53 protein-coding genes, 4 tRNA genes and 1 pseudogene are annotated in these 49,481 nt (G+C 41.7%); 16 read left to right on the top strand and 42 right to left on the bottom strand.

The window, feature by feature from the left end:
- Nucleotides 1–7: 7 nt before the first annotated feature.
- Entirely contained in the window at nt 8–175 is a 168-nt protein-coding gene (locus ACEQ1T_RS03535; protein ID WP_372530234.1) for a hypothetical protein, read from the bottom strand.
- Between the two features lie 183 nt (nt 176–358).
- On the opposite strand from ACEQ1T_RS03535, the gene ACEQ1T_RS03530 reads away from it, so the two are divergent.
- A complete protein-coding gene (locus tag ACEQ1T_RS03530; RefSeq protein ID WP_370221771.1) occupies nt 359–847 on the top strand; it encodes a hypothetical protein in 489 nt (162 codons plus the stop codon).
- A gap of 251 nt (nt 848–1,098) precedes the next feature.
- On the opposite strand, the gene ACEQ1T_RS03525 is transcribed toward ACEQ1T_RS03530, so the two are convergent.
- Nucleotides 1,099–1,248 (bottom strand): hypothetical protein, encoded by a 150-nt coding sequence (locus ACEQ1T_RS03525; RefSeq protein ID WP_206840936.1) that lies wholly within the window; start codon nt 1,246–1,248, stop codon nt 1,099–1,101.
- 170 nt (nt 1,249–1,418) lie between these two features.
- Here ACEQ1T_RS03525 and ACEQ1T_RS03520 point away from each other — a divergent pair, with 170 nt between their 5' ends.
- The gene (locus ACEQ1T_RS03520; RefSeq protein ID WP_206840938.1) at nt 1,419–2,123 is read left to right on the top strand and encodes a DUF421 domain-containing protein; all 705 of its coding nucleotides are present in this window, start codon (nt 1,419–1,421) and stop codon (nt 2,121–2,123) included.
- Between the two features lie 332 nt (nt 2,124–2,455).
- Nucleotides 2,456–2,593, top strand: a complete 138-nt coding sequence (locus tag ACEQ1T_RS03515; protein ID WP_019380521.1) for a YvrJ family protein — start codon at nt 2,456–2,458, stop codon at nt 2,591–2,593.
- Nucleotides 2,594–2,817: 224 nt separating this feature from the next.
- On the opposite strand, the gene ACEQ1T_RS03510 is transcribed toward ACEQ1T_RS03515, so the two are convergent.
- From ACEQ1T_RS03510 to ACEQ1T_RS03500, 3 genes are all read right to left on the bottom strand, one after another.
- Nucleotides 2,818–3,690, bottom strand: coding sequence for an AraC family transcriptional regulator (locus ACEQ1T_RS03510; protein ID WP_206840939.1), 873 nt, complete (start codon nt 3,688–3,690; stop codon nt 2,818–2,820).
- An 83-nt stretch (nt 3,691–3,773) separates the two neighbouring features.
- The gene (locus ACEQ1T_RS03505) at nt 3,774–4,223 is read right to left on the bottom strand and encodes a helix-turn-helix domain-containing protein (RefSeq protein ID WP_370221769.1); all 450 of its coding nucleotides are present in this window, start codon (nt 4,221–4,223) and stop codon (nt 3,774–3,776) included.
- Nucleotides 4,224–4,405: 182 nt separating this feature from the next.
- Complete coding sequence (locus ACEQ1T_RS03500) at nt 4,406–5,917, bottom strand: malate:quinone oxidoreductase (RefSeq protein WP_370221768.1); 1,512 nt, start codon at nt 5,915–5,917, stop codon at nt 4,406–4,408.
- Between the two features lie 743 nt (nt 5,918–6,660).
- On the opposite strand from ACEQ1T_RS03500, the gene ACEQ1T_RS03495 reads away from it, so the two are divergent.
- The 3 genes from ACEQ1T_RS03495 to ACEQ1T_RS03485 are packed head-to-tail and all read left to right on the top strand — an operon-like array spanning nt 6,661 to nt 8,005.
- A complete protein-coding gene (locus ACEQ1T_RS03495) occupies nt 6,661–7,044 on the top strand; it encodes a MarR family transcriptional regulator (protein WP_370221767.1) in 384 nt (127 codons plus the stop codon).
- A gap of 53 nt (nt 7,045–7,097) precedes the next feature.
- Nucleotides 7,098–7,412 carry a nuclease-related domain-containing protein gene (locus ACEQ1T_RS03490; RefSeq protein ID WP_244671220.1) on the top strand — a complete coding sequence of 105 codons (315 nt, stop codon included), beginning with the start codon at nt 7,098–7,100 and terminating at the stop codon, nt 7,410–7,412.
- Between the two features lie 26 nt (nt 7,413–7,438).
- Nucleotides 7,439–8,005, top strand: coding sequence for a hypothetical protein (locus ACEQ1T_RS03485; RefSeq protein WP_370221766.1), 567 nt, complete (start codon nt 7,439–7,441; stop codon nt 8,003–8,005).
- Nucleotides 8,006–8,228: 223 nt separating this feature from the next.
- On the opposite strand, the gene aspA is transcribed toward ACEQ1T_RS03485, so the two are convergent.
- Complete coding sequence (gene aspA / locus ACEQ1T_RS03480; protein WP_370221764.1) at nt 8,229–9,659, bottom strand: aspartate ammonia-lyase; 1,431 nt, start codon at nt 9,657–9,659, stop codon at nt 8,229–8,231.
- Nucleotides 9,660–10,077: 418 nt separating this feature from the next.
- Here aspA and ACEQ1T_RS03475 point away from each other — a divergent pair, with 418 nt between their 5' ends.
- The 3 genes from ACEQ1T_RS03475 to ACEQ1T_RS03465 all read left to right on the top strand — a co-directional run bounded on the left by ACEQ1T_RS03475 (nt 10,078) and on the right by ACEQ1T_RS03465 (nt 12,649).
- Nucleotides 10,078–11,247 carry a DUF418 domain-containing protein gene (locus tag ACEQ1T_RS03475; protein ID WP_370221762.1) on the top strand — a complete coding sequence of 390 codons (1,170 nt, stop codon included), beginning with the start codon at nt 10,078–10,080 and terminating at the stop codon, nt 11,245–11,247.
- Nucleotides 11,248–11,429: 182 nt separating this feature from the next.
- Nucleotides 11,430–12,188 (top strand): hypothetical protein, encoded by a 759-nt coding sequence (locus tag ACEQ1T_RS03470; RefSeq protein WP_370221761.1) that lies wholly within the window; start codon nt 11,430–11,432, stop codon nt 12,186–12,188.
- Between the two features lie 14 nt (nt 12,189–12,202).
- Nucleotides 12,203–12,649, top strand: coding sequence for a hypothetical protein (locus ACEQ1T_RS03465; protein WP_206840951.1), 447 nt, complete (start codon nt 12,203–12,205; stop codon nt 12,647–12,649).
- Nucleotides 12,650–12,681: 32 nt separating this feature from the next.
- Here ACEQ1T_RS03465 and ACEQ1T_RS03460 read toward each other — a convergent pair whose 3' ends face one another.
- The 3 genes from ACEQ1T_RS03460 to ACEQ1T_RS03450 form a co-directional block, all read right to left on the bottom strand.
- Nucleotides 12,682–14,892 (bottom strand): heavy metal translocating P-type ATPase, encoded by a 2,211-nt coding sequence (locus tag ACEQ1T_RS03460; protein ID WP_370221760.1) that lies wholly within the window; start codon nt 14,890–14,892, stop codon nt 12,682–12,684.
- Nucleotides 14,893–15,037: 145 nt separating this feature from the next.
- Nucleotides 15,038–15,865, bottom strand: coding sequence for a cytochrome c oxidase assembly protein (locus ACEQ1T_RS03455; protein ID WP_370221759.1), 828 nt, complete (start codon nt 15,863–15,865; stop codon nt 15,038–15,040).
- A 188-nt stretch (nt 15,866–16,053) separates the two neighbouring features.
- Nucleotides 16,054–16,449 (bottom strand): hypothetical protein, encoded by a 396-nt coding sequence (locus ACEQ1T_RS03450; RefSeq protein WP_370221758.1) that lies wholly within the window; start codon nt 16,447–16,449, stop codon nt 16,054–16,056.
- Between ACEQ1T_RS03450 and ACEQ1T_RS03445 the strand changes: the two genes are divergently transcribed.
- Nucleotides 16,415–16,786: a DUF4956 domain-containing protein gene (locus tag ACEQ1T_RS03445; RefSeq protein WP_370221757.1), complete on the top strand. Its 372-nt coding sequence runs from the start codon at nt 16,415–16,417 to the stop codon at nt 16,784–16,786. The two genes, ACEQ1T_RS03450 and ACEQ1T_RS03445, sit on opposite strands and share 35 nt — an antisense overlap.
- Nucleotides 16,692–16,910, top strand: a complete 219-nt coding sequence (locus ACEQ1T_RS03440; RefSeq protein ID WP_370221773.1) for a hypothetical protein — start codon at nt 16,692–16,694, stop codon at nt 16,908–16,910. The genes ACEQ1T_RS03445 and ACEQ1T_RS03440 overlap by 95 nt, the downstream gene beginning before the upstream one ends.
- Nucleotides 16,911–16,972: 62 nt before the next feature.
- Here the strand turns inward: ACEQ1T_RS03440 and ACEQ1T_RS03435 are convergent, their stop codons facing one another.
- The 8 genes from ACEQ1T_RS03435 to yeiL form a co-directional block, all read right to left on the bottom strand.
- Nucleotides 16,973–17,545: a bifunctional transcriptional activator/DNA repair enzyme AdaA gene (locus ACEQ1T_RS03435; RefSeq protein ID WP_370221756.1), complete on the bottom strand. Its 573-nt coding sequence runs from the start codon at nt 17,543–17,545 to the stop codon at nt 16,973–16,975.
- A gap of 28 nt (nt 17,546–17,573) precedes the next feature.
- Nucleotides 17,574–18,344: an isocitrate lyase/phosphoenolpyruvate mutase family protein gene (locus tag ACEQ1T_RS03430; RefSeq protein ID WP_370221755.1), complete on the bottom strand. Its 771-nt coding sequence runs from the start codon at nt 18,342–18,344 to the stop codon at nt 17,574–17,576.
- A gap of 364 nt (nt 18,345–18,708) precedes the next feature.
- Entirely contained in the window at nt 18,709–18,957 is a 249-nt protein-coding gene (locus ACEQ1T_RS03425; RefSeq protein WP_370221754.1) for a hypothetical protein, read from the bottom strand.
- A 39-nt stretch (nt 18,958–18,996) separates the two neighbouring features.
- Nucleotides 18,997–19,308, bottom strand: coding sequence for a T7SS effector LXG polymorphic toxin (locus ACEQ1T_RS03420; protein WP_372530233.1), 312 nt, complete (start codon nt 19,306–19,308; stop codon nt 18,997–18,999).
- A complete protein-coding gene (locus ACEQ1T_RS03415; RefSeq protein WP_372530235.1) occupies nt 19,241–19,414 on the bottom strand; it encodes a T7SS effector LXG polymorphic toxin in 174 nt (57 codons plus the stop codon). Before ACEQ1T_RS03415 ends, ACEQ1T_RS03420 begins: the two co-directional genes overlap by 68 nt.
- A gap of 257 nt (nt 19,415–19,671) precedes the next feature.
- Nucleotides 19,672–21,243: an L-lactate permease gene (locus ACEQ1T_RS03410; protein WP_370221753.1), complete on the bottom strand. Its 1,572-nt coding sequence runs from the start codon at nt 21,241–21,243 to the stop codon at nt 19,672–19,674.
- Nucleotides 21,244–21,277: 34 nt separating this feature from the next.
- Nucleotides 21,278–22,207, bottom strand: a complete 930-nt coding sequence (locus ACEQ1T_RS03405; protein WP_370221752.1) for an L-lactate dehydrogenase — start codon at nt 22,205–22,207, stop codon at nt 21,278–21,280.
- A 360-nt stretch (nt 22,208–22,567) separates the two neighbouring features.
- Nucleotides 22,568–23,239: a transcriptional regulator YeiL gene (gene yeiL, locus ACEQ1T_RS03400; RefSeq protein ID WP_370221751.1), complete on the bottom strand. Its 672-nt coding sequence runs from the start codon at nt 23,237–23,239 to the stop codon at nt 22,568–22,570.
- A gap of 79 nt (nt 23,240–23,318) precedes the next feature.
- Here yeiL and ACEQ1T_RS03395 point away from each other — a divergent pair, with 79 nt between their 5' ends.
- The gene (locus ACEQ1T_RS03395; protein ID WP_370221750.1) at nt 23,319–24,500 is read left to right on the top strand and encodes an MFS transporter; all 1,182 of its coding nucleotides are present in this window, start codon (nt 23,319–23,321) and stop codon (nt 24,498–24,500) included.
- A gap of 62 nt (nt 24,501–24,562) precedes the next feature.
- On the opposite strand, the gene ACEQ1T_RS03390 is transcribed toward ACEQ1T_RS03395, so the two are convergent.
- From ACEQ1T_RS03390 to ACEQ1T_RS03380, 3 genes are all read right to left on the bottom strand, one after another.
- Entirely contained in the window at nt 24,563–24,700 is a 138-nt protein-coding gene (locus ACEQ1T_RS03390) for a hypothetical protein (protein ID WP_206841082.1), read from the bottom strand.
- Nucleotides 24,701–24,750: 50 nt separating this feature from the next.
- Entirely contained in the window at nt 24,751–25,185 is a 435-nt protein-coding gene (locus ACEQ1T_RS03385; RefSeq protein ID WP_370221749.1) for a GNAT family N-acetyltransferase, read from the bottom strand.
- 256 nt (nt 25,186–25,441) lie between these two features.
- Nucleotides 25,442–26,404 carry a helix-turn-helix transcriptional regulator gene (locus ACEQ1T_RS03380; protein ID WP_370221748.1) on the bottom strand — a complete coding sequence of 321 codons (963 nt, stop codon included), beginning with the start codon at nt 26,402–26,404 and terminating at the stop codon, nt 25,442–25,444.
- 104 nt (nt 26,405–26,508) lie between these two features.
- Here ACEQ1T_RS03380 and ACEQ1T_RS03375 point away from each other — a divergent pair, with 104 nt between their 5' ends.
- Together ACEQ1T_RS03375 and ACEQ1T_RS03370 are read left to right on the top strand one after the other, a co-directional pair.
- The gene (locus tag ACEQ1T_RS03375) at nt 26,509–26,988 is read left to right on the top strand and encodes a GyrI-like domain-containing protein (protein WP_370221747.1); all 480 of its coding nucleotides are present in this window, start codon (nt 26,509–26,511) and stop codon (nt 26,986–26,988) included.
- A gap of 20 nt (nt 26,989–27,008) precedes the next feature.
- Nucleotides 27,009–27,473, top strand: coding sequence for a phage tail protein (locus ACEQ1T_RS03370; protein WP_370221746.1), 465 nt, complete (start codon nt 27,009–27,011; stop codon nt 27,471–27,473).
- Nucleotides 27,474–27,844: 371 nt separating this feature from the next.
- Here ACEQ1T_RS03370 and ACEQ1T_RS03365 read toward each other — a convergent pair whose 3' ends face one another.
- From ACEQ1T_RS03365 to ACEQ1T_RS03350, 4 genes are all read right to left on the bottom strand, one after another.
- Complete coding sequence (locus tag ACEQ1T_RS03365; RefSeq protein ID WP_370221745.1) at nt 27,845–29,059, bottom strand: TerD family protein; 1,215 nt, start codon at nt 29,057–29,059, stop codon at nt 27,845–27,847.
- 689 nt (nt 29,060–29,748) lie between these two features.
- Nucleotides 29,749–30,285, bottom strand: coding sequence for an SMI1/KNR4 family protein (locus tag ACEQ1T_RS03360; protein ID WP_370221744.1), 537 nt, complete (start codon nt 30,283–30,285; stop codon nt 29,749–29,751).
- Nucleotides 30,286–30,305: 20 nt separating this feature from the next.
- Complete coding sequence (locus ACEQ1T_RS03355; protein ID WP_370221743.1) at nt 30,306–30,503, bottom strand: HNH endonuclease; 198 nt, start codon at nt 30,501–30,503, stop codon at nt 30,306–30,308.
- Nucleotides 30,466–31,146, bottom strand: a complete 681-nt coding sequence (locus tag ACEQ1T_RS03350) for a ribonuclease YeeF family protein (protein ID WP_370221742.1) — start codon at nt 31,144–31,146, stop codon at nt 30,466–30,468. The genes ACEQ1T_RS03355 and ACEQ1T_RS03350 overlap by 38 nt, the downstream gene beginning before the upstream one ends.
- A gap of 170 nt (nt 31,147–31,316) precedes the next feature.
- On the opposite strand from ACEQ1T_RS03350, the pseudogene ACEQ1T_RS03345 reads away from it, so the two are divergent.
- Nucleotides 31,317–31,441, top strand: a pseudogene (locus ACEQ1T_RS03345) (DNA/RNA helicase domain-containing protein); the annotation flags it as partial.
- 257 nt (nt 31,442–31,698) lie between these two features.
- On the opposite strand, the gene ACEQ1T_RS03340 reads toward ACEQ1T_RS03345, so the two are convergent.
- Nucleotides 31,699–32,196 carry an LURP-one-related family protein gene (locus tag ACEQ1T_RS03340; RefSeq protein WP_206840974.1) on the bottom strand — a complete coding sequence of 166 codons (498 nt, stop codon included), beginning with the start codon at nt 32,194–32,196 and terminating at the stop codon, nt 31,699–31,701.
- 159 nt (nt 32,197–32,355) lie between these two features.
- Entirely contained in the window at nt 32,356–32,976 is a 621-nt protein-coding gene (locus tag ACEQ1T_RS03335) for a LysE/ArgO family amino acid transporter (RefSeq protein ID WP_370221741.1), read from the bottom strand.
- Between the two features lie 119 nt (nt 32,977–33,095).
- Here ACEQ1T_RS03335 and ACEQ1T_RS03330 point away from each other — a divergent pair, with 119 nt between their 5' ends.
- Nucleotides 33,096–34,550, top strand: coding sequence for a PLP-dependent aminotransferase family protein (locus ACEQ1T_RS03330; protein ID WP_370221740.1), 1,455 nt, complete (start codon nt 33,096–33,098; stop codon nt 34,548–34,550).
- 96 nt (nt 34,551–34,646) lie between these two features.
- Here the strand turns inward: ACEQ1T_RS03330 and rlmH are convergent, their stop codons facing one another.
- From rlmH to rplI, 16 genes are all read right to left on the bottom strand, one after another.
- On the bottom strand, nt 34,647–35,126 hold the full coding sequence (rlmH, locus tag ACEQ1T_RS03325) for a 23S rRNA (pseudouridine(1915)-N(3))-methyltransferase RlmH (protein WP_206840980.1): 480 nt from the start codon (nt 35,124–35,126) through the stop codon (nt 34,647–34,649).
- Nucleotides 35,127–35,206: 80 nt separating this feature from the next.
- A complete protein-coding gene (locus ACEQ1T_RS03320) occupies nt 35,207–35,368 on the bottom strand; it encodes a CxxH/CxxC protein (RefSeq protein ID WP_009332445.1) in 162 nt (53 codons plus the stop codon).
- 156 nt (nt 35,369–35,524) lie between these two features.
- Nucleotides 35,525–36,754: a S1C family serine protease gene (locus ACEQ1T_RS03315; RefSeq protein WP_370221738.1), complete on the bottom strand. Its 1,230-nt coding sequence runs from the start codon at nt 36,752–36,754 to the stop codon at nt 35,525–35,527.
- Nucleotides 36,755–37,004: 250 nt separating this feature from the next.
- On the bottom strand, nt 37,005–37,799 hold the full coding sequence (locus ACEQ1T_RS03310) for an MBL fold metallo-hydrolase (RefSeq protein ID WP_206840984.1): 795 nt from the start codon (nt 37,797–37,799) through the stop codon (nt 37,005–37,007).
- A gap of 7 nt (nt 37,800–37,806) precedes the next feature.
- A complete protein-coding gene (locus ACEQ1T_RS03305; RefSeq protein ID WP_206840986.1) occupies nt 37,807–38,613 on the bottom strand; it encodes a two-component system regulatory protein YycI in 807 nt (268 codons plus the stop codon).
- A complete protein-coding gene (locus ACEQ1T_RS03300) occupies nt 38,600–39,940 on the bottom strand; it encodes a YycH family regulatory protein (RefSeq protein ID WP_370221736.1) in 1,341 nt (446 codons plus the stop codon). The genes ACEQ1T_RS03305 and ACEQ1T_RS03300 overlap by 14 nt, the downstream gene beginning before the upstream one ends.
- Nucleotides 39,937–41,760 (bottom strand): cell wall metabolism sensor histidine kinase WalK, encoded by a 1,824-nt coding sequence (walK, locus tag ACEQ1T_RS03295; protein WP_206840991.1) that lies wholly within the window; start codon nt 41,758–41,760, stop codon nt 39,937–39,939. Before walK ends, ACEQ1T_RS03300 begins: the two co-directional genes overlap by 4 nt.
- An 8-nt stretch (nt 41,761–41,768) precedes the next feature.
- The gene (gene yycF / locus ACEQ1T_RS03290) at nt 41,769–42,479 is read right to left on the bottom strand and encodes a response regulator YycF (protein ID WP_206840993.1); all 711 of its coding nucleotides are present in this window, start codon (nt 42,477–42,479) and stop codon (nt 41,769–41,771) included.
- A gap of 333 nt (nt 42,480–42,812) precedes the next feature.
- A complete protein-coding gene (locus ACEQ1T_RS03285; protein WP_206840994.1) occupies nt 42,813–44,291 on the bottom strand; it encodes a M23 family metallopeptidase in 1,479 nt (492 codons plus the stop codon).
- 379 nt (nt 44,292–44,670) lie between these two features.
- Nucleotides 44,671–44,743: transfer RNA gene (locus ACEQ1T_RS03280), tRNA-Phe, on the bottom strand.
- A 152-nt stretch (nt 44,744–44,895) separates the two neighbouring features.
- Nucleotides 44,896–44,972: transfer RNA gene (locus tag ACEQ1T_RS03275), tRNA-Asp, on the bottom strand.
- Nucleotides 44,973–45,033: 61 nt separating this feature from the next.
- Nucleotides 45,034–45,105, bottom strand: a tRNA-Glu gene (locus ACEQ1T_RS03270).
- 12 nt (nt 45,106–45,117) lie between these two features.
- Nucleotides 45,118–45,193 (bottom strand) — tRNA-Lys (locus tag ACEQ1T_RS03265).
- 655 nt (nt 45,194–45,848) lie between these two features.
- Nucleotides 45,849–47,141 carry an adenylosuccinate synthase gene (locus tag ACEQ1T_RS03260; protein ID WP_206840996.1) on the bottom strand — a complete coding sequence of 431 codons (1,293 nt, stop codon included), beginning with the start codon at nt 47,139–47,141 and terminating at the stop codon, nt 45,849–45,851.
- A gap of 240 nt (nt 47,142–47,381) precedes the next feature.
- Entirely contained in the window at nt 47,382–48,746 is a 1,365-nt protein-coding gene (gene dnaB / locus ACEQ1T_RS03255; RefSeq protein WP_206840999.1) for a replicative DNA helicase, read from the bottom strand.
- 238 nt (nt 48,747–48,984) lie between these two features.
- Complete coding sequence (gene rplI / locus ACEQ1T_RS03250; RefSeq protein WP_206841001.1) at nt 48,985–49,431, bottom strand: 50S ribosomal protein L9; 447 nt, start codon at nt 49,429–49,431, stop codon at nt 48,985–48,987.
- Nucleotides 49,432–49,481: the final 50 nt, after the last annotated feature.

The raw sequence follows: 49,481 nt of genomic DNA, 5'->3' as shown, positions 1-49,481 counted from the left end.
TCTTTCCCTACACGACGCTCTTCCGATCTGCCATGTCCTTTGTTTTAAGATAAGAACTAACTCCGACTGCCGCTATCGATAGCAGCAGCAGGGTAAAAAACAGTGCCAATAATCTTTTGCCCAGGTTCAGCTTATGGCTGAAGGCTGCCGCAAAGTTGTCCAGCCGCTTCTGCATTTCTCCAAAACCCCCAAAGTATCATACTAATGACCTATAAGGAAATTATACAGACCAAATGTAAATTGTATGTAAAGATTGGATGAAAAGTAACGATTTGTAAATTTACAAATGAACGTAAAGTAGGCTGCTTTAATATATTGGTTAAATCGAGGCTTTATTTTACAAGAACGGGGGAAGAACATGACCAATTTTCAATACTTTACGGGAACCGTTACGCAGATCTCTGACTTTAACGGAGACGGCTGCCATAAAATCATTTCTGGTGACAATGGAATGGGGGGAACTGCCAATTTCATCGTATCTCCTTCCACTTACGTTTTAGATCAAACCATGCTGTCTGCGGGGGACATCATTACTGGATATTATGACGGCAATGCTCCTGTTCCGCTGATATATCCTCCTCAATACCGTGCGCTTGTGGTCGTAAAACATACTTCTCATCAAAATGTGAAAACAGACTATTTTAATAGCCAGCTAGTCAGCAGTGATGGCCAGCTGCAAATAAACGTCTCACCGTATACCCAGATGGTGCTGACAAACGGGCAGGCTTTTACCGGCAGCCCCGCAAACAGAGACTTAGTTGTCATCTATGGTCCTTCTACCAAAAGCATCCCTGCCCAGACTACACCTTATAAAATCGTTGTTTTGTGTTTATCTGATCACAGGTAGCCATTTTTGTGAAGGGACCAAGGAAAAAGCCCCCATCTTATCGTGATTGGGGGCTGATTATTTTTCGGATAAGAGCAGATCAATTTCTATTTCTGGGCTGGTTGTCCGAAGCTGCCTCGGGTTCGGACTCCATCCTTTCTTTTCTCGCGCTATCTGTCCGAAGCATCTCTCAGACTCCAATTGGAATACTCCTAGACATGATTTATGTGGTTACAGGATTTTCAGTTCATCCGAATTGCATACAATGACTTTTACTCATCATCCACTTCGCCGTCGCCAATTTCATCCTCTTCTTCTACATCTTCAACCTGTTCGTCCTCCTCAGGCTTTTCATCGTTTCCACAGCCCGTTAGCGTTACGAAATATAGAGATAGAAAAAGCATCAATATGAATTTTTTCATTTAAATAACCTCCTTTCGCTTAGTTTTTCAAAAAGGCAAACTTTCTATGTGCTGTTAATAATATACAGATACTCCTTGCTTTTGAATAATTGCAGCTGGATAGGAAAACACTTTTAAAAAGGCAAAATATGCAGGATTCCTTTTTAAGCAGATTAAAGGATGTGCCATAGATGGATTTTTTACAGAGTCAGCACTCACTTTCTGCCATAGAGTGGGGACTCAGGGCTGTCATCGCTTATTTCTTCTTAGTCATTGTCGCCAAAGTGCTGGGACAGCGTGCCATTTCACAATTAAGACTCCTGGATTTAGTAATGGCTTTAGTCATAGGCAATATCATTGCTCATCCTTTATCAGATGAGGAGCTAGGACTAAAAGGTTCAATTGTTACAACCATTGTACTCGTGGTTCTTTACCTGATCAGTTTATTCAGTATTCTGAAATGGCCAGCGGTTAGAAGACTGGTGAACAGCAAGCCCATCCTCCTAGTGCAGAATGGTGAAATCATATACAAAGGCCTAAACAAGGCAAGGATCTCCATTGATGTGCTGCTGGAGGAATTACGCGAGAAAAAAGTAGACGATGTAAAAAAGGTGGCGCTAGCTCTATGGGAAGCCAACGGGAGCATTTCTTTCTTCTTAGACCCCAAATATGAGCCCATTACACCTGATTTCCTCCAAAGGAATGCTGAACCATTCGATATGCCCAGAACCATCATTAAGGAAGGCAAAGTGGATAAAAAAGTGCTGCAAACTATACAAAAGGATGAAAACTGGTTAATCGCCCATTTAGAACGTTTCTATCAGACAGAAATAAATAACGTTCTGTTAGCTACCATGGACAGCAAGGGGACCTTGAAGGTATTTTTATATCATTAATTTGGGCACTGCCAAAGACATGTCTCTCTTTTATGGAATAGGCCTGTTGATTGCCATTAAGGAAAAATGGCTCGAACAGCCGCCACAGGCAGCGGGGAGACGGATATAAGATTTTTCACCATTCTGTCACAACTTTCCCCAACCCCCCTGTCTTTTACCCCCCTTTCATTTCGATTATCAGAGATGAAAGGGCGGTGCAGCGATATGAATCTTAAATCAGGCAGTGTGGACCAGTTGTTGAAAATAACAAAGCGGGAGGTGAAAGGAATGAGGCCGGATTCTTTGGAACCCGGCCTTTTTTATAGCTTGTAAAATAGAAAGGAGCATACAGGATGGAACAGATGGTCACCTTGATCAGCGAACTCGGCTTCCCGATTGTGGTCACGCTTTTTTTACTGAACCGGATCGAAGCCAAGCTTGATGTGGTCGTGTCCTCAATCCAAGGATTGCCGGATCGGCTGAAAGAATAGAAAAGCGGAAGGCGCCTTGCCCATTCCCGACAAGCATAAGTCGAGCCCTGCAAGAAGGTGTTCTTCCCTTCTGGAGGGAATGGCTTACGTCTCGAGTCCCTAGGAGCCGCAGCAAGACAAGCTTGTGACCTCGAGGGGCAGGCGCTGGAGAGCTAGACAGTTATCTAATTCCAAATGCTAATACTTATTTGAATATCTGGGACTCCACTAGCTGCTGGGGAGTCCTATTTTTTTGCAACCGGAATCCAGATTTCACTGTGAAATACCGGGGAAGTGGTATCTTTACTTTCATTCCAGAGTATTTCCGGCCCTTCTATTTGCTGATAGGAAGAGGAAGGAAACCATTCCGAGTAGATGCGTCCCCAGATATTCTGAAGCGTTTCAGGGAATGGCCCCACGGCTTCAAAAACTGCCCATGAACATGCTTCAACCTCAAGGGACGCCATACCCTCTGGACATTCCTTCGTGGTAGCTGCCCCTATATAATGATCAAGCTCCCCCTTTTCTTCCATTCTTCCTTCAGAAAAATTTGCTGATGCACTAATCAGACCCAGGGGAACTGTATTCGATACACTTTTAAGTTTAATAATCATATGTTCATCTAAGCTCTTCCACATGGCTGCAATTTCCGGGTTCACTCCGTTAAAAATGATCGGCACCCGCTTCTTTAAGCCCACAATTCGAAATGCCTTTTTTTCCTCAATTCGATAATTCATTTCATTTCCTCCCTTAATAGATAAATGGAAGGTCATCGGCGGATAAGCCTTTAGTGCGTGGCCATTGCTCCTTGCTTCTGATGGAGTGATGCCATGAAGCTGCTGGAATGCCCTCGTAAATGAATCAGGTGAGCTATACCCATATTTGAACGCTACATCAATGACCCTGGCATTCTTATCCTTCAAATCAAAGGCAGCTAATGACAGCCGTCTCCTGCGGATATACTCCGAAAGAGTTACACCTGCAAGAAAGGAAAACATTCGTTTGAAATGGTATTCCGAGCAATACGAAATCTTTGCCACTTCTTTGAAGTCTATCTCACTCGTCAGATGTTCTTCAATATACTTCATTGCCCGATTCATATTTTGCAGCAAATCCATTTGGATGACCTCCTCTTATCTACAGAATAGCAGGAGCTGCAGGGTGCGGCCCGACAATCCATGCACAAGAATGCAGGGTTACGTTACTCACTTTTATATTTCTTTTTTAATGTGTCAGAGAAAATGGCACCGCGAAGCATTAAGAATAAAGGACCGAAATTCCAGAAAAACGACCCACGAAGAGGGATCTCTAGTTCAGTAAAATGATTAAGTCCTAAAATGCTTAGTTTAATGATTAGCATAGCGGATCCTATCAGAAATAAACAATCAAAAAATACTTTCAATCTTGGATAAGCTAATTGTCTGCTGTCCTTAATCACTTTCTCCGTCAATTCCTCATCACTCCTTAATAATTCATCAATCGTAACCTCAAACAGATCACTTAGTTTAATAATAATTTCTATGCTGGGATAGTTCTGTCCATTTTCCCATTTGGAAACAGACTGGCGGCTCACAAACAGCTTTTCAGCCAGTTCCTCCTGTGACCATCCTTTCTCTTTCCTCTCCTTTTTAAGCTTCTCGGCAAAAACCATATTCACAATCACCTTTCTGCAAATCGATACTCCCATTATGGTGAATTTTTTGGCCAAAAGTAAAGATAGGATTGGTTGCAGGGGCCGCACGCATAGGTTGCAGAGCTCTACCACTGGTTTTTCAGCATATAAAAAAGAACCTTTAACCCGCATTTAGGGTCAAAGGCTCCATCTGGTAAAGATCAGGTATAGGCAAGCTCTTTTTGATTTTCCGCTTCGCTCAATCCCAGCACCTGCGCTGTTGATTCATGAATCTCACGGAACAGCTCAGGGTTTTCCGACAATGACATGCCGTAGGACGGAATCATTTTCTTGATTTTAAAATGCCACTCTTCCATATACTGCGGGAAGCATTTTTGCAATACTTCAAGCATGACGTTTACGGCAGTTGAAGCACCCGGAGAAGCTCCGAGCAAAGCAGCAACTGAGCCATCTGAGGCACTGACTACCTCAGTACCGAATTGCAGGGTTCCTTTTCCGGCAGGCGTATCCTTGATTACCTGCACACGCTGGCCTGCGACCACGACACTCCAGTCATCACTCTGTGCGTTAGGAATAAACTCGCGCAATTCTTCAACACGCTGTTCATGGGATAACATGACCTGCTGAATCAGGTATTTTGTCAGCCCCATTTCTTTTGCACCAGCTGCCAGCATGGTGATGACATTATTCGGTTTAACGGACTTGATCAGGTCCATATTGGAACCTGTCTTTAAGAACTTTGGCGAGAAGCCGGCAAATGGTCCGAACAGCAGGGATTTCTTGTTATCAATAAACCTTGTATCCAGGTGCGGCACGGACATTGGAGGTGCGCCTACCTTCGCTTTTCCGTACACTTTTGCATGATGCTTCTCGACAATTTCCGGTTTGTTGCAGACAAGGAACAGTCCGCTTACCGGGAATCCGCCAATATGCTTAGATTCAGGTATGCCCGTCTTCTGCAGCAGATGCAGGCTTCCGCCGCCGCCGCCGATAAAGACAAACTTCGCCTGATGGTTTTCGGTTTTACCGCTTTCCATATTTCGAACTTTTACATTCCATGAGCCATCGCCAGCACGCTGCAAATCCTCAACGCTGTGCTGATAATGAACATTGACATTTTTACTCTTTAGATGGCCAAACAGTATGCGAGTTAACGCACCGAAGTTGACATCCGTTCCAGAGTCGATTTTAGTAGCTGCGATTGGTTCGTCCGAAGTGCGGCCATCCATCATCACCGGAATCCATTCCTTCAGCTTTTCAGGGTCATCGGAAAATTCCATGCCCTGAAATAGCGGATTAGCTGACAGCGCTTCCAAACGTTTTTTCAAAAACGATACATTTTCTTCCCCTTGAACAAAACTCATATGAGGGATTGGCATAATAAAGTCCTGCGGATTGCGAATCAGGTTGTTTTCTACAAGATAAGCCCAAAACTGTCTGGAAAGCTGAAATTGTTCATTTACATTAATCGCTTTAGTGATATCTATTGATCCATCGGATTTTTCAGATGTATAGTTAAGCTCGCACAATGCAGCATGTCCCGTCCCTGCATTATTCCATTCGTTAGAGCTTTCTTCTCCTGCGCTTTCGAGCTTTTCAAACACTTTGATTTCCCATTCAGGTGCTAACTCTTTCAGTAAAGACCCCAAAGTCGCGCTCATGATTCCGGCACCAATTAAGATAACGTCTGTTTTGTTCTGTACGCTGCTCATTTTAAACCTTCCTTATCCCAGATATTTGCCAAAAACTGCAGGCGCTCTGCTCAGGTGTCACCACTAGAAAGGCATCACCCAAGGACACACCTTTTCCGTCACACAAAATACACATTCTATTCTATTATAATGATTGATAGGGTAAGATAGCTAGTATTATCTGATAATTATATACTATTTTAGACAAATTAGAAAGCGGCGCGGAGATTTTCGGAACCAAAACAGCAGACAAATCGGTTCCAGTATTGGAAGGTTTGTCTGCTGTTTGGTAAAATTATGTCTTTTTAAGAATTTCCTGCACTTCATCCAGGCAGGGAAGACCGCTCATAGCGCCTTTCCTGGTGACGGCCAGGCCTCCTGACACATTTGCGAAGCGAATCATGGTGGCCATCTCGTCATGCGAATGCTCTAAAGCTTTAGAAGATTCATGTATGCGATAAAGGAGCCCGGAAACTCACATTTATAACAGAAGATGCAGCCGTCACTGACCAATGTAACGATAGTCAGCTGATTTTCAGAAAGCCGGGATATTCCTTCTTCGATATCACTGCATCCCGTTAAAAGGTGAGTTCCTCCTCAGAAAATTTTTCAATATCGGCGAAGGGGAGGGTCTCCATAACTTCTGCTTTTGCCCTTTCCTCGGAATCCCACAATCCCCCGTGTTTGTCTATTTCTAGTGTTCTGTCTGACGTGCTGGATGTATAATTATGTCTATAAATAAATTTTTTTAGGAGGCTGCTTCAATGGGTGCATGGGGACCTGAGCTATGGGAAGATGATTTGTCCTGCGACATTCAGGATGAATGGAATGATCTGCTGGATGAAGGCTGCAGTCCAAGGAAAGCGACAAAAATCATACTTGAATCATGGTTAGAGGAATTTCAGGATTATGAAGATGAAAAGGATGCCCAGGCAGACCTATCAATTCTTTATATTTCACTGGCTGCTCTGCAATTAAGGCACCGGGCACTGCAAAGCAAAATCAAAAAGAAAGCCCTGGAATACCTCGAAAAAGGCGGGGACCTTCACCTCTGGAAAGAAGGTGATAAACAGGACTATGAGGAAAGAAGAAAAGTATTGGATGAATTTAAATTGAAATTGTCTGGAGTTAAGGCTAGGTTGTTTTAGAAGGAATTGTATTTTGATAAAATTAACTTAGAGGTTAAGGAAGGAAGTGCATAATGTTACTTAAAAGAAGATCCGTACCGGATGAATTAATGTCTATGAGATTTTTAAACATCCGAATGGAGTTTACTGAAAAGGAAAGGTTTCACTACTCCAACCTTGAAAAGGACTATGAAGGAGAGGTGAAATTTGACCTTCTGGCAGAAAGCCTGGAAGAAGAGAGGTTAATTATTAATGACCTGCTCTTGGAAGTAAATAATTCATTTTTTCAAATCGATGCCTTGATCATTTCACAAGGTATGATTCATCTTTTAGATATAAAAAATTACCAGGGAGATGTTACCTGGAATCGGACAAACTTTTTAGCATGAATACCGGACGGGAGTATAAAAACCCTGTGTACCAATTAAAAAGAAGTGCCACCCTATTCCGTCAGCTGCTCCAAACCCTCAAGCAAAACTATCCTGTTGAAGCCTCCGTTATCTTTATTAATCGTGAATTCACCTTATATCAAGCCCCTTTGGACGAGCCCATTATTCTGCCAACCCAGGTAAACCGCTTTTTGAATGATTTAAATAAATTTCCATCCAAACTGAATGATGGGCACAGGAAACTAGCACAAAACCTGCTTTTCCTACACCAAACGAAAAATCCATTTACTTCGGTGCCCGAATATCAATACGACAAGCTGCTAAAAGGAATGTATTGTGAAGCCTGTAAATCCATGCTCCTATCCGTAAAGAATAATAACTTTGTATGTGGAAAGTGCGGTGGGCATGAAAAAATTGAACGAGCTATTCTGCGTAGTGTTAGTGAATTTATGGTGCTTTTTCCCGAACGGAAGATTACTACCCAAAGCATTTATGAGTGGTGCAGCGCAGATTTAAGCAAGAAGACTTTTTGCAGAGTTTTAAAGAAAAACTATAAAGCATTGGGAACTACAAGGGATACTTATTATGTTTGAATGATTCATTGATTATTTATGGATTAAGAATTGGATTCGGACTCCTTCCTTCGGTTTTCGACCATTCCTGTCCGAATGAGAACCGGATTCGGACTCCTTCCCTCGGATTTCTGCTGTTCCTGTCCGAATGGGAACCGGATTCGGACTCCTTCTCTCGAATTTCGGCTGTTCCTGTCCAAATAAGCAAAAAAACCCCCAACAGTATTGGGGGTGAAGGAAGACATCAGTCCCTCTCCAGCAGCGCAGCGCCTGCGATGCCAGGATCGGTCATTTCATATGGATCGAGGATTAAATCCAGTTCTTCTTCAGTCAGCACATCATATTTCAGGCATAGTTCCCTGATTGGAGAGCCTGTTAAAATGGCTTCTCTCGCAATTCTTGATACAACTTCATACCCAAGGTGAGGGTTAACCGCGGTGATGATGCCCACACTTTTCTCAACGTATTCCTTTAATCTTTCTTCGTTGGCTTCGATTCCTTTTACACAATGCTCTGTAAACGTATTGAATGCATTGTTCATAATGCTGATCGATTGCAGAAGATTAAAGATCAGAACTGGCTCCATGACGTTCAGTTCAAGCTGTCCTGCTTCTGAAGCAAGTGAGATCGTATGGTCGTTCCCGATGACCTGGAATGCCACCTGATTAATAAGCTCCGGCAGAACAGGGTTTACTTTTCCAGGCATGATGGAAGAGCCCGGCTGTCTTGCTGGAAGTGAAATTTCCGCTAGGCCTGCTCTTGGGCCAGAAGCCATTAAGCGCAAATCATTCGCTATTTTGGACATATTGATCATACAGATTTTCAATGCTCCTGAGACTTCTGTATAAGAATCCGTATTCTGAGTGGCATCTACAAGATGCTCTGCCCCTGTAAATGGCAGGCCGCTGATGTCGGCAATATGCTTCACCACTAAGTCAATGTATTTAGGGATGGCATTCAGTCCGGTTCCGACTGCCGTTGCCCCCATGTTCAATTCATATAAGTGCTGTTTGGATTGCTGAATGCGCTTTATGTCTCGCGCTATGACACGGCTGTAAGCTTCAAATTCCTGGCCAAGCCTGATTGGCACGGCATCCTGGAGATGAGTCCGTCCCATTTTAATCACGTGGCTGAATTCCTTTGATTTTTCAAGGAAAACGGAGTGCATATGTTCCATTGTCGCGATTAATTGATCCATCAGATTTAAAACCGAGATATGCATTGCTGTCGGGAAGGCATCATTCGTCGATTGTGACATATTGACATGAGTATTAGGGCTGCAATGTGAATAATCACCTTTTTCAAAGCCCATGATTTCAATTGCACGGTTTGCAAGGATTTCATTAATATTCATATTAATAGACGTCCCGGCACCGCCCTGAATTGGGTCAACAATGACCTGATCATGCCACAGTCCTTCAATCATTTCATCCGCTGCCTGTACGATAGGGTCTCCAATACCTGAATAAAGGCGCTTAACCTCCATATTTGCCAAGGCCGCTGCCTTTTTCACTATTGCCATTGCCTTGATTAACTCCGGATGGATCCGGTAGCCTGTAATCGGAAAGTTCTCAACCGCACGAAGCGTCTGAACGCCATAATAGGCTCCAGCCGGAACTTCCTTAGAACCTAGAAAGTCTTTTTCAATTCTGAAGCTGTTCTTTGCTGCTAGCATATACTTCTTCTCCTTTATATAAACCTTTCAGATATATATAGGTTTTGTAATACTAATCCTTCGTATCCACTATAATCCGGATGGAGGGAATAAGCAATGGTTATGGAACAATAATAAATTGCCTTTTTGGATTGCTGATTTCACCCTTTAACTGCACTTTGCCAACTTTCTTATGCAATTGACATAACCTTAAATACGACCTAATATTTAAATTGCCTTTTAAACCGGAAATAGCTGCTTTCGTGATCTTATAATAAATTTGTCTATTCCCTAAGAAAGCTTTATTCAGATGAGCGTATTCTATTGATTAAGAAGCTCATTGTTTAATTTATCCGAAACCGAACCTTAGAGATAAACCAATCAATTCAAATATTTAATCAAGCTAGCGTGTTTATTAAAGACAAAGGAGAAAATCAGCATGTCTGATCAATCAAGTATTAAAACAGCTGGACCAAAAAAACGTGCTGTTTCACTGGATCTAGCCAGAGGCACAATGCTTCTGCTGATTGCACTGGCACATGCCCCGCTCTATTTGTACACCTCCGAACCCGGGGTTATGCAAAGAGTAGAGGCTATCACCTTCCTTGATCAAATAGTTAACTTTTTTGGCCAATTCTTTATTGATAACAGAGCAAGAGCGATGTTTGCCGTATTATTCGGGTACGGGCTTTCTCTGGCATTTGAAAGTCGAGCCTCTAAAGGAATAAGAGAAAAAGAAGCCATAATGACGATAAGAAGGCGTTCCTGGTATTTGATTCTATTTGGGGTTGTTTTGGCGGTCATCATCGGAGGACAGGACATTCTTATGGCCTACGGTTTAGCCGGGCTGCTTGTGAGCCGGCTTTTAACAAGCGGAACCAAAACACTGATACGAGCCTTTATTTTTATCACTTTATTCTATATCATTTTTCTTCCGATAGCATGGGGGTTCAATATGCTGGAAGTCGGAGGTTATGGTTTCCCGCCGGAAGTTTCAGCAGCTGACACCTACCTTCACACAGCTTTTATAAGTCTAGTTACTTTTCCTTCCATCCCTATTCTCATACATTTAATGTTCCCGGTTCTTCCCTCCGTTCTGCTCGGCATGTGGATTTCCAGAAACCGGTTATTAATCAAACCGGAGAAGCAGTTAAAAACGATTTATTCCATTACCTTTATAGGATTGACCGTCTCATTGTTGGGAGCACTGCCTTTATCCCTTTTGGGAACCATATGGCACCCGGATTTATTTACAGCCGGGTTTATAAATGGACTGCACATTTTAACCGGAATTGCAGGCGGTTTGGCTTATGCTGCAATTTTCGGGATCATTGGAGCAAAGATGAAAGAGCCTGGAGGTTTTATCCTCTCCTTAACAGCCCTAGGTAAACGGTCGCTAACCTTCTATGTTTGGAATGAGACGCTTCTCGTTCTCTTCTTCTCACCAGTAGCACTTGATTTAGGAGGGCGTGTAAGCAACGGGACTGCCGCAATGATTGCTGTTGGGATTTGGGGGCTTTCAGTCCTCTTAGCCATGATTTTGGAAAAAATGAACCTGAATGGGCCATTGGAAGTATTGTTGAGGAGATTGGTATATAAAAATAAATAAATCAAAAGACGGCCAAGTAATTATAAAGTACTTGGCTGTCTTAGTTTATCTTAAGGGCGCTTACCTTGGCATGCTCACACCTAAAATCTAAAAGGATGTTTTATAGCAAAAAATTACATGCCCGTCCCATTAATGGGTAACCTACTAATTATTGCAATAAAAAAAGGTAAGAAGGAATAAACATGGACACTTATCTGCGAAGACCTCTTTCCAGAATTAATACATTTGGTATTACACATTTGAGATACCAGAACCCCTATATGGTTGCTTGGTGGTCTGCAGTTTTTCCGGGATTTGGACACTATTTGCTTAATCAGTATTTAAGGGCTACTTTATTAACCCTTTCTGAAGTAATCATAAATACTTTAGCTCATATTAATGAAGCAATGATGTATTCCTTTTGCGGAGAATTTGAGCTTGCAAAGGCAGTACTGGAACCCAAATGGGCATTCGGATATCTTTTAATATATTTAATTGCTATGGGAGATAGTTTTCGGTCAGCCTTGTTCCATAATAAGCTTTATGTTCTAACATGCATGGAGAATAAACCGATTCCCAGCATCAATATTACTGCGTCTGAAATTCAATATCTTGAAAGGAAAAACCCTGTCATGGGGGCCGTTTACTCTTTTTTCTTTCCTGGACTGGGGCAATTATACAACCACCGGTTTGGACTTGCTTTTTATGCGATGTTTTGGTGGTGGATATATCTCATGTTGTCCAGCATGCATGAATCTATATTTAGTCTATTGCACGGGCACCTTGGCCAGTCTATTTCCATGCTGCATCCACACTGGCTGTTATTTATGCCATCCGTTATGGGCGGCTCCATCTATCATTCATACATCACAACCATTGGACACAATCACCTTTTTGAGATGGCGCAGCGCCAGCTTCTTTCCATGCGTTATCAGAATGCTAAACTTAGAATTTTCCCCTAAGCAGGTGCTTGACAATGTTAATATTTGGCATATTTGAACAATCAATTGAATTAGAGCAGGCATTAGCTGAGTTAGAGGACACCTCCATTTTAAGAGAGCATATCCTTGTTGTTTTCATGGATAAAAGCCACAGGAAACAACATTACAGCCCGCTTAGGCCACATGCTTTTGAGGTAGGTATTTCATTTGCCACTGGAGCAGCAGCTATTGGAGCGAGCATGGGATTCGCTCTGACTTATGGGCCTATTATCTGGGGGCTAATTGGTGCAGTTATTGGTTTTGCCATAGGTGTTGGGTCATACTTTTTATATAAAAAACTGAAAAACCAACCCAGTCAAAAAAGAAATAATCATGAGGTTACAGTTGTTATACAGTGCCAGGAAGAACAGACTAGACTTGTTAGTGATTTATTATGGAAATACCAGGCACTTTCAGTGGGATATGCCAAAAATCCATCCTGAAAATCTGACTCAATTGAAATTAATATTTAAGACTAGATTCTCGATTTTTGCAATCGAAGAGAGTTAAGAACGACCGAAACCGAGCTAAAAGCCATAACAGCCCCTGCCAGCCAGGGAGCTAAGATTCCGAATATCGCAAAAGGTATGCTGATAATATTATATAGAAATGCCCATACAAAGTTTTGTTTAATATTGGACATCGTAGCTTTACTGATCTTAATGGCTTCCGCTACCTTACTCAAATCGCCTTTTATCAAAGTAATATCCCCAGATTCAATCGCAATATCGGAACCGGTGCCAATGGCAATTCCGACATCTGCGACTGTTAGGGCAGGTGCATCATTAATCCCGTCCCCGACCATTACAACGTGTTTTCCTTCCTTCTGCAGGGTTTGAATGATTTCTGCCTTTTGCTGTGGTGTGATATTGGCCTTCACCTTGTCAATTCCGGTCTTTTGGGCAATCGTCATGGCGGTCTCCATATTGTCTCCCGTGACCATTATGACTTCCATTCCCATCCCTTTTAAAGCAGCAACCGCAGATTTTGATGAGTGCTTTACTTCATCAGCTGCAGCAATGATCCCAGCAAACACATGATTGATTGATACGATCATCACTGTCTTACCTTCTTGTTCAAGTCTTGCAATCTTTCTAGCTGCTCTAGCCGGAATGAAAAGCTTATTCTGAATAAAGTAAGTTGGATTAGAAATCAGCACCTTCTTCCCATTTACAGACCCCTTGATCCCGTACCCCGGAATCGATAGGACTTCACTTGCATTTGAAATAAGGAATACCCTCTTTTTCGATTCTTTTACAATTGCTTTTGCAACAGGGTGCGCCGAAGCACCTTCTACAGCACCTATTATTTCAAAAAACTCCCTTTCACTAAAATATTCAACATATGAGTCCGTTACCTGGGGTTCTCCTTTTGTAATCGTTCCGGTTTTATCCAATAAGATGACGCTGCTTTTCCCTAAAATTTCTAGAAATTTCCCCTCTTTAAAAAGAATGCCTGACTGTGCTGCACGTCCGCTTCCTACCATTACAGAAGTAGGAGTAGCCAGTCCGAGAGCACATGGACACGCGATAATTAATACAGCAATCATCTTCTCCAGAGCTTCGCTTAATTGCCCCGGCTGGATCATCATATACCACAGAATAAACGTAAACACTGAAATAAAAATAATGATCGGGACAAATATACCTGTTATTTTATCTGCTATGTGCTGAATGGGTGCCTTAGAAGATTGTGCTTCCTCCACAATTCGAATGATTTGTGACAGTGCAGTCTCAGATTCTTTTTTGGTAACCTTTATTTTTAATGTTCCGTTATGATTAATGGTTCCTGCATATACATGGTTCCCAATGCCTTTATCAATAGGCAAACTTTCCCCGGTCAGCAAAGACTCGTCAATCATTGAGCTTCCTTCAATAACTTGTCCATCAATTGGAACCTTTTCGCCCGATTTAACAATAACCATATCTCCTGGTGATATTCTATCGACAGGGGATTGACATTCCTTTCCGTTCAAATACAATGTGGCTGTTTTCATTTGTAATTGGTAAAGCTTCTTAATCGCCTGTGTGGTTCTTATTTTCGTTCTTGCTTCAAGTAATTTTCCCAACAAGATGAATGTAATAATAAAGGCACTTGTTTCATAGAACAATACAATCGAATGGGGACGATCTAAGGAGTGTAAGTTAGTGAAAGTTAAGTAATGGCTGTAAAAAAAGGCAGCTGATGTGCTTAGCACCACTAAAACATCCATATTGGCACTTCCGCTTTTCAATGATTTCCAAGCCCTTTCATAAAATTGGAATCCTATTATAAATTGAATGGGAATAGTAAGAGCAAATTGGAAGAGGGGATTGATGAATAGCTCTGGCACTTTAACAAAAGATACCCACTGAAAGTGGGTAAACATAGCCCATGCCAGGGGGAAAGTCAGCAATGCCGATACAAAGAACCTCCACTTTAGAGCCTTAATTTCTCTAAGCTTCTCCATTTCTGACTGTGAGTTATTCTGCCTATCTATTTTCGCATCAAATCCAATTTTATTAATTTTATTGATAATTTCATTGATACCTATCTTATTACTGCTAAATGTAACGCGTCCCTTTTCAGTTGTTAAATTTACATGAACTTCCTCTACCCCCTCGATTTTTGAGACTGCCTTTTCTATTCTTGCTGCACAGGCGGCACAATGCATACCCCTAATTTCTAAATGGTTTGTTTCTTTCAAAACAATTTCACCACTTTCTTTTCCGTCAAATTAATATATTTTATTGAAGACAGGTGCTCTTTAGAACACTCAATAGATTTAATAAAAATAGAATTGATAGATTCATAGAAAAAGCCGAACCTCAAAAAAGTGAAGTTCAGCTTTATTAATGAAAACTATTTTGCTTTTCCCCTTGTGTTTCCGTTGCCTTAGCCCCAAGCCGCGTTGTCGCCATTAAAGCAGCTTTGTGAATTCCCAGCATAATAAATCCTGCCGTTGCCTGGTCATAATTTGTATTAAAGGGAGGGGGAAGTATAGTTAAGGATATTGATTGAGAGGGTATGCAGAGATGAGATGTTATTTGGGTAAGGAAGGGGTTGTTTGCTCCATCTATGAAAGCGCTGAAAACGAATAATAAACAAGCTGGCATTAAAAGAACACCACTCAGGAATGCATACCGTTGCTTTCGTCCCTCACAAAGCCGCTGCTTTAGATCAGGCGACACAATCGGCCACCACATACTAAAAGACAATACCAGCAGTAAATATATATATCCATTGTGAACAATAGGATTTTGGGAAAAAACATTTAAAACAGCCGGTAAATGATACATCAGGAACAATACTGCAAAAACGATTAAGGAAATCTTTGGAGTAAAAAACCATTTGCTTATTTTGTTGACCATCGAAATTTTCCTATGAAACAAATGACTGGGAATTCCTAATAAAAAAAGGGGCGGGACAATAAAATATATAATGCTCATTTGAATCATGTGCAAACTGAATGAGAGGTGACTTATCACTGTTAAAGGACTGCCGATGGTTAAGTATAGCAAGCCTAAACTAAAGAAAAAGAATAGAGGCTGTTTATGATACATTTTTATGTCCGCAAGACGAGTTGCTGCTAATACATACAAGACGGCAATACCCATTAGGCCCAATAACAATGGCGTATTCCACATAAACTGGTCTTCAAGTAAAACATTATAAAACACGTAAAGCCTCCCCTCTGTTTGAACAATAATTAAATATGTTTTTTACCTATATATAATTATGTTTGAATATGTGATTTATAACAGCATCCCCCCGAGACTTCCACAATTTAAATCAAACAAAAAAAAGAGAAGAGAAAATGATCTCCCTTCTCCTTTTATATTATCCTGTTGCCCATCAGAATGTCTTGTTATTCTGGTCTATTTCCGCCTGGGAATTCTATCCCCAGTTCTGTCAATTGAGCCTGGGCCTCTTCTCTGGTGATCGTTCCACTCCGCTCCTTCTCCATAATTTCCTGGGCTTTTGTTCTTGTTTCCTCATCCAGATTGGAGAACATATTATCGCCTTCCTGCGGGGGCTGACCGCCCTCTCCTCCGCCCGGTAATTCTACCCCCAGCTCAGCCAGCTGAGTCTGCGCCTCTTCTCTGGTAATGGTTCCTGCCCGTTCTTTCTCCATAATTTCCTGAGCTTTTGCTCTTGTTTCCTCATCCAGATTGGAGAACATGTCCCCGCGGTTTCCGCCATCCTGAGGGGGCTGGCCTCTCATCATTATGGCGCTGGCAACCGCACTGATTATTATTGGCATTTCGTCGAATGTCCTGCTGTCACTCGGTATGGTTGGTGCGTTATCGATTGTGCGCTTTCGGACCCCTATCAAAGATCCGATGGATATCGTGTATCTTTTCTGGGCCATCGTGGTCGGCATTTTATGCGGTGCCGGCTTCATCGCTCTCGCAGTTATTGGTTCTATTCTAATCGGAATCGTCCTGTTCTTCTTTATTAATAAAATCAAGATTGAAAACCCTTATCTTCTGGTGATCCGATACAGTGAAAATTCGATTGAAAACTCCTTTGGAGCACGTCATATCAGGACATGCCAAAAAGCATTCTCTCAAATCCAAATTCGTTATGCCCGGCAATGATTTTGAAGTCACCTACGAAATCCGCGTTAAAGAAAATGATATGGACTTCATCAATAACATCTCTTCCATTGAAGGAGTCAAATCGGCGATTATGTTGAGCTATGATGGGAATTTTACGGCATAATGACTATTAATCTAAGGCTGAATAAATGATGGTAAAATCATTTATTCAGCTTTTTCTGTTTACTAGCACAAGGGAGCCCTGAATTCCTTCCGATATTCACTCGGTGAGCAGTTTTTCAAGCTTCGAAACACTTTATAAAAATTGGAAGGGCTCTGAAACCCTACCTCATAGCAAATCTCAAGATTTGTCAGCGCAGTGCTTTTAAGGAGATGAGCTGCTTTATCGATACGAATTTTTTCTAAATAAGTACGGGGTGTTTCAGAGGTTTCCTGTTTAAATAAGCGCTCCAGATAAAAGGGACTTAGGCCGACTTGATCAGCTATATCTTTTAATCCCAAATTCCGTTTATAATGATTGACCAAGAATGTAATGATTTCTCTGACTAGGGCAATATGCGGGGATTGCTCCACTTCTGGCTGGCATCTTTTGCAGGGACGGTAACCTGCTCCTTCCGCTTTATTCTTTTCCGGGTAAAATTCTACATTTATCTTTTTAGGCTTTCTTGATCTGCAGGAAGGGCGGCAGTATATTTTCGTTGTTTTGACTGCTGTAAAAAATATGCCATCATATTTACGATCACAGGCGATGATTTTCTCCCACATCTCTTCAAATGACAGATTGATGTTTGCCGCCATTTAATCCCACTTCCTTCCTGTACTGCTCTTAATTATTATACAATATGGCAGTATCCATAGACTCTGCCAATTCACGTGCATTCTTTTCTATATATGCAATCACTTTATCAGACAAGGCATTTCCAAAGCTAAAACGCCTCACACCTAATTCTTTTAGCCTATTACAATTTGTCAGTCCCGGTAAAGATAAGACATTGAGCGGGGCACTGACATTCTTCGTGATGGCTTTAATCTCCTCGTCTTCTATTAAACCCGGTACAAAAACTCCGCTGGCTCCGCTCTCCGCATATGCTTTTGCCCGTTCAATCGTTTCCGGCAGCGGATTTTGTTTCTGTAAATACGTATCGGTTCTGGCGTTAATATAAAAATCCTTATAGCCATTGTTTTCTAACGATGCTCTTATATTTCCTAAAAGGCTGCAATGCCAGGAAATCTCTTTTAATCCTTTCTGCTTTTTGAAGGAATCCTCAATATTGATGCCGGCAGCCCCTGCATCAGCCGTCTTTAAAACATGATCGACAATCGTTGGGATATCTTCCCCGTAGCCTGCTTCAATATCAGCAGAAACAGGAATTTTCACATTCTCTGCTATGGTTTTGATGATCGCTAAATGTCTTTCAAAATCAATCAATTCTCCGTCTGCATATCCCTGTGAACCAGCAATCCCCCAGCTAGTCGTGCCAATTGCTTTAAACCCTGCTTTTTCAAGTGTTAAAGCGGAAAGCAAATCCCAGGCGTTTCCCAGGAATAAAAGTTCATTTGAAAAATGCAGCTCATTAAATCTCTGTATTTTGTTCATTATTATCTCCTCCTAAAAGTTGTTGGACTCATTTTAACAAGAGAACGATAACCATTTCGTCCTCATTCTTGCTCTTATGGTCTGTCTCTAAGAGGATAAAAAAGTGAAGCTTCATTGTGTTTCACTTTCGCCGCGGATGCTCCTATTTTGCAGATGCTTCAACGATTGTTAGCCCAACGACCTTACTCATATTCAATTTTCTATGGTATTTGCTCGGTAATCAACCTTATAAAAAAACTTGAAAGGCTGTAGCCAATCAAGGTTTATATTAAGTAACGTTATTTATTTTTGACTTTCCCTTTTCCACATACATTGTCCGTTAGTTAAAAAAAACGTGCTTGGCTGATCTTCAGAGAGGAAAATTTTAACCAATGAGCTTTCCTATGGGGTTAGTTAACATGATAGAGAGAGTTCGTTTCCCTCTGTCCCTTTTGGATGCCCCCTCAATGGCTCCATCAGCCATATCTTGAAGGATATTTTGCTCGCTCTCTGGATTGGGATTCGATATTTCTTCATGGAAATCCTTCCAGGTGAGGGCATTTGGCTGGTAATGGGTAAGAGATAAGCTGCCGCTTTGGAACATGCCGGACATTTTTTGGATGTACTGGTTCATGAGTGTTAAATCATGCAGAGAGGATCTAGTGCAGCTGTTTCACGATGGTCGGTCGAAATTCTCCAGTTTTTCAACTGTTTCCCGGCTTGAATCCAGGGCACGCCTTGATGCCTGGATAAAACGGCCATCCTCCAGCAGCGGCAGCGCGACAATATCGCTTACGGACTTCATGATCTCATTCGCTTCTTGTGTCGGTTCAGCAGTGATCTGAAGGGTATTTTTTAGCCCCTGTTCGAGCTCATGCACCAGGAATTCCTGGCGGGTGAAGCCTGCAGGGGAGGGCTCAAGATCGATTAATGAGGCTATGAAGCTCTTTAAATAGGATTTGATACTCGTCAATCCACGATTCAAGGAATTGCAAAAAAGGCTGGTGGCATTCCTGGTAAAAGGAACGAATAGCCTCGCCACCCTTCCCTTTGAAGGCATCATCAAGAGCCAACAGCTCCTGGATGGCCACCTGAACTTGAGTTATCTGCTCTTTAAGTACAGATAAATATTTGCTAGTCTCGTGGATTCCATAATCAGCTCCGCATCCCAAATTCCATTTTCTTCTATTTTCATCTTAAAGGATCCTAGCATTTAGTTGAATAGGAATTTTGGCATGAAATAGTGTAAAAGTATCCTAGAGTTTGATTCATAGTTTTTCGAATCTCGCTAGCACCTGAAATGAAAAGAGACAAGCATCAGCTAAGCCTGTCTCTTTTGTATGAAGAGCTAGAAATACAATGACAATATGAATGTCCAAATACAAACAAACACCAGCAATCCAAAGCTATACTTCAATTTCATTTTAGTCAAATCAGCTTCTTTTCCTGTCTCGCCAACAGCAGCTGTGGCAATGGCGATGGACTGAGGGGATATCAGCTTTGCCATCACGCCACCTGCTGTATTGGCAGAAAGCAATAGAGATGAGCTGGTTCCGATCACATGGCCAGCTGTCGCCTGGATGGGAGCAAATAGAGTGTTGTTGTTCACGACAGATCCTGTCATGAACACCCCAATCCAGCCTAAGAGCAGTGAAAGCAGCGGAAATATTTTTCCGGTTGTAGCAACAGCTTCTCCCAGAGTGACGGTCATGCCGCCGTACGTCATGAGCTTGGAAATACCGATAATGGCACAAATCATGATAATAGGTATCCAGAACTCTGAAACAGTCTTTTGGAGAAGCTTGAAGCCTTCACCCATATTGATACATTTTGTCGTTGCGATTGTTGTCAAGCCTGCCAATAAGATCGCTGTGCCTGTTGCTCCAATTAAGCTGATGCTGACACTAAGAGAAGATCCGGGTATACCGAAGTTAATGACTGTGAACTCCAGCAGGCCCCCTTCAGCGAAAAGACCTTTAAATGCCGGAAAACTCCATATTAAAATAAATAAGGTCAATAGATAAAAAGGTGACCATGCTTTAACAATTTCACCTAAGGAATGCTGTTCAAATTGACACTCTTTCCCATTGAGCAAAAAGATATTCTTTGGTTTCCATTTTTTCAGAAATAACGCTAATACACCCATTGCTAATAAGGAAGGAATAATATCAGCAAGCTCTGGTCCCATCAATACGGTAATGATAGCTTGTGTGACGGTGTAAACCCCAGCTGTGATCAGGATAGCTGGGAATACTTCCTTGATTCCCTTAAATCCGTCAATGAGCCATATCAATAAAAAGGGAATGGTAAAGTTAATAATCGGCAGTGTCAGAGCTGTCATGATCGACACATCCATAGATGTGACACCTGGAATACCGAACGTATCGACAATGCCGACCGGTATTCCAATCGCACCAAAGGCGCCTGAGGCACCGTTTCCGATGAGACAGAGCATCGCTGCCTGTAAAGGCTTGAAGCCCAGTGACACTAACAGCACGGCACAAATGGCAATCGGTACGCCGAAGCCGGCAGCGCCTTCGAGAAAGGCATTAAAACAGAATCCGATCAGCAGAAATTGAATGCGCTGGTCCTGGGAAATCCCTGCGATGCTTCCGCGCAAAATATCGAACTTGCCGGATGCCACCGAAATTTTATATAGCCATACAGCCATGACAATAATCCAGCCAATCGGCCAAATTCCTGCCGCAGCACCTTGAATAACACTTCCCGCCGCTTCTCCGAAGGGCAATTTAAAAATAATAAGTACGATAAAAAAAGTAACAGCTAAGTTTACTAGCGCTGCATGGATACCCTTCATTTTTAATACCGTCAGGCAAAGCAGAAATAAAAGGATCGGGATGGCTGCCACAAGGGATGAAACTGCCAGGTTATGAAAAGGATTGAACGTTTCCACTAACATATGATCTGCCCCTTTGGTCTAGGATGTCAACTCGCTATAATGCTGAATTCTGAATGTCTTTTAAGGTTTGAACAGATTTGGCAAGCTTCCTTTTTTCATCCTCGGTCAGTGACAGCTCCACAATGTTCTTCACACCGTTTCTGGTAATCACAGATGGAATCCCGACATAGACATCACGATGGCCGTATTCTCCTTCTAACAGTGCGCCAACCGGCAATACTACATTTTCATTTCGCAAAATGGCTTTTGTTATTCGGACCAGCCCCATGGCAATCCCATAGTAGGTTGCACCCTTAGCGTTAATAATTTCATATGCAGCATCCCGGACCTGGACAGCGATTTCTTCTTTTCTTTCCTCTGTTAACCTCTCTGCCACTGGGGTTCCGGCAATATTTGCGAAGCTCCATACCGGAAATTGAGAGTCGCCATGTTCACCGATAATATACGCATGAACACTAACGGCTGCTGTATCAAATTCCTTGCCCAATAAATAACGGAATCTGGCAGAATCCAGGATAGTTCCAGACCCAATAACTCTTTCTTTAGGCAGGCCGGAGAATTTCCAGGTTGCATAAGATAAGATATCGACTGGATTTGCTGCCACTAAGAAAATGCCATTAAATCCTGATTCCATAATGCTCTCTACAATGGATTTGAAAATTTTAACGTTTTTATTTACGAGATCCAGGCGGGTTTCTCCGGGTTTTTGTGCCGCCCCTGCACAAATTACTACGAGAGCGGCATCCTTACAATCCTCATAAGAACCATATCTAATCGTCATAGCTGATGGGGCATAGGTAATGCCGTGGTTTAGATCCATGACATCTCCTTTTGCTTTCTCTTCATTTAAATCGACAATGATTAATTCATCACATAAGCCTTGATTTAATAACGCATACGCATAACTTGATCCAACGGCCCCATTACCTACTATTACTATTTTGTTTCCCAATGTTACATTCATTTTGATTTCCCCCAATATCTATTTGTGAAATACTTCACATGATTTCGTAAAAAAATTTCTAATTTCGTTTTTTTCTAATTGTGAATTAGTTCACATTTAATCACAAAAAATAATTGATATAATCATTTGTGAAATACTTCACAATAAAAATATATCAATATTTTTGATTTCGTGCAAGTCTTTGCTCAAACTTTTTATAAAAGCACTGTTCCCTATAAGCTGCAGCATAAACAGGGGCTGGCACTTATCATTATTTAATAATTTCTCCCGGGATTCATCCAGATTGTCCCGATCATAGTTTCTGTATAAATGCCTTGTCCTGCCCGTATTTCTCTGTTCTATTGAATTTCCGAATAAAAATCACTCATTCTTCAGCACATCAGCAAGCCTGTGCAGAGCGTCTGTCTGCTGAATATGGTAATGGCGCCCTTCCTTCTGCAGGTACCCTTTATCACAAAACTGCACAAGAACATGCAATAAGTGGCGATAAGATACCCCTAAATAGTCACAGACGGTTACATGTTTCTCTTTATAAACATCCCCATCAGCCGTTTGCAGAATGAAATCCGCCAGCCGGTTTTCAAGCGGAAAGGAAAGACTCTGTGAATACTTTTCGGCCATTTTTGTGGCTTTCACACTTAAAAACTTGGTGAGCTCGCGCAGAAAGGTCGTATCTTCAAGCAGCCTTGAGCGGTAGTGATGCAAAGGAATCGCAAAACAGATCGTCTTCGTTGAGGCTTGAATCCCCTTTGTATAGTACACTTCATGTAATAGTTCCATTTCCCCGATATAATCATGGACATTAATGATATTGATCAAGGAAACCTTTCCATTTTGATACGTAACGTAAATTTTAGCTTTTCCCTCGATGACATAATACAAGTAATCCGGCCTCATGCCTTCGCGAATAATCCACTCATCCCGCTTATATTCGCGTACTTCCATAAACTCCTCAATCGGAGAAGAAAATAAATGCGAAATGGAGTGTTTCTCCAGGTATTGCTGCCTTTTTTCCTGTTTATAAATTTCCATTCTCCACCTCAGAATATGAGATATCTCATATTATTGTACGAATCTTCCTGATATCATGCAAATATCGGAGGGATACTTAATGAATACACAGAGCTGGATGGGCAGACAGTTTTTCAGTTTCTTTATGACATGGGGCGTTTTTCTGCCCTATTGGACAGGGTGGCTGATTCATATAAAAGGAATGACCGTTTCACAGGCGAGTTTGATCATGAGTCTAGGTTTGGCTATACGGGGACTTTCTACACTCTTTGCCTTTCCCTATTTATCAGGAAAATTCAGCAGTAAAACCCTGCTTAACGGGATGGGAATCGGCACACTGATCGCCATTCTCTGCTATATCCCGGCCAATTCTTTTTCAAGCCTGCTATTGGTAACGCTGTTTTTACATTTCTTTTACCCTGCTTTGATGCCTGCATTGGATAGTGCTGCGGGCATTCTCGTACAGAGTAAGCAATTAAGAGATTACGGAAGGAGCCGCTCCTGGGGGTCGATCGGATTCGTCGTATCCGGCATGATTCTGACATTCTTCACAGGGGCACTTGGGGACGAAGCCATATTCTGGGCACTTCTGCTCGGCGTTCTGGTATTTTTAAGTCTCGGTTTCATGAATACGCCTGCAGTTTTATCTGAAAAGCCAAATGCCGGCCAGGCAAAAGGGGCCATAATGAAATTATTCAGCATCAAACAATTCGGCCTGGTGCTCGTCATAGTCATTTTACTGCAGGCAGCACATGCTTCTTATTACAACTATGGCTATATTTATTTGCAGGAAATTCAGGCTCCAAAATATTTAATCGGCCTGATCATTAACATTGCCGTGATTGCAGAAATTCTATTCTTTTTCATTGCCGACCGGACTTTCCGCAAATTTTCAATCGGCTCATTACTGGCATTGGCAGCATTGGGCTCAACCGCACGCTGGATACTCGTATTTGCCTTTCCGCATGTGATGATGTTTGCGGTTGCCCAGACACTGCATGCCTTTTCATTTGCCATGGCACATTACGCCTTTATGAAATATTTAATTAAATACGTTCCGCATGAACAGGTGCCAATTACACAAGGGGTATACTCTGCCCTGGCACTTAGCTGGAGCACAGCCATCTTCACGATTTTTGGCGGGTATTTATATGAAATGGAACCAAGATACGCGTTTATGGGAATGGTGGTTTGTACGATACCAGCGGCGCTGCTTGCGTTCGTTTACCGGAGATTGGAAGGGAAGAATAAAGGGACGGAAACCAGACAGCTGGTGATCTGAACTGGGGACTGGCCTTTACCGAAATAAGTGGAATTATGAATGAAAAGTGCCTGATCCCCGGATTAGGCACCTGTAATTTTCGATTGAAGGGATTCTGGCAGCAGCTGAAAGAACAGACCTTGATACTTAAGATCTAGCAGGCCCGCAATCAGCAAAATAAAAATTATGAAGAATATAATCCATGTTTTATTTTTTTTCAACAATTTGTCCACCTCCATGAATAAGAGCTCCTCAGCAGGAGCTCTTTTGATTAATACGTTAGTTTATAAACGATTTCCCCATCAATTACCCTGCCATCTGCTTCAAAGCCCAGTTTTTCATACAACCCCTTCGCCAGATTGTTTTCAGGCTCAAAGCTTAAATAGATCACCTTATGCTCCTGATCCTGCTTAATCCGCTCAATCAGCTTCTCCATGGCCGCTTTCCCGTATCCTTTTGACTGATGCTTTGCATCAATCATCAGGCGGTAAATCCAATATTCCTTATCATCGTAATCCATGCAGTACATCGTAAAGCCCACTAACACATCATCATAATAAATCGCTAAGCAAATACATTCCGGAAAGGCTTTTGCCTGTGCAAGCGAAAACACATTTGGCGCGACAAACGACTTCTGTTCTTCTGCTACACGCAAATCTATGACATCGAGGAAATTATGCCTGTCTATTTCTCTGAATTCAATCATGTGATCCCCCTGAAAGCAATTTTCTGGTACCTTGGTGCCACCCCGGACTTTAAAGAGTTCGAGTCAGACACCATGTTATAGATTCGCTGCTTCCACATAGAAATCCTTCCAGCCACGACTATGTTGAGGTATGCCATTCAAAGTGCCAAACAGACAATGGAACTCTTAATGGGCACCTGGACGATATGTCTAATTTTCGTATTGTGCCTTGTAATTCTATAAGATCTGTAAATTGGCAGGTTTTATCTTACTCTTCTTATGGACAGAATAAACTTAATCTTTCTTGCAAACCTTCTAAGATTTCTTCCGGCATCTCCCTGACCTTGATATCCCCTCCGAGGAAAAGCAGCCAATTGGTCATTTCGGTCAGCTCTTCTGAATTATTGACATTAATAAATGTCTTTAGAACGGCTGTTGTTTGGTAAGGATTTGTATAAGAAATGGATACTTTTAAAGGATGGTATTTTTTGAACTGGGCAATGGCCTGTGGGCCGAGTTCTAGGACAATATTGATTACTTCCTCCTGCTTGCTTATTTTTTCTAAAATGTTTTTTCTGCTTGCTCTTTTGCTCACAGGATATGGTTCGACATTGGTGAGATTGTCCACGGGGAAAATTTGTTTCTTTTCTTCCTTTAAGTCAAAGCCTTCAATCAGCCAGATGCTTTTTTCACGATAAAGGTGCAAGAGATAAATTGGATAAGACCTGATTCCCTTCTCTTCATTGATGGTGATCAATAAATAGCTATCCAAAAGAAGGGTTTGGATGAGTTTTTCCAGCATCGGATGAGGGAGATCCGACAGTTCAAGCAGGTCGGGATTATTGGGGTTAGTCCCTTCAAACAGCAGGATTTGATTTAATAGAACCAGGTCTTCCTGCTGGTTTTCTGAGATGAGGCCGAGCAGTTTTTCAGCCAAAGACTGACGGCTCTTTAGATAGGGGAGCTGCTGATTTCTTGTAGCCATAAAGGCAATGAACAGTGCTTTGATTTCATTATCGGTAAAGCGGACAGTGGGCAGGACAGAATTATTCATAACAAAATAACCACCATCTCTTCCAACTTCAGCGACAAGCGGCATCCCCATGGCTTCAATTTCCCGAATATCTCTAATAGCCGTTGAACGGGAGATGTTAAATTCCCGCATGATTTCAGAAATAGTAAAATGGGCGCGGTTATTGATATACCGCATCATCACATTGATCCGTTTAACTTTTTTCATCGGCTTCTCCTAAACAGTATCATTTTTTGACATGATTTAACGTTATTATAAACTTATCAAATGGGCAAATCATTTGAAATGATTAAAAAAGGATGGGTTTGAAAATGGCAAATTATACTCTGGAAGAAAAAGAAAGCTTTACTGTTTTAGGCATCGGAACTGAATTGAAGAGCGATTACACTGACTATGCCGGCATCAATAAGGAAAAGGCGGACTTTTGGCAGGCAGTTAAACAGGATGGCAGGCTCGATAAATTAAAAGCTGTAGCCACAAATGATTACATTTTTACCGTAAACGAAGCCGTAAATAACAAGATGATGCATTATGCAGGCGTCATGACAGATAAGTCGCTTCCAGAAGCATCCAGACTGATCCAATTCCCTAAAGGGGAATACATCGTTGTTAAAGGGGAAGCCGAGACATCTGAAATGTTGAGTAATATGCTTACGGGCATGGCCTTTGGTCAAGTCTTGCCGGAAGCAACGAATGTTGCCTATGTTGGCGGGCCAAATACAGCGGTTGAGATGGGCCAGCGAAACGGCTTAGTATTTGGTGAAATGTGGATTCCTGTTGTTAGGAAATAAGAAATAAAGGCGGGATGGCAATGTCCTATATGGTTGATTTTAAAAACGTGTCTGAGATTGGTTTAGAGTCTTCACCGGCAGTAGAAGCCCTTGCTGGTTTGCGCGCGAATGAAGCCCGTTACTTCATGACCAAATATAAGCATGAATTTACAGTTGTACCTGCCAGCGAAAGCCAGGAAACCCTTGAATATGTAAACAATATCTTGAAAAAAGAACGGGATATAGAGTTTGCAGCCAAACCTTTAGAAACGTCGCAATTTCAAGTCGAAAATATCAAATGGACCTATGTCTTTTATGAGGATGGCCTCAGTGTCAACGTTATGTATTCGGTTGATGATCCTAAGAAACGTGCCGTTGGCTTCAAGCTTTCTGAGGGGATGGAAGTACCAAAGGAGTTAGACGGGAAATTTAAGTTTGCCAGGCGGAAGTCTAAATTGGCGGGGGTTATTCGGGGATCGTTTTTTGTTATAAGAGGGGAGTATTAGGGTTAGAAATTATTCAACTCTAAGGACAATGAAACAATGATACAGACAATACATGTAGGCAATTACAAAACAGCACCTCTCCATTATATTAGGGGTGCTGTTACTTTTTCGTAAAGTACAGAGTGTATAACATTATTGAATAGTTAGATTTTATAATATATGCTGTTCCAGAAAATATACCGGAAAGGAGGATAAGAAATACAACCATAATGGATATATTAATATGTTTGCTTTTATTCTTATAAAGTAAAAAATGATTATTATACTGATAAAAAAGCATTCATAATTAATATATTTTCCATAATTATTTATCCTCCCTAGTATATATTTTAATCCGGGTTTAAGTATTTTTATTTATCATATTTCTTCTTTTATTTGTAATCATTTCTAGGACCTGCATCCATTACAACCTCTACCATATTGGAAGGCCCCATTCTGAGTTTAGGTCTATACTCAGAATCCGGTAAACTGTACAGCTCCAATGGACTTATGATTACTCCATCTGGCGTATTATGGAGGATTCCGGGCACGCAGGTATAAATGCGGTCATCATTGTTGGCATTTTTGGCTGATATCGTAACGGAGGTGCCGCTATGATTATCTATACTCATGGACACTTTGTATCTGTAGAAAGAACCCGTTCCATTAGACTGGGCAGAGTAAACGACAGGCACAACTGCCAGGATATCATTATTCAGCCTCAATTTAATTACTTCTGTCTTCGTTGAACTGTAATCTCTTCTAACATCCCCCATATGTTCAACTGCTCCGTTTGCAAAACTTTTAAGTGGAGGTGTGCCGCTTGCACCAAACATTGCGACATCGATCTGCCTGCCATTCTTTGTATAAACCAGAGCATAGATATCATAATCTGTTCCAGTTTTCCAAGATACCGTGGCTGTAATCGTTGGAGTTTTTTCAATGATCACCGGCTTTTGACCTTTGTCGAGACTGATTGTGCCCTTCACCTTTTCAAGAGTGATCGTGTTTTGGAAATTTTTGTTTTCGGCAGCAACAGGAAGAGACTGAACGGTCTTATTTTCAGCAGGCTTATTTTCCTCAGTGGAATCAACTTCCACACCGTAATTTTTACATAACCCTTCAAGCCCGGATTCAAATCCGCGCCAGATTGATTTTGCCTTTATCTGACCATTCCTTACATATAATTCTAAAACCACAATCCCATTTTCCTTTGTAAAACTCGATGGAGATAACTCGATGGTCGTATGACCCGTACATATATCTGCTTTTAAATTCTTTACATTCGAGAACCCCATGTGGCTATCTTCTGTCAGAGTAATCGCTATTTTATGAATGCCTGCAGGGACTTTACTCATATCAAATTGAATAGTATGTACTTTCCTATTCCCTTTATTTTCAGCCGGCAATAGAGCTGCTGCACCAGAAGGGCTCTCTGGCTGGTTATAAAAAATAATCCCGCTGTCTCCTTGTACCTTATCTGAATCTGTTAAAAGGAAAGCAGTTAAGGAAATATCGATCAAATGAGACATATCGTAGCTAACAGTGACATAACCATTTGGGGAACTTAAAACTGTATTTCCCCCCATTTGCAGCATTGAATTCAATTAAACCACTCCTGTTTCTCTATTTAAAAATTGTTGCAGATTCTTTATATTAAAATTATAATCTCACTGTAAATTATACCATTTTATTGAAACCATATAGGTGAAAACTACTGCAAATTAAAAAGCAGCCACAATATAGCAGCTGCTTCGAAAAACAGAAGATAAATCTTTATTACTTGAGGCTGAGGTTATAACCATATTTCTTTTAATACTTCATCTACAGAATTGCCAAATATGTTTGGATCTTCCTTTTTTATATCATTCAATAAGTTTATTATTGTTTCTTTTGTCTTGATATCTACTTTAGATAGTATATTTCCGTATGTACTTCTTACTTGGTCATTATTTAGAATCCTATAATGTAAAATTTCCATCCCATGATGATCCGTCCCAGCTCGTAGGTTGTCTTCAGTCCTTCCATGTATCTTCTACAGCTTTGGATGCACCCTCGATGACTCCAACAACCTTCTGCTCCTTACATCTCATTAGTCTTGCGGCAGAACCCTATAATGCTTCTGAATGAGTCCCGTGTCGAACACTTTGCTGCCTGCCAGCTCCAATTTACTTTCCTGGTTTCAGAGTCTTTGAATAGCCGACTCTGCTATATTTTCATTCAAAATTAAATAAATCTAAAAATAAATAAATGGCTATCCCGAAAGATAACCGTTTATTTATTTATTATTCTTACTCTATTTATCTGAGTTGTTTTCTAACTCTTTTAAAAAATCTGTGTCAATCCATACTTTTTTCACTTTATATCCTTCTTCTTTTGATTCCTTTATGTTATCTCTCTCAATAGAATTTAAAAATTCTTTAAATGTTTCTGCAATAATATACAAATCATTAATAGTCATTTTTTCGTCTTCGTATTTTTCTTCTTCATGATCCCAAAAGTAAACATTACCATATTTACCTTCTAATAAATTTAAACATACCAAATTCCCACCTGCATCTCTTCCAATTGGAATACAAGTATTTGGTATTCTATTTTTATATGTTTCAAATTGGCTTATTAAGTCCTCTTCTGACCCTAATCCAAACATAGATGTCAAAATAAACTTTTGCTCTCCATTTTTATAATAAGTACTAATGCTATTTTTTACATAACCACCATTATGGTGTCTCAAAAATTCAATGTAATCATTTGGTAACTCATACCCTATCTTTTCAGAAAATGCAATTAATTTATTTTCATTAAATCCTTTATTTGAAACTATGTTGATCATAAAGCACCTCCGTTATTTTTCTATGGTCTAAGCCCTTTTCTAATCAATGAAGCGCCACCAGTATGCCTTACTTCTCCATGAATATCACTTGGAACCAACATCATTGTCTTTCCATCTTCTACGTGATGCCATGTATATCCTGCCGGAGTATTTTTGAGACCTAATAGAAAGTGCCTTCTTTCATTTACCAGCCTGGCCAACCGTCGATACTTCCTCATGGAAATCCTTCCAAGTGAGAGCCTTTGGATGGTAATGAGATAGAGATAAGCTTCCGCTTTTGAACATGCTCGCCATTTTTTGAATGTACTGGTTCATGAGGTTTAGATCATGCAGGATAGGGTCCAGTGCAGCCGTTTCCCGATGGTCAAACTCCTCCAATTTTTGAACTGTTTTGCGACTTGAATCCTCGGCTCGCTTTAATGCCTGGATAAAACGGCCATCCTCCAGCTGTGGAAACGCAACAATATCGCTTACGGACTTCATGATTTCATTTGCTTCCTGTGTCAGCTCAGCAGTGATTTGAAGAGTGTTTCTTAGCCCCTGTTGGAGCTCATGCTCCAGAAATTCCTGACGGATAAAGCCTGAAGGGTAGGGTTCAAGATTACTCAATGAACCTATGAAACTTTTTAAGTAGGATCGATACTCGTCAATCCAGGATTCAAGGAATTGCAAAAATGGCTGGTGGCATTCCTGAAAAAAAGCGCGTATAGCCTGGCCGCCCTGGCCTTTGAACGCATCATCAAGAGAGATTAGTTCCTGGATGGAAAACTGGACTTGATTTACCTGCTCCTTAAGAATCGATAATTGATTGCTGGTTTCGTGGATTCCTGCAAGCAAGGAATCTACTTCAAGAACTTTCAACAGAATCAGCTCCGTATTAAAAATTCCATTTTCTTCTTAAAGGACTCGGGCAATTAGTTGAATAGGAATTTAGGCATGAAATAGTGTAAAAAGTTCCTTAGGAATTGTTTAAATATGCTGTGTCATCATTGATTCCGACTTAACAAATTGAGTGGCAAGGTAATCCGCATGCCAAGACAGATCAATCTTTAAGTGGCATTAAAACTCTAGCAAAAAGGACTCTGAGAAAGCACAAGCAGCAGCTGATCAAATTATACGCAATACTTACCGGACTCTTATGACCAGAGGACAAAAATTTGTACTAACCCTTAGTGGAATGCTTACTTTGAAGAACGGTTTCAGCGAACAAGAACTAATAATGATGTTTCTCCTGGAAGAGTATTGAAAGTGGCTGAGGATTGGGAGGTTTATTAGAAAGAGAAATAAAAAAGTAGGAAAAGTGCCTTTTCCCTTTATAACATCTGGGTTGGGCACTTTTTTTATTGTTATTACTTCTGTAAGGTTCACCGGATTCTTTTTAAATTCTTCTGCCTTTTATTATTTATTCCCACGTTACGGTGTCGCTGCGGAGGAAGCAGCTGCCTGGTCGGCCTTCACACAATCAATTGCAACAACGAGTGCAATCATGATGGCTTCCATCTCTTCATCTATAATTTGAACCTTGTAGCTGTCGCCCCAAGTAAACCACTCCTTGCTCACTTTCCCTGCAACTTCGCCATGCTGTAATACCTGAAAATCCATATCCCACCAATTACCTTGTACTTCAATGCCTGCCGAATCAATCGTATAGCGTGCTTTAAAGAAGGATAACTCCTTCTTAATCGTCAGCACCTCTCGACCATTTACCTCAACAAAAAATTTCGGTAAAAAGCTAAACACCTTTTTCGTAATGAGGGCTATTTCATCTCTTGCTGTATTCATAATGGAGAATGTCTTTGGAATTTGCATAAAACTTCCCTCTACATAATATACATCGTTCTCCTGCTGGTCCTTTACTGTAAATTTGCCACTAAGACTAAACACCTTCTGCTTTATATAAAGTTGCCTCACTTTATGACCCCCTTTTTATATAGCATATTACAAATTAGTATAATCTTGTTCTAACTGTTATGAAACATCAAGGAAGACCACCATGTAACTATTCGGATTTAAAAGCGGCTTATGATACGGTTCACTTTGCATTTATGGTAAAGCTTCCTAAAGTTCATGCTAACTTAATAATGAATACAGTTGATATCCCATATAAATAGCCATAGCCCATATAATAAGAGCGGAAACTTGATTCATATATTTTAAGAACTTACCATTTTTATCAAATTGACCAATCTTCCTTCCAGAAATCGCTAAGAAAAAGAACCAGATCCAAGAAATCATAATACAAGCCACGGTAAACACCCATTTCTCAAATCCTGTATAAGCCAATGAACTAGTTCCTATAACTCCAATAGTATCCATAATAGCATGCGGATTAAGTAATGAGACAGAAGCAGCAAAAGTAACCTGACGACGTGCAGAAAAACGGTTTTGTTCTTGATTAGCGTTTATTTCCGGTGTATTTTTCCACATAATCCAACCCATATAGGCTAAGAAAAAGAATCCTACTAAAAATAACAAAATCTTTAACCATTCAAAACTAAAAACAATAATGGATACCCCGGCCACAGCTAAATAAATCAGTATTGTATCACAAACCCCTGCTGTAATAATTGCAGGTAAAGCATTGGTGAATTTGTTGTGTGTCGCTCCTTGATTAAATACAAATACATTTTGAACTCCTAAAGGTAAAATTAGTCCAAATGCCAATATCATTCCATGAAATAATGGTTCCATTATGATTCCCCCTATTCTTATCTAGAATAGCTAAGGACGAGTCATATGTCTCCAACCAATTGGATGGGATTCTACCCAACCATTTGGTATAATTTTAAAAAAGTGATTGGAGATAGCCTATGTCTGAATTAGATTGGAAGCCAGAAAAAAATTCATCCGTTCCTTTACATCAGCAAATATATGATTTTGTGAAAAACAAAATAATGAACGGTGAATGGACAATAGGCACTAAAATACCACCACAAAGAAATTTAGCAAAACGATTTCAAGTAAATCGCAGTACCATTGTAACTGCACTTGAAGAACTGGCTGCCAATGGATTAATTGAGTCTAAGGTTGGAAGCGGTACTAGGGTGATTAACAATACTTGGAGCCTGCTTGCTTCCACTCCTCCTCCAGATTGGATCAGTTATGTAAAATCCGGTATCCATAAACCAAATATAACGATCATACAAGAAATTAATAAATCCGAAGCAGACCCTAATATGATTAGGCTTGGAACAGGAGAACTTTCACCAGACTTGTTACCCAATAAAAAAATGGGGCAAATACTGCAAATGGATAATGAACAGTCTTTATCTCTTGGATACATGGAGCCTAAAGGAAGTCTATCTTTACGTAAAACGGTAAGTGCATATTTAAGAACAAAAGGAATCAAAGCGTCACCCGAATCAATTTTAATTGTTTCTGGAGGACTCCAAGCATTGCAATTGATATCAATTGGATTATTAAAAAGAGGATCAACAATACTTCATGAATCACCATCCTATTTGAACTCAGTACACGTATTCCAGTCGGCTGGAATGAATTTATTGGGTATTCCCCTTGGAAAAGAAGGAATTAAAAGTGACTCAATTGGACGTATGAAGCGACAACATCATGCGGCTTTACTCTATACGATACCCACTTTTCATAATCCAACAGGCACATTAATGTCTGAAAAAAGGAGGCTTGAATTAATAAAGGTTTGTCAAAGGGAGTCATTACCTATCATCGAGGATGATGTTTATGGTGATTTATGGTTTGAAACCCCTCCGCCAAAGCCTTTGAAAGCTAATGACACACAAGGAAATGTCCTGTATATAGGAAGCATGTCCAAAACATTGAGCCCAGGTTTACGAATCGGCTGGATTGTGGGACCCGAATCTGTTATTGAACGTTTGGCAGATATAAAGATGCAAACAGATTACGGGTCAAGTTCCTTATCACAATATGCTGTAGACAAATGGCTTAGTAGTGGTATGTATGAGGGTTTCTTAAAGGAAACGAAAGAGGAATTAAGATTCAGAAGGGATTTCACCATTCAAATTTTAGAGAAATGTTTTTCCGAGATAGCAGCATGGAGCATCCCAAAAGGTGGATTTTATATCTGGCTTAAATTACTAACAGGTGTTTCCACCCGAAAGCTATTTAACGCAGCCCTTCGAGAAGGAATTTTATTAAACCCGGGTAGTGTGTATGATAATAATGATGATCAGCACCTTCGTATTTCCTATTCATATGCTTCAATGGATCAACTAGAAGAAGGGCTGGTTTATTTAGCACAACTTATTAAAAATTCTTCTATGAATTGAATTTTATTGAGGATACCGTAATAACGGTATCCTTATTTTTATAAACGTCTATATATAAGTTTTTATCTAGGACAAGTTTAACTTTTTGTTTTACCACTATTTGTGATACGGTTCCCCCCGATTAATCCGAAAAGCCCTATAAACCTGCTCCAACAAGATCAGCTTCATCAACTGATGCGGAAACGTCATCTTCGAAAATGACAGCTTATCATCCGCCCGCTGCAAAACCTCCTGGCTCAATCCAAGAGACCCGCCAATGACAAATGCAATCTTGCTCTTCCCATATGTAGCCAGTTTATCCAGATTATCAGCAAGCTCTTCCGAAGATTTCATCTTCCCGTCTATTGCCAAAGCAATAACATGGGCATCCGGATGGATCTTCGCCAGGATCCGCTCACCCTCTTTTTGCTTCACCTGAATCATTTCCGTTTCACTTAGTTCTTCAGGGGCTTTTTCGTCTGGAACCTCAATGATGTCCAGTTTAGCATAGGCCGACAGTCTTTTCAGATATTCGTCTATTCCCTGCTTCAAGTATTTTTCTTTTAGCTTTCCGACCGTAATAATAGAGATATTCACAGCATGTCCTCACTTTACAAACAAGATATCCACAGAAGTTATCCACATGTCCACATTTTTCATCCACATCTTGTATGGGATCATTCGTTCGCTACAACATATATTGCGTTATTTTGACAATATTCACAGGTTGTTGATAACTTTTTATCCTCTTCAAGTTTTGTTAATTGCGGGAATGTTTCGTACTCATCAACTACTATATCTATTGCCAGATCAACGTGTTCGTCACAGCAGTAAATCATTTTCAGCATGCTCCTTTTTAGGCTGGCAGCCTGTTTTTTTATCCGATCTGTGGATAATTTTTAATTTCTTCTATGTATATAAGTTATCCACATCTCATCTTAACAAAACAACAAAAAACAGGAAAGCGATTCCCGCTTTCCCATTTAGTCTTTCCATTAAAATGTCTCGCCGCTCAGCTTCATCGTTACTTCCTGAGTTTTGCCGTCACGGTAAAACTTAATTTTCATCTGGTCACCCACTGATTTCTTCGTATACAGATGCTGACGCAATTCGATGATGTCTTTGATTTCTTGTCCATCCATCTCGACGATCACATCCATTTCCTTCAGTCCTGCCTGTGCAGCTGGAGAGTTCGGTTCAACGGAAGTGATGGCCACACCTGCTTTAACATCCTTAGGCAGTTTCAGCGCTTCCTGCTGGTAGTAGCCAGGAATTTCATTGACCGATGCCAGTTGTACGCCCATATACGGACGTTTTACTTCTCCGAACTTTTCAAGGTCATCAATAACTGGGCGTGCATAGTTAATCGGAATCGCTAATCCAATTCCTTCTACTGCACTCTCCGCAATTTTCATGGAGTTAATGCCGATGAGCTGGCCGCTGATATTAACCAGCGCTCCGCCGCTGTTACCCGGGTTGATGGCGGCGTCTGTCTGCAGCACCTCAGCCTGCCAGTCAACTGTTCCATTTTGATCGATATCAACCGGTATGGCACGCTCCAAGCCAGAAATAATTCCCTGTGTGACAGATCCGGAGAACTGGCCAAGAGGGTTCCCGATGGCAATGACAGGCTCGCCTGGCTTCAGTTTGTCTGAATCGCCGAATTCGGCAACTGTTTTAATTTCCTTTCCTTCTACTTCAAGCACTGCAAGATCCGTCCAAATGTCGCTGCCAACCAGTCTCGCGGGGAGCTTGGTGCCATCCTGCAGACTTACCTCCAGCTCTTGAGCGCCTTCTACCACATGGTGGTTTGTCACGATGAAGGCTGTATTTCCTTCCTTCTTATAAATAACTCCGGAACCTGTTCCGGCGGGCTGGCCGGCACTGCCGTTTCCTTCATTCGACCAAAAGCCGGCAGTCTGGATGTTCGAAATGCTTACGACCGCATCCCCAGCTTTGTCGACCGCTTTAGTTACATCTGTTGTCACATCAAGTGAGACATTCTGAACATTGGCGTTATTGTTATTTTCTGCTGCTTCATCCTGCAGCTTTTCATCCGGTTCAACCGTATAAGGGAGCACGTTGTAGTCAGATAGCTTTGGCACCGCAACCACGACCAGGATGGCCCCTAATATGACTCCAACAAGGCTGGCCAGAAAATATCCGCCCTTGTTGCCTTTTTGCCCTTTATAACGGTTCTGATGATCTTGATCATAATAGCCCAAACTGCACCCATCCTTTCTTTCATTTGCAAAAAACCGCTGTTAAAAAAGCTCTTTTTAAAAAATAAATGCTAAAATTTAGTCTTCCTTTATACCCAATATTATACTCTCCTGTTTTTAAAAATCTAATAAAAACGCACTTGCTGCAGCAATCTTACGACTTTGTTCATACTTTTTTTATATTTTTTCAAAAAAAGAAAAGAGGAACACACGGAAACGGCTGTCCCTCTGTGTATTCCTCTTCTGGTTATATTTAAACGGCTGTTAAAATCGTTGGGACCTTCGGATCGGTATCATAAAGGTCGAATTGTTCACCGACAATGATCCCGCGGCTTTCAAGTGTCTGTGATACGGACATTCTCGCCAGATCCTTAATATTGTTATCCTGGCTTAAATGGGCCAGATAAAAGCTCTTCGTCCGGTCGCCGGCCACTTCGCTCATCGCAAGGGCTGCATCCTCATTGGATACATGTCCGACATCGCTTAAGATCCTTCTTTTTATATTCCACGGGTAGCGGCCCATGCGAAGCATCTGGACATCATGATTGCTTTCAAATACATAAGCCTCCGCATTCGAAATCAGGCCTTTCATGCGGTCGCTGACATATCCTGTATCGGTGATCAGCACAAGCTTTTTCCCATTATGATGGAATACATAAAACATGGGATCGGCCGCATCATGGGAAACCCCAAAGGATTCAATATCAAGGGCTCCGAATGTTTTCACCGTTTCCATATCAAAATGAAACTTCTGGTCAACCGGGACCTGTCCAATCAGTCCGTCCATGGCCAGCCATGTTTTTTCATTCGCATAGATCGGCAGGTTATACTTCCGGGCTAGAATCCCGACACCCTTAATATGATCGCTATGCTCATGGGTCACCAGTATCCCTGAAAGCTTGCCGATGTCCCGGCCAATATGCTGAAATAATCCTTCCATTTGCTTCCCGCTTAATCCGGCATCAACCAGAAAGGAATGTTCCTCCGTCTCGACAAAGATCGCATTCCCAGTACTGCCGCTCGCGAGAACGCTGAATTGTAAAGACATGTTCTCCTCACTCCACTATTTTTTTCTCCTCGTTGTTCAGCTTAATGATTTTGCCCTCAAAGGCATCAACAAATAAATTCTCCTCGTCATTAATGACAAATCGCCAGGCAGGCGTTAACAATTGCGAAGAGCTCAAATGCACAAAGGTAAAATAACCAAGCTCTACATTTGTAATTTTTGACTTCGGCTGCAGTGAGCCGTTCTTGTAAAGTGTTTCAACTGCCTTTATCGGCTGAATGACTTTTTCACTTTCTTCCTTCGACTCAATCTTTGTCAGGAGCGTCTGCTTATAAGAGACAATTTCATTTTCATCATTTAAATAAAATGTGAGCTCGCCATTTAAATTCATATAAAACATCTTGCCTTCAAATTCCTGATAATACGTAATTTTATTACTGTTTTCAGGTTTCTCCCAGAAGCGGTATTGTTCGCCGTATAACACCCTGTTTTTGATAAAAGCGGATAATTCGGAAGGACTGAATTTATCACTGATCTTGATCGACTCGTCCAGGACAGAATTCAGAGTTGTCCCTTCTGTAATCGTAATTTCCTGGCCCTCCAGCCTTGTATCTCCTTCAAGGTCTTCAATATCAAATTCCACCGGTTTAGCCCTCAAATACCGGTCTTTCGGGTTACTTTTAGGAAGGGGCTCCTCAAATGTGATATCCGCACTCTTAAGCTGTTTTTCAAGGGATGCTTGTGCAATCGGTTCAAATTCACTGGCTTCCTTCAATTTGAAAAACTCATACATCAAATAAATATCCAGCACCAGGAAGGTTAGAATAAAGATTGTTTTGATCTTACTCCAATCCATTATTCATGCCCCCTGTCTCATCAAGCGAAATGCTTTTCCAAGTTCCTTCATACCGGTAGTACCAGGAAGGCTCCAGACGGATGAAGGTAGTCTGAGCTTCCTTGACCAGCATCATCTTATATCCCAGCTTTACATTCTCCAGCAATTCCGGATCAAGCCCTTCCAGACCTAACAAGTATTCCAATACGCGGGTCCCCGAACTTAGAGATACTTCTGATGGCTGTTCAGCACTCAGTCCAAGCTGGAAATTGCTCCGAAAATATTCGTAAATTTCATTTTGCCCCCAAATCTGGCGGATTTCAGAAATTTTCGGATCATCGCTGAAAATTGGATAACCTGCCGAATCATACATCCTGAATACCACTCTATGATTCAGCTCATCTATTTCGGCAAATTGGTAATTGTCTGTCCACCCAGAATGTCCGTTAATGTAATCAATGCTCCTTTTCAGCAGGTCGCCTGACGGAAAGGTCGGGTTATCCCCGGCAGCCGGCTTTACATATCGAAGGGTATTTTTGTCGGAATTTACCCTCAACAGGCTTAAGGTATCATTATACTCATCCTCTGATTGCTGAAAGCTTTTCTGTACGACACTTGGATCACTGAATAGAGCATTTTTATATTGTTCAGAGTCCAATTTTTTCTCCAAATACTGATATCTCACCATTTTTGTATCCTGTGAAGGCAGGAAAATGGTCCTTTCATCAGATGGTTTATATGCAAAATAGGCTTTATATTCAGGGTTGTACTCCGATAGATTGAAGAATTGACTTTTGAAATTCTGAATAAAGGAAACAGGCACACGGCTTCTAAAGACCTGCCGGTTATCCATAGATACAAAATCGACAATTCCATCCTTTTTCTCCAATTGCCTAGTATCAATGACAATATGGTCAAACTGAAAATTAGTCAGATTTTTATCAGCAATTTTAATTACTGATTTGTACAATTCAATCGGAACAGAATCCGGAAACGCAAGAACAGCTTTTCCTTCATCATGGACAAACGAAGGAAGAATGCCCGCTTCCTCTGTGATATTTTCAAAGTCAGCAAAATTCCACTCGCTGATTTCTTTCATGATTTTATCAATTTCACCTGGACTGACTGTTCCAAAGGTCTTTTTCTCCCCGAGATGGAATAAGAGGGTGTCCGGTCTGACAATCTGATTCACTTCTTTTTTTTCCGCTATTGTTACTTCCTGAACGGTATTTGCTTCTTTTTCAATCCGTTCAAAGTTCGGCTGGTAGGTCCAAAGGTTCCAGGTCAGGAGGGCGCTTGTCACTACTAGAATGGTCAGTATGATGGTTTTTATATTTTCATAACTCATTCCCAATCATCCTCTTCCGAGCGAACATATGGAAGGCTAAATGAAATCGTTGTCCCTTTCCCTTCTGTACTCGCTGCCCAAATTTTTCCGCCATGCGCTTCCACCATTTCTTTCGCAATGGCCAATCCGAGGCCTGTTCCGCCAAGCTTTCTCGTCCTGGCTTTATCCACCCGGTAAAAACGCTCAAAAATCTGATCAATATTTTCTTTTGGTATCCCCACACCCTGGTCTGAAACGCTGACAATAATAAATTCATCCTTTTCCTCAATGCTGAAGGTCACTTTTCCGCCTTCCGGAGAGTATTTAAGTGCATTCGAGATGATATTGTCCAGCACCTGGGTGAGCTTGTCTTCATCTATTTCCACAAAAGCTGAATGGTCCGGAAGTTTCCTTTCAAATGTAACATTCTGCTGCTTCGTCATTTCAAAACGGTCTATAATTCTATTATAGAAGAAAATAAAATCAGTCCAATCCTTGGTCAAGCGATAATCCTTGCTGTCCATTTTAGACAGCTGCAGCAAATCATTGACCAGGCGGATCATCCGCTCTGTTTCATTTTGGGTGACATCCAGGAAGTTTGGGGCAATCTCCTCATCTCTCCAGGCACCTTCCGCAAGAGCCTCCAGATAGCTTCTCATCGTTGTCAGCGGCGTCCTGAGTTCATGAGATACATTCGCCACAAATTCGCGGCGTTCCATGTCAATTTTCTCCTGCTCAGTAATATCATGCAAAACGGTAATTAAGCCGTTTACAAAGCCGGTTTCTTTTTGGATAACCGAAAAATTAGCGCGAAGGATCAGTGTTTTCGATTTGCTGCTGTAATCCAGGATAACCGAATCGCGCTCGTTCAATAGCTCTTCAAAGGTATAATCTTCTTCAAGGCCGAGCAAAGAAACAATCGGAGAAGACAGGACCGTTTCACGTGAAACATTCAGCATTTTTGCTGCAGGCTCATTAATTAAAATCACACGCCCTTTGCGGTCGGTTGCGATGACTCCATCGGTCATATAAGAAAGAACGGAGGACAATTTGCGCCGTTCGCCTTCTGTTGTAGCATGAGCTTCCTGAAGTTTCTTTGTTAAACTGTTAAAGGTAATGGCCAGCTGACCAATTTCGTCATACCCATACACCTTAACCTTGCGGGAGAAGTTCCCTTTTGCCATGGCAAGCGCCTGTTTCCGCATATCTGAAATCGGACGTGTCACCGTCTGGGCAAGGAGTATGCCCAGAATCGCTGTGATTGCTAACGCAATGGCTATACCGGTAGTGAAAATATTATTAATCTGCCTCATCTGTTCATAGATGTTCTCGATTTTAGCAACCAGATAGATGGCTCCATTGACATCCCCGTTATTTTTAATAGGCGTGACGAGAACCCATATCCGTTGCCCTTGGTCAACCAGATCCTCCGTTACCGGCTGCCTGGTGGCTATGGCCATTTTGATCAGATTATCAGTAGACCTCCCCCCGACAACCCCCTGATTATCGGGATCGGAGGTGCCAAGTATTTTCAGTGATTCATCAACCACACGGACTTCGGATATATCCGCCGAGTTGTAATCACTTAATAGCCTTCTTATATCTTCCTCCTGGGATGTTGCTTCCTCATCAGGAATCCTCACCTTGGTCATTTGTTCCTCTACATAATAGGTGAGAAGGTTAACCCTCTCCTGAATGGCATCCTTGAAATTGTCCTTTAAGGTCGTCTCCAGCTGCCTGACAAAGTAGACCCCGATAATCTGCATGGCTACCAGGATGAGAAGAACATATATGATCACAAACTTCAAATGAATGGACCGAAAAAAACCAACCTTTTCCATGTACCCTTTTACTCCTGTTCAGGATTCCGCAAGTAATAACCGACTCCTCTTCTTGTCACGATCCATGTCGGGTGGCTTGGATTATCCTCAATTTTCTCCCGCAGTCTCCTTACGGTTACGTCAACTGTTCGGACATCACCATAATAATCATAGCCCCATACGGTCTGTAGGAGATGCTCCCTCGTCATGACTTGTCCAATATGTTTGGCTAAATAGTGAAGAAGCTCAAATTCACGGTGAGTTAATTCAATCGTCTCACCGCGCTTGGAAACCACATAGGCATCCGGGTGAATAGTCAGGGAACCAACTTCAATTTCGTTGGATTCATCCTCTTCTTCCGTCTTGGAAGCAATTTGCTGATGGCGCCTCATATTAGCCTTCACACGGGCAATCAATTCTCTCGTGCTGAACGGCTTTGTAACGTAGTCATCTGCACCCAGCTCAAGTCCCAAAACTTTATCAATTTCAGAATCCTTTGCTGTCAGCATAATGATTGGCATATCGTATTTCTTGCGCACTTCGCGGCATACCTCAATGCCGTCCCTCTGCGGAAGCATGATATCAAGCAGAATCAGGTCCGGCTTGATTTCTTCTACTTTATCGAGTGCGTCATTGCCATCATAGGCACACACCACTTCATAGCCTTCTTTTTTCAAATTAAACTGCAGTATATCTGCAATTGGTTTCTCATCGTCTACAACCAGAATTTTTTTATCCATACCTATCTCCTTTTTCTTGCTCATTTATTTATTTTTGGAGCAGTAGAAGTCAGTTTCATACATATGTTATCTACTTTACTTTACCATTTTAACAGTGGGAATTCACCTATTAAGAAAAGCTGAAGCGCCTTGCCCACCCCCGACAAGCACAAGACGAGCCTCCCGGAAAGGCGTTCTTTGCCTTTTGGGGAGGATGGGCTTGTGACCTCGAGGGGGTAGGCGCTGGAGCTAGACAGTTAGCAAAGGCCTGTAAAACTTTTGTGTGTATTTTATCTTATTCTTAACTACAAAAGCCTCTAGCATGAAAGCTAGAGACTTTTTAGCAGAAATTATTTATTTATTTATATATTTAAGCGGATCTTGCATTTTTCCGTTTTTGTATACTTCAAAATGCAGGTGGACACCGGTTGAATCTCCAGTAGATCCCATTACACCGATCTTTGAGCCTTTTGAGACGGTTTGGCCAACGCTGACACTGATGGAGTCGAGATGGGCATAAACTGTGCGATAGCCATTATTATGGTCGATGACGATTTTGTTGCCATAGCCGCCATCCCTGCCTGCAGAGACAACTGTTCCATTGTCAGCTGCTTTGATCGTCCGGTCGCTAGGCCTTGCAATGTCAATTCCCTTATGCATTTTCCCCCAGCGGTAGCCCATTTTACTTGAGATATAGCCGCCGACTGCAGGATAAGCAAAGGTGCCTTCACCGCGGGATGGAATGACCTTGGTTCCCTTGATCACAATTTGTTTCACAGGCTCTTCAAGAACCTTTTCTTCTTTTACTTCTTTTTTGACCGTTTGGCCGTTTTCTTCAGAAATCAGATAGGTTGCAGCTCGAACGCCTTCCTGGCCTTCTTGCTTTATTTTCGTTTCGCCTTTAGGCATGCTGCTGTCTTCGATGACTTCTTGTTCGTAGTCAATTTTTTCCTTCTTGAAAACTTCCTTATCTGCTATCACTTTTACATACGGTTTGTAGACAGTCACATTTAATTCCTGCCCAGCTTTGATAAGGGAATCTTCCTTGAGTCCGCTGTTCAGCTCAATCAGCTGCTTCATATCGAGGTTATGGGCACTGGCGATATTGCTTAGTGCGTCACCTTCTTTAACCTCATATTTCTTTTCCTCAAGGGTTCCCTTTTGCAAAAGCTTCACGGCCTCATCTGCACTGATAATCTGATCCGGTTTCACGGATGTTTCAGAGATGGATACATCTTCCGTAAAACGGACATCTAAAAGACGTGTTTCATTTTCCTTCAGCTGAGGTAAAGGCGTATTAGCAGACGCCTTTCTTTCCTCGAGAGTCTTTATATCTTTATCTGATACATAAGAACTCTTGATTTTCTGAAGCGCCGCTTTGGCCTGCTCGTCATTTTCAACATATGCCACCTCTTTGCCGCCAATCACTAATGCAGCCGCTTCGGCATGAACTTCCATCTTTTCTTTTAAGCCATTGACCGCTTCTAATTCATTCACTTCTGAACTGGACTCAAAAACCTGTTCAGGAATGAATGATAGCTCAGTTGCCAGCGCCAGCTTCATTCCCTTGTGGGAACCTTCTGCCTCACTGATCTTTTTATCCGCAATATCCTCAATGACTTTCTTATCTGACACCGTTCCGATATATTCATCACCCATATAGACATAATAAACCGTTACAAGCTTATCATCATTAGCGGAAGCGGAAACGCCGCCTGCAAATGTTAAAGCAGCTGCTGCAAAACCAGCCGCAATCGTTCTATTTATGGTTTTATTAAAGCTCTTCACTGTTGATTCTGATGCTGAGGTTACTTTCTTCACCCATTTGAACATGGTTACATCCCCCTAGACTACGGTAACAAAAGACACTTTCATTTAGTGCTATGTAACTACGAATTTGTCAACCTGTTTTTTTCACAATATTTACTTTACCATACAGCAAAGCAAATAGATTACCAGACTCGGGAATGTAACAAAAATGTATAATAGCTGACATTTTATGACTATTAATGGTAAATTTTCTAAAGGAATAAAGAGGTTTTTTATCGAAGAAAAAGTAGGAAATTATCCCTATTTATAGGGGTTTATTAGAGGTACGAAAGAAGATGAATTAGGGGAGTGCTACATTACACCGGCCATGCAGCCGGAACCTGCCTTTATTACATGAATATAACAAAAAAGAGCATGATTGGTTACATACTCCTTTTTGGGATGGCTCAGGACGGAATCGAACCGCCGACACAAGGATTTTCAGTCCTTTGCTCTACCGACTGAGCTACTGAGCCTTATTAAGTTATTTTGCCTAAAAAATGTTTGGCTTCGTCCTTCGTCCCGATTTATCAATCGGTACGCTGAAGTGTTTCAAGGTAGCTTATTCGGTCGTGCTCTATCGACTGAGCTACTGAGCCTTAATTCATTTTGAGACTGAATATGTAAATGGCGGTCCGGACGGGACTCGAACCCGCGACCTCCTGCGTGACAGGCAGGCATTCTAACCAACTGAACTACCGGACCAAATAATAACCGCCAGCAAGTAAGCTGGGCTTGCCAGCCGTTTGCTGACGGTTATTCGCCATGACCCCTACGGGATTCGAACCCGTGTTACCGCCGTGAAAGGGCGGTGTCTTAACCGCTTGACCAAGGGGCCAAAAAATATAAATGGTGAGCCATGAAGGACTCGAACCTTCGACCCTCTGATTAAAAGTCAGATGCTCTACCGACTGAGCTAATGGCTCATACTTTGAATGTTTCCTAAAGCCTGATACTGCTAAGTCAGATGTTCCAAAGCCCTGCGTGCTTTGTCACAGATTGCTATTCGGGTGAAGAAATTCACAGATGCTGCAATCTGCTCTACCGACTGAGCTAATGGCTCATACTAGTACTGTGTGTGTTTCCAAGGTTGCCACCTTGGCGACGCTTTTTATAATATCATAGAGTTTTATAAAAGCGCAATAACTTTTTATAAAAATATTATTTTAGCGGAATTCTGCGGCAAGGTAGTGCCTGATCTTTAGACTGGAGTCCCCGTTTTAGGGATTGCTTGCACCTTGATTTATGGATTCTATTCCCCATTTTTGATGCTTTATTCCTCAATTTTGCAGTTCTTTTCCCCAATTTGAACAAACTATAACTGATTCGGACTCATTTCTCTGATTTTCTCCTTTTCCTGTCCGAATGAACACCTGATTCGGACTCATTCCCCTGATTTTCTCCTCTTCCTGTCCGAATGAACGCCTGATTCGGACTCATTCCCCTGATTTTCTCCTCTTCCTGTCCGAATGGGCGCCTGTTTCGGACCCGGCACCTTCAATTTCAGCTTCTCCTGTTCGCATACACAAGCCCACACAAAAAAAAGCCCTAATTCGCATTAGGGCTTTCTACAATCAAGTATTAGTTCTGTCTCCATGGGCTGCGGACTACGTTTGTCTGTGTGCGGTCCGGACCGACTGAGAAGATTGATAATGGAATTCCTGTCAGCTGTGAAACACGCTCCAGATAGTGGCGGGCATTCGCCGGAAGCTCATCCAGTGATTTGCAGCCTGTGATGTCTTCTGTCCAGCCTGGAAGCTCTTCGTATACCGGCTCACAATCAGCCAGTACTTTTAAGCTTGCAGGGAATTCTTCGATTACTTCTCCATTATAACGGTATGCTACACAGATTTTTAATGTCTCAATTCCAGTCAGTACATCGATGGAGTTAAGAGAAAGGTCTGTAATACCGCTGACACGGCGGGCATGGCGGACAACCACGCTGTCGAACCAGCCGACACGGCGGGCACGGCCAGTGGTTGTTCCGTACTCACGGCCTACTTCACGGATCTGATTTCCGATTTCATTATCAAGCTCAGTTGGGAATGGACCGTCACCTACACGAGTCGTATAGGCCTTGGATACACCCACAACATGCTTGATTTTTGTAGGGCCGACACCAGAACCGATTGTTACGCCGCCAGCCACAGGGTTAGAGGATGTAACGAATGGGTAGGTACCCTGGTCGATATCAAGCATAACTCCTTGTGCACCTTCAAAAAGCACACGGCGGCCTTCATCCAATGCGTCGTTAAGCACAACAGAAGTATCGCAGACATAATGCTTGATCTGCTGTCCGTATTCGTAGTATTCATCTAGGATTTCTTCGATTGTAAATCCTTCTGTTTCATAGAAGCGCTCAAGCAGGCGGTTCTTTTCTTCAAGGTTGCGCGCAAGCTTTTCCTCAAACACTTCACGGTCAAGAAGGTCCGCGATGCGGATTCCGTTGCGGGCTGCTTTATCCATGTAAGCAGGGCCGATGCCTTTTTTCGTTGTACCGATCTTGTTTGCGCCTTTGCGTTCCTCTTCCACTTCATCAAGCTTCAGGTGATATGGAAGGATGACATGTGCGCGGTTTGAGATGCGCAGGTTGTCTGTTGTAACTCCCTTATCATGAAGATAAGCCAATTCCTTTACAAGCGCTTTTGGATCGACAACCATTCCGTTTCCGATCGTACAAATTTTATCGCTATAGAATATTCCAGATGGAATTAAATGAAGCTTGTATGTTTCACCGTTGAATTTGATGGTATGACCTGCATTGTTTCCGCCTTGGTAGCGTGCAATAACCTCTGCATTTTCAGAAAGGAAGTCTGTAATTTTTCCTTTCCCTTCATCTCCCCACTGTGTTCCAACTACTACTACTGATGACATAAAAAAAGCACCTCCGGGAATCCCATGGTTTTGTATTTTCTATAAAATCATTTTTAATTAAGTAACTTATTTCAACCACTTTAGTTTATCAAGGTGATGTGTGATAGTCAATCAAACACGAACATTTTTAATAAAAATATAAAAATATGTTCGTAAAACCATGAAAATATGAAAATAAGAAAAGCAGAAGCGCCTGAAGCCAGACAATAAAAAAGAGGACATGCAAAATGCAGGCCCTCTTTATGCACCAGGCGGCGCAAATGAATCATCAAATCGTTTCTCTAAGTTTACGAATTTATTATACTCTTTTACAAAAGCCAGCTGAACGGTTCCAACCGGGCCGTTACGCTGCTTGGCGATAATGATTTCGATGATGTTTTTATCTTCGGATTCTTTGTCATAGTAGTCATCACGGTATAGGAATGCCACGATATCGGCATCCTGCTCGATACTTCCCGATTCACGGATATCAGACATCATCGGGCGCTTATCCTGCCGCTGTTCCACACCACGTGAAAGCTGGGACAGTGCGATAACAGGGACCTGAAGTTCACGGGCCAATTGCTTAAGGGAACGTGAGATTTCAGAAACCTCCTGCTGGCGGTTTTCGCCCGAACGGCCGCTTCCCAGGATTAATTGCAGGTAGTCGATCAGAATCATGCCAAGCCCATGCTCCTGCTTTAACCGGCGGCACTTAGAGCGAATATCTGTTATTCTGACACCAGGAGTATCATCAATAAAAATCCCTGCATTTGATAGGCTTCCCATTGCCATGGTCAGCTTTCCCCAGTCCTCATCTGTCAGGGAGCCGGTACGAAGCCTTTGAGCATCTATATTTCCTTCTGCACAAAGAATACGCATGACAAGCTGTTCGGCACCCATCTCAAGACTGAAGATCGCAACGTTTTCCCCGGTTTTTGTTGCCACATTTTGCGCGATATTCAGGGCGAAGGCTGTTTTACCTACGGAAGGGCGGGCACCGACAATGATGAGGTCATTTCGCTGGAAGCCGGCAGTCATGCGGTCCAGCTCGGCAAAACCAGTCGCAATCCCAGTAATATCTCCTTTACGGTTATGCATTTCCTCGATATTATCGTAGGTCCGGACCAGAACATCCTTAATATTATGAAAGGCACCGGCGTTTTTGCGCTGTGCGACCTCCATGATATTTTTCTCAGCCTCTCCCAGCAGAACTTCTACTTCATCCTCACGTGTATAGCCATCCTGGGCAATGCCCGTCGCCGTCCGGATCAGCCTGCGAAGCAATGACTTTTCTTCAACGATCTTTGCATAGTACTCGATATTCGCTGCTGTTGGAACAGAACCGGCCAGTTCACTTAAATAGCTAACCCCTCCGGTATCCTCCAGCAGTTTTGACGCACTGAGCTCTTCTGTCACGGTCACTAAGTCGACCGCTTTTCCCTGGTCGCTCAGCTTCAGCATCACATTGAAAATCTTCTGGTGTGCCGCACGGTAGAAGTCTTCTGGTATCAAGATCTCTGATGCTTGTGTAAGAGAGGAGGGTTCAAGAAAGATTGCCCCAAGCACTGCCTGTTCCGCTTCAATATTTTGAGGCGGGAGCCGATCCGCAAATAAATCACTCATCTGTTCAAACCTCCTAATAAGAAATGCGCAAGCGCCTGTCAGAACAAGCCAAATCGTTTGTTCATGCGCTTAAAAAGCATAAAGTAACACTATATCTATATAAAAATCTCTAAATTTCCCTTTAAAAAATGTGACCAGCCGAAACTGATCACATTTTTAATCAACCCTTTTATTTTAACATGTTTATCGGCAAAAGCCACTTCCAATATTAGTTTATCGCATTCATTGAAGTTTCATTTTATGCTTCTTTTACATGTACGTTTAATGTTGCCGTTACTTCAGTATGAAGCTTGACTGGAACCTTAGTGTACCCGAGCGTGCGGATCGCATCTTCCATTTCGATTTTGCGCTTGTCGATTTTGATGCTGTGCTTCTTTTGAAGCTCTTCAGCGATTTGCTTGCTTGTGATGGAGCCGAACAGGCGGCCGCCTTCACCTGATTTCGCATTAAATTCAACTGTCAGCTTTTCAAGGGTTTCTTTCAGTTTTTTTGCATCAGCAAGCTCTTCAGCAGCAAGCTTTTCTTCTTTCTTCTTTTGAGCATTCAGGCTGCTGATACTCGATTGGTTTGCTTCGACAGCAAGCCCTTGCTTGATTAAAAAGTTATGTGCATAGCCATCTGCTACATTTTTCACTTCACCTTTTTTGCCTTTGCCTTTAACGTCTTTTAAAAAGATTACTTTCATTCTTTTTTTCTCCCTTCAAAGTATTCATCTATAGCCTCTTTTAAACGGAC

The organism is Cytobacillus sp. (assembly GCF_964223445.1).
GTDB lineage: Bacteria > Bacillota > Bacilli > Bacillales > Cytobacillaceae > Cytobacillus.
Note: the sequence above shows the minus strand (reverse complement) of the source record. Positions and strands in the feature narration are given on the sequence as shown.

Excerpts from the sequence above, each read along its gene's own strand:
- ACEQ1T_RS03380 (WP_370221748.1), bottom strand. The coding sequence starts at position 26,404 with ATGAAAAAAGTTAAACGGATCAATGTGATGATGCGGTATATCAATAAC.
- ACEQ1T_RS03330 (WP_370221740.1), top strand. The coding sequence starts at position 33,096 with ATGTCTGAATTAGATTGGAAGCCAGAAAAAAATTCATCCGTTCCTTTA.
- ACEQ1T_RS03450 (WP_370221758.1), bottom strand. The coding sequence starts at position 16,449 with ATGCCAATAATAATCAGTGCGGTTGCCAGCGCCATAATGATGAGAGGC.
- ACEQ1T_RS03475 (WP_370221762.1), top strand. The coding sequence starts at position 10,078 with ATGTCTGATCAATCAAGTATTAAAACAGCTGGACCAAAAAAACGTGCT.
- rplI (WP_206841001.1), bottom strand. The coding sequence starts at position 49,431 with ATGAAAGTAATCTTTTTAAAAGACGTTAAAGGCAAAGGCAAAAAAGGT.
- ACEQ1T_RS03320 (WP_009332445.1), bottom strand. The coding sequence starts at position 35,368 with ATGATTTACTGCTGTGACGAACACGTTGATCTGGCAATAGATATAGTA.
- ACEQ1T_RS03445 (WP_370221757.1), top strand. The coding sequence starts at position 16,415 with ATGGCGCTGGCAACCGCACTGATTATTATTGGCATTTCGTCGAATGTC.
- ACEQ1T_RS03530 (WP_370221771.1), top strand. The coding sequence starts at position 359 with ATGACCAATTTTCAATACTTTACGGGAACCGTTACGCAGATCTCTGAC.
- ACEQ1T_RS03490 (WP_244671220.1), top strand. The coding sequence starts at position 7,098 with ATGTTACTTAAAAGAAGATCCGTACCGGATGAATTAATGTCTATGAGA.
- ACEQ1T_RS03520 (WP_206840938.1), top strand. The coding sequence starts at position 1,419 with ATGGATTTTTTACAGAGTCAGCACTCACTTTCTGCCATAGAGTGGGGA.
- ACEQ1T_RS03465 (WP_206840951.1), top strand. The coding sequence starts at position 12,203 with ATGTTAATATTTGGCATATTTGAACAATCAATTGAATTAGAGCAGGCA.
- ACEQ1T_RS03300 (WP_370221736.1), bottom strand. The coding sequence starts at position 39,940 with ATGAGTTATGAAAATATAAAAACCATCATACTGACCATTCTAGTAGTG.
- ACEQ1T_RS03405 (WP_370221752.1), bottom strand. The coding sequence starts at position 22,207 with ATGAATGTAACATTGGGAAACAAAATAGTAATAGTAGGTAATGGGGCC.
- ACEQ1T_RS03525 (WP_206840936.1), bottom strand. The coding sequence starts at position 1,248 with ATGAAAAAATTCATATTGATGCTTTTTCTATCTCTATATTTCGTAACG.
- ACEQ1T_RS03500 (WP_370221768.1), bottom strand. The coding sequence starts at position 5,917 with ATGAGCAGCGTACAGAACAAAACAGACGTTATCTTAATTGGTGCCGGA.
- yeiL (WP_370221751.1), bottom strand. The coding sequence starts at position 23,239 with ATGGAAATTTATAAACAGGAAAAAAGGCAGCAATACCTGGAGAAACAC.
- ACEQ1T_RS03430 (WP_370221755.1), bottom strand. The coding sequence starts at position 18,344 with ATGAACAAAATACAGAGATTTAATGAGCTGCATTTTTCAAATGAACTT.
- ACEQ1T_RS03515 (WP_019380521.1), top strand. The coding sequence starts at position 2,456 with ATGGAACAGATGGTCACCTTGATCAGCGAACTCGGCTTCCCGATTGTG.
- ACEQ1T_RS03355 (WP_370221743.1), bottom strand. The coding sequence starts at position 30,503 with ATGAGGAAGTATCGACGGTTGGCCAGGCTGGTAAATGAAAGAAGGCAC.
- ACEQ1T_RS03370 (WP_370221746.1), top strand. The coding sequence starts at position 27,009 with ATGTCCTATATGGTTGATTTTAAAAACGTGTCTGAGATTGGTTTAGAG.
- ACEQ1T_RS03335 (WP_370221741.1), bottom strand. The coding sequence starts at position 32,976 with ATGGAACCATTATTTCATGGAATGATATTGGCATTTGGACTAATTTTA.
- yycF (WP_206840993.1), bottom strand. The coding sequence starts at position 42,479 with ATGGATAAAAAAATTCTGGTTGTAGACGATGAGAAACCAATTGCAGAT.
- ACEQ1T_RS03535 (WP_372530234.1), bottom strand. The coding sequence starts at position 175 with ATGCAGAAGCGGCTGGACAACTTTGCGGCAGCCTTCAGCCATAAGCTG.
- ACEQ1T_RS03260 (WP_206840996.1), bottom strand. The coding sequence starts at position 47,141 with ATGTCATCAGTAGTAGTAGTTGGAACACAGTGGGGAGATGAAGGGAAA.
- ACEQ1T_RS03435 (WP_370221756.1), bottom strand. The coding sequence starts at position 17,545 with ATGGCGGCAAACATCAATCTGTCATTTGAAGAGATGTGGGAGAAAATC.
- dnaB (WP_206840999.1), bottom strand. The coding sequence starts at position 48,746 with ATGAGTGATTTATTTGCGGATCGGCTCCCGCCTCAAAATATTGAAGCG.
- ACEQ1T_RS03395 (WP_370221750.1), top strand. The coding sequence starts at position 23,319 with ATGAATACACAGAGCTGGATGGGCAGACAGTTTTTCAGTTTCTTTATG.
- ACEQ1T_RS03385 (WP_370221749.1), bottom strand. The coding sequence starts at position 25,185 with ATGATTGAATTCAGAGAAATAGACAGGCATAATTTCCTCGATGTCATA.
- ACEQ1T_RS03470 (WP_370221761.1), top strand. The coding sequence starts at position 11,430 with ATGGACACTTATCTGCGAAGACCTCTTTCCAGAATTAATACATTTGGT.
- ACEQ1T_RS03375 (WP_370221747.1), top strand. The coding sequence starts at position 26,509 with ATGGCAAATTATACTCTGGAAGAAAAAGAAAGCTTTACTGTTTTAGGC.
- ACEQ1T_RS03425 (WP_370221754.1), bottom strand. The coding sequence starts at position 18,957 with ATGAACCAGTACATCCAAAAAATGTCCGGCATGTTCCAAAGCGGCAGC.
- ACEQ1T_RS03410 (WP_370221753.1), bottom strand. The coding sequence starts at position 21,243 with ATGTTAGTGGAAACGTTCAATCCTTTTCATAACCTGGCAGTTTCATCC.
- ACEQ1T_RS03360 (WP_370221744.1), bottom strand. The coding sequence starts at position 30,285 with ATGATCAACATAGTTTCAAATAAAGGATTTAATGAAAATAAATTAATT.
- ACEQ1T_RS03510 (WP_206840939.1), bottom strand. The coding sequence starts at position 3,690 with ATGGATTTGCTGCAAAATATGAATCGGGCAATGAAGTATATTGAAGAA.
- ACEQ1T_RS03505 (WP_370221769.1), bottom strand. The coding sequence starts at position 4,223 with ATGGTTTTTGCCGAGAAGCTTAAAAAGGAGAGGAAAGAGAAAGGATGG.
- ACEQ1T_RS03310 (WP_206840984.1), bottom strand. The coding sequence starts at position 37,799 with ATGTCTTTACAATTCAGCGTTCTCGCGAGCGGCAGTACTGGGAATGCG.
- ACEQ1T_RS03285 (WP_206840994.1), bottom strand. The coding sequence starts at position 44,291 with ATGTTCAAATGGGTGAAGAAAGTAACCTCAGCATCAGAATCAACAGTG.
- ACEQ1T_RS03495 (WP_370221767.1), top strand. The coding sequence starts at position 6,661 with ATGGGTGCATGGGGACCTGAGCTATGGGAAGATGATTTGTCCTGCGAC.
- ACEQ1T_RS03305 (WP_206840986.1), bottom strand. The coding sequence starts at position 38,613 with ATGGATTGGAGTAAGATCAAAACAATCTTTATTCTAACCTTCCTGGTG.
- walK (WP_206840991.1), bottom strand. The coding sequence starts at position 41,760 with ATGGAAAAGGTTGGTTTTTTTCGGTCCATTCATTTGAAGTTTGTGATC.
- aspA (WP_370221764.1), bottom strand. The coding sequence starts at position 9,659 with ATGCTAGCAGCAAAGAACAGCTTCAGAATTGAAAAAGACTTTCTAGGT.